Consider the following 57,671-nt stretch of genomic DNA (forward strand, 5'->3'; position numbering starts at 1 on the left):
GGCGGCGCCCAGGCCGGCGCCGACCGCGGCGCCGGTCTTGCCACCGACCGCCTGGCCGAGGACGTTGCCCAGGGCGCCGCCGAGGCCGCCGCCGACCGCGGCACGGGTGGTGCCATCGGCCATGGCGCCTTGGGCGCACAGCAGGCTCAGGGTCAGGACGGAAAGTGCTTTACGCATGGTGCGAACCTCATGGACGAAAACCGGGTGAATTGTCCCGCCCCCTCCGGCATTTGTCCAACGCCGGGCGGGCCGGATGGAAACGGGTTCACGGTGGGACAACTGCCAGGCGGAGAGGTTCGCTTTGAGGACAAACTTGTCCTGGTTGCCTGTCGGATGCCCGCCGCCGGCAGGTAAAGTGCAGGTAAAGAACCTTTGCGCTCCAACTGAGAAGCCTTATCGTTCAGGCTCCCAAGGAAAGTGACCTGCACCATGTCCGAACTCGACCTCCCGACCCGTTCTTCCCGTAACCGCTGGCTGGCCGGCGCAACCCTAGTGCTGCTGGCCGCCGCGCTGGCCGCCGCGCTGGCCTGGTGGCTGTGGCCAGTCGACGAGCAGGGCGCGCAACCGGGCGGTGCCCGCGGACCGGGCGGTGGCAGCCTGAGCGGGCCGCCGGCGGGACGGCCGCGTTTCCGCGACATGGCCGGAGGCACGGTGCCGGTGCGCCTGGCGGAGGCGAAACTCGGCGAGTTCCCGGTGGAGCTCAAGGCCCTCGGCACCGTCACCGCCTACAACACGGTCAACGTGCTGCCGCGCGTCGACGGCCAACTGGTCAGGGTGCTGTTCGAGGAAGGCCAGCAGGTCAAGGCCGGCCAGGTGCTGGTGCAGATCGACCCGCGGCCGTACCGCGCCGCCCTGGACAAGGCCGAGGGCGATCTCGCCGAGCGCCGCGCCGAGCTGAAGAACGCCGAGCTGGACCTCAAGCGCTACCAGGGCCTGTACGCCGAGGACTCCATCGCCAGGCAGACCCTGGACAGCCAGCAGGCCACGGTCGCGCAGCTGCGCGGCAGCCTGCAGAGCCTGCAGGCGGCGGTGGCCGAGGCGCGCCTGAACGTCGAGTTCACCGAGGTCAAGGCGCCGATCAGCGGCCGCCTCGGCCTGCGCCAGGTGGACGTCGGCAACCTGGTCACCTCCGGCAACGCCACGCCGCTGGTGACCATCACCCAGATCGCGCCGATCACCGTCAGCTTCACCCTGCCCGAGGCCGAGCTGCCGGCGCTGCTGGCCCGCCACCGCGCCGGCGAGCCGCTCAAGGTCGAGGCCTGGGACCGCGGCGAGCGCCAGCGACTGGCCGAGGGCGTGCTGGCCAGCCTGGACAACCAGATCGACACCGCCACCGGCACGGTCAGGCTCAAGGCGCGCTTCGAGAACGCCGACGAGCGCCTGTTCCCCAACCAGTTCGTCAACGTGCGCCTGCTGCTGGAGACCCGCCGCGACGCGCTGCTGCTGCCGGCGGCAGCGGTGCAGTTCGGTTCGGCGGGCACCTTCGTCTACGTGGTGGGCGAAGGCAACAAGGTGCAGATGCGCCCGGTCGAGGTGGCCGCCAGCAACGGCGAGCAGAGCCTGATCGGCGCGGGCCTGGCCGCCGGCGAGAAGGTGGTGCTGGAAGGCACCGACCGCCTGCGTGAGGGCAGCACCGTCGAGGTGGTGGAAGGCGCCTTCAAGGAGGCCACGCCGCCGGTGGCGCCGGGCAAAGCCGAGCCGGGCAGCAACCCGCGCGGCGAGCGGCCGCTGCCGGCTGACGGCGCCCCGGCACGGAAGCCCACCGCATGAGCCTGTCGCGCCCGTTCATCCTGCGCCCGGTGGCGACCACCCTGCTGATGGTGGCGATCTTCCTCGCCGGGCTGATCGCCTACCGCCAGCTGCCGGTGGCGGCGCTGCCGCAGGTCGACTATCCGACCATCCGCGTGCTGACCCTGTATCCCGGCGCCAGCCCCGAGGTGATGGGCAGCGCGGTCACCGCGCCGCTGGAGCGCCAGTTCGGCCAGATGCCGGGCCTTGCGCAGATGTCCTCGACCAGCTCGGGCGGCGCCTCGGTGATCACCCTGCGCTTCGGCCTCGACGTCGAGCTGGACGTCGCCGAGCAGGAAGTGCAGGCAGCGATCAACGCGGCCAACAACCTGCTGCCCAACGACCTGCCGGCGCCGCCGGTCTACAACAAGGTCAACCCGGCCGACACCCCGGTGCTGACCCTGGCGATCACATCAAAGACCCTGCCGCTGCCCGAGGTCAACGACCTGGTCGACACGCGCATGGCGCAGAAGCTGGCGCAGATCAGCGGCGTCGGCCTGGTCAGCCTGGCCGGTGGCCAGCGCCCGGCGGTACGCATCCGAGTCAACCCGCAGGCGCTGGCCGCCTACGGCCTCAACCTGAGTGACGTGCGCAGCCTGATCAACGCCGCCAACGTCAACCAGCCCAAGGGCAACTTCGACGGCCCGACCCGCGTCTCCCAGCTGGATGCCAACGACCAGCTGCGTTCGGCCGCCGAGTACCGCGACCTGGTGCTGAGCTACAGCGAAGGCGCCACCCTGCGCCTGGGCGACCTCGCTGAGGTAGTCGACGGCGCCGAGAACGAGCGTCTGGCCGCCTGGGCCGATCAAAGCGCCGCGGTACTGGTCAACGTGCAGCGCCAGCCGGGCGCCAACGTCATCGAGGTGGTCGACCGCATCCAGGCGCTGCTGCCGCAGATCACCGCCAGCCTGCCGGCCGGCGTCGAGGTCGCGGTGCTCAGCGACCGCACCCAGACCATCCGCGCCGCGGTGCGCGACGTGCAGTTCGAGCTGCTGCTCGCCGTCTGCCTGGTGGTGCTGGTGACCTTCCTGTTCCTGCGCCGCCTGGCCGCCACGGTGATTCCGTCGATCGCCGTGCCGCTGTCGCTGATCGGCACCTTCGCGGTGATGCACCTGGCCGGCTTCTCGGTCAACAACCTGACCCTGATGGCGCTGACCGTCGCCGCCGGCTTCGTGGTCGACGACGCCATCGTCATGCTGGAGAACATCGCCCGCCACCTGGAGGAGGGCGACACGCCGCTCAACGCCGCGCTCAAGGGGGCCAGGCAGATCGGCTTCACCCTGGTGTCGCTGACCTTCTCGCTGATCGCCGTGCTGATCCCGCTGCTGTTCATGGCCGACGTGGTCGGGCGGCTGTTCCGCGAGTTCGCCATCACCCTGGCGGTGGCCATCCTCATCTCCCTGGTGGTGTCGCTGACCCTGACGCCGATGATGTGCGCGCGCCTGCTCAGGCATCAGCCGGAGGGCGAGCAGGGCCGCTTCTACAAGGCCAGCGGCGCCTGGATCGACTGGCTGATCGCCCGCTACGACTCGGGTCTCACCTGGGTGCTGCGCCATCAGGGCGTGACCCTGCTGGTCGCGCTGGCCACCCTCGGTCTCACCGTGCTGCTGTATCTGGCCGTGCCCAAGGGCTTCTTCCCGGTGCAGGACGTCGGCGCCATCCAGGGCATCAGCCAGGCGCCGCAGAGCATTTCCTTCAAGGCCATGAGCGAGCGCCAGCAGCGCCTGGCCGAGGTGATCCTGCGCGATCCGGCGGTGGCCAGCCTGTCCTCCTACATCGGCGTCGACGGCGACAACGCCACCCTCAACAGCGGGCGCATGCAGATCAACCTGGTGCCGCACGGCGAGCGCGACCTCACCGCCGCCGAGGTGATCGAGCGCCTGCGCCCCGCGCTGGCGCAGGTGCCGGGCATCGAGCTGTTCCTGCAGCCGGTGCAGGAGCTGACCATCGAGGACCGCGTCAGCCGCACCCAGTACCAGTTCAGCCTGGAGTCGCCGGACGCCGCGCTGCTCGAGGAGTGGACGCCGCGTCTGGTCGAGGCGCTGGAGCCGCTGGCCGAGCTCAGCGATGTGACCAGCGACCTGCAGACCCGCGGCCTGCAGGCGTATCTGGCCATCGATCGCGACCTGGCCGGGCGCCTCGGCGTGACCATGAGCGCCATCGACAGCGCGTTGTACGACGCCTTCGGCCAGCGGCAGATCTCCACCATCTTCACCCAGACCAGCCAGTACCGCGTTGTGCTGGAGAGCCAGGGCGCCCGCGACCGCGGGCTGGATGCGCTGCGCGAGATCCACGTGGCCGGCACCGATGGCGTGCAGGTGCCGCTGGCCAGCCTGGTGCGCGTCGAGGAGCGCGCCACCGCGCTACAGGTCAACCGCATCGGCCAGTTCCCGGCGGTCACCGTGTCCTTCAACCTGGCGCCGGGGGTGGCGCTGGGCGAGGCGGTGGCGCGCATCGAGCAGGTCAAGGCCGAGATCGGCCTGCCGGAAGGCGTGCAGACCCGCTTCCAGGGCGCCGCCGAGGCGTTCCGCGCCTCGCTGTCCAGCACCCTGTGGCTGATCCTCGCCGCCATCGTCACCATGTACATCGTGCTCGGCGTGCTCTACGAGAGCTACATCCACCCGATCACCATCCTCTCGACCTTGCCCTCGGCAGGCGTCGGCGCGCTGCTGGCGCTGCTCATCTCCGGCAACGACCTGGGGCTGATCGCGGTGATCGGCATCATCCTGCTGATCGGCATCGTCAAGAAAAACGCGATCATGATGATCGACTTCGCCCTCGAGGCCGAGCGCCACCAGGGCATGGACCCGCAGGCGGCGATCCACCAGGCGGCGCTGCTGCGCTTCCGGCCGATCCTGATGACCACCCTGGCCGCGCTGTTCGGCGCCGTGCCGCTGATGCTGGCCTCGGGTTCCGGCGCCGAGCTGCGCCAGCCGCTGGGCCTGGTGATGGTCGGCGGCCTCTTGGTCAGCCAGGTGCTGACCCTGGTGACCACCCCGGTGATCTACCTGTGGTTCGACCGTCTGAGCCGGCGCTTCACCGGGCGCAGCGCGGCGGGGGTGGCGGCATGACGGCGGGAATGCTGGTGCGCATGGCGCACCCTACGCCATTGCACGCCCGTAGGGTGCGCCGTGCGCACCATGGCGGCGGCTGCGGCGATCACGGTGCGCACGGCGCACTCTGCGGGGGGCAGGCATGAATCTGTCCGCCCCCTTCATCGTCCGCCCGGTCGCCACCCTGCTGCTCAGCCTGGCGATCCTGCTGGCTGGCGCGCTGAGCTTCGGCCTGCTGCCGGTGTCGCCGCTGCCGCAGATGGACTTCCCGGTGATCACCGTGCAGGCCAGCCTGCCCGGCGCCAGCCCGCAGGTGATGGCCTCCAGCGTGGCCACGCCGCTGGAGCGCTCGCTCGGCACCATCGCCGGCATCAGCCAGATGACCAGCCGCAGCAGCCAGGGCTCGACGCGGATCATCCTGATGTTCGAGCTGGGCCGCGACATCAACGCCGCAGCCCGCGAGGTGCAGGCGGCGATCAACGCGGCGCGTAACCTGCTGCCCAGCGCCATGCGCAGCATGCCCACCTACCGCAAGGTCAACCCGTCGCAGGCACCGATCATGGTGCTGTCGCTGACCTCGCCAGTGCTGGAGAAGGGCCAGCTGTACGACTTCGCCTCGACCATAGTCGCGCAGAAGCTGTCCCAGGTGCCGGGCGTCGGCGAGGTGCAGATCGGCGGCAGCTCGCTGCCGGCGGTGCGCGTGGAACTGCAGCCGCGCCTGCTCGAACAGTACGGCCTGGCGCTCGACGACGTGCGCCAGGCGCTCAGCGACGCCAACGTGCGCGGCCCCAAGGGTGCGCTGGAGGCCGGCGAGCGCCACTGGCAGGTGGCCAGCAACGACCAGCTGGACAAGGCAGCCGACTACATCCCGCTGATCATCCGCCACCAGGACGGCGCGGCGATCCGCCTGGGCGACGTCGCCACGGTGCGCGACAGCGTGGAGAACCGTTACAACAGCGGCTTCTACAACGACGAGCAGGCGGTGCTGCTGGTGGTCAACCGCCAGGCCGACGCCAACATCATCGCGACCATCGAGGGCATCCGTGCCGAGCTGCCGGCGCTGCGCGCGGTGCTGCCGGCCAGCGCCGAGCTGGCGGTGGCGATGGACCGCTCGCCGACCATCCGCGCCACCCTGCACGAGGCCGAGCGCACCCTGCTGATCGCCGTCGGCCTGGTGATCCTGGTGGTGCTGGCCTTCCTCGGCCACTGGCGCGCGGCGCTGATCCCGGCGCTGGCGGTGCCGGTGTCGCTGGTCGGCAGCTTCGCCGCCATGCACCTCCTGGGCTTCTCGCTGAACAACCTCTCCTTGATGGCGCTGATCATCGCCACCGGCCTGGTGGTCGACGACGCCATCGTGGTGCTGGAGAACATCGCCCGGCACATCGAGGCCGGCGAGAAGCCGCTGGCCGCGGCGCTCAAGGGCTCGAAGGAGGTGGGCTTCACCCTGCTGTCGATGAACGTGTCGCTGGTGGCGGTGTTCCTCTCCATCCTGTTCATGGGCGGCATCGTCGAGCGGCTGTTCCGCGAGTTCTCCATCACCCTGACGGTGGCCATCGTCATTTCCCTGCTGGTGTCGCTGACCCTGACGCCGATGCTCTGCGCGCGCTGGCTGCGCGCCGAAGCGGGCGAACGCGAACCGAACCGCCTGCAGCGCCTGGGCAACCGGGTGCAGGAGCGGGTGCTGGCCTTCTACCGCGTGAGCCTGGAGTGGGCGCTGCGGCATTCGCTGCTGACCCTGCTCAGCCTGCTGGCGACCATCGCGCTGAACGTCTGGCTGTTCGTCAGCGTGCCGAAGACCTTCATGCCGCAGCAGGACACCGGCCAACTGGTCGGCTTCATCCGCGGCGACGACGGCCTGTCGTTCCAGGTGATGCAGCCGAAGATGGAGATATTCCGCCGTGCAGTGCTCAGGGATCCGGCGGTGGAAAGCGTGGCCGGCTTCATCGGCGGCGAGGGCGGGATCAACAACGCCTTCATGATCGTGCGCCTCAAGCCCGTGGCCGAGCGCGGCGTCAGCGCCCAGCAGGTGGCCGAGCGCCTGCGCAAGAGCCTGCCCAAGGTGCCCGGCGGCCAGCTGTTCCTGATGCCCGACCAGGACCTGCGCTTCGGTGGTCACCAGGGCGGCAGCTCGGAGAACGAGTACGTGCTGCTGGCCAGCGAGCTGGACGACCTGCGCACCTGGATGCCGAAGGTGCGCGACGCGCTGAAGACCCTGCCGGAGCTGACCGACATCGACGCCAACGAAGGCGAGGGCGCCGAGCAGATCACCCTGGTGGTCGACCGCGACGCCGCCAAGCGCCTGGGCGTGGACATGAGCACGGTCACCACGCTGCTCAACAACGCCTTCAGCCAGCGTCAGGTGTCGACCATCTACGAGAGCCTCAACCAGTACAGCGTGGTGATGGAGATCGACCCGCAGTACGCCCGGCACCCCGAGGTGCTCGACCAGGTGCGTCTGGTCGGCAGCGACGGTCAGCAGGTGCCGCTGTCGACCTTCGCCCGCTGGGAGCGCAGCCTGGAGGAGGACCGCGTGCAGCACGACGGCGCCTTCGCCGCCGAGAGCATCAGCTTCGCCCTCGCCGAGGGCGTGAGCCTCGAACAGGCGACCACCGCCATCGAGCGCGCCATGGCGCTGATCGACCTGCCCACCGAGGTGCAGGGCAAGATGGGTGGCACCGGTGGCGCCTTCCAGCAGGCCCAGAGCTCGCAGCCGCTGATGATCCTCGGCGCGCTGCTGTTGGTGTACATCGTCCTCGGCATCCTCTACGAGAGCTACATCCACCCGCTGACCATCCTCTCCACCCTGCCGTCGGCCGGGGTCGGCGCGCTGCTGGCCATCCAGCTCACCGGCGGGCAGTTCAGCCTGATCTCGCTGCTCGGCCTGTTCCTGCTGATCGGCGTGGTGAAGAAGAACGCCATCCTGATGATCGACCTGGCCCTGCAGCTGGAGCGCAGCGAGCGGCTGAGCCCGCAGGAGTCGATCCGCCGCGCCTGCCTGCTGCGCTTCCGGCCGATCGTGATGACCACCCTGGCGGCGATCCTCGGTGCCTTGCCGCTGCTGCTCGGCGCCGCCGAGGGCGCGGAGATGCGCCAGCCGCTGGGCCTGACCATCGTCGGCGGGCTGATCCTCAGCCAGCTGCTCACCCTCTACACCACCCCGGTGGTCTACCTGTACCTCGACCGCCTGCGCCACCGCGTCAACCGCTGGCGCGGGCGGCCCAGCGATGCCGCACTGGAAGCTCCGCTATGACCGTCTCCGTCCCAGAACTTGCCCGCCCTGTAGGGGCGAATTCATTCGCCCGCCGGATCAAGGCGAATAAATTCGCCCCTACGCTCGCCTTGAGCCTGGCCCTGGCCGGCTGCGCCATCGGCCCGGATTACCAGCGCCCCGAGCTGAACACCCCGGCGGCGTTCCGTCAGGCCGAAGGCTGGAAGGCCGCCGAACCGGCCGATGCCCTGGCCCGCGGCGCCTGGTGGGAGCTGTACGGCGACGCCACCCTCAACGAGCTGCAGCAGCGCCTGGAAAGGTCCAACCAGAGCCTCGCCCAGTCGCTGGCGCAGTACCGCGAGGCGCAGGCGCTGGTGCGCGGCACCCGCGCCTCGTTCTTCCCCTCGCTGGGTGCCGACGCCAGCAAGACCCGCTCGGGGCAGGGCGCAGGGCGCAGCACGGTGGTCGTCGGCGGCGCGCCGGTGTCCAGCGGCGTCAGCGGTGGCGGGATTTCCACCAGCTACGACCTGACCTTCGGCGTCAACTGGGAGCTGGACCTGTGGGGCAAGCTGCGCCGCCAGCTGGAAGCGGACAACGCCAGCCTGTCGGCCAGCGCCGCCGACCTGGCCGCGGTGCGCCTGAGCCTGCAGTCCGAGCTGGCGCAGAACTACCTGCAGCTGCGCGTGCTCGACGAGCAGCAGCGCCTGCTCGACGCCACGGTGGCGGCCTACGCCCGCTCGCTCAGGCTCACCGAGAACCAGTATCAGGCCGGCATAGTGCCCAAATCCGACGTCACCCAGGCGCGCACCCAGCTCAAAAGCACCGAGGCCCAGGCCATCGACCTCAGGTACCAGCGCGCCCAGCTGGAGCACGCCATCGCCGTGCTGATCGGCGTGCCGCCTTCCGAGTTCGAGCTGGCCGCGGTGGACGGCGTGCCGGCGCTGCCGCAGGTGCCGGTCAGCGTGCCCTCGCAGCTGCTCGAGCGCCGCCCGGACGTGGCCAGCGCCGAGCGCGCGGTGATGAGCGCCAACGCCGAGATCGGTGTGGCCAAAGCGGCCTGGTTCCCCAGCCTCAGTCTCAGCGCCGCCGGCGGCTATCGCGGCGATACCTTCGGCCAGTGGATCAACACGCCCAACCGCTTCTGGTCGATCGGCCCGCAGTTCGCCATGACCCTGTTCGACGCCGGGCTGATCCGCTCGCAGGTCGACCAGGCCGAGGCGCGCTACGACCAGACCGTGGCCGGCTACCGGCAGACCGTGCTGGACAGCTTCCGCGAGGTGGAGGACTACCTGGTGCAGCTGCGCGTGCTGGAGGAGGAGAGCGGCGTGCAGCAGGAGGCGCTGGACGCCGCGCGCGAGTCGCTGCGCCTAGTGGAGAACCAGTACAAGGCCGGCACCATCGACTACAACAGCGTGGTCAGCGTGCAGACCGCGGCCTTGTCCAACGAGCGCAGCAGCCTGACCCTGCTCGGCAGCCGGCTGACCGCCAGCGTGCAGCTGATCGCCGCCCTCGGCGGTGGTTGGGACGGGGTGGCGCAGGAGCAGCTCGCCGATCAGCAGTGAGGCGCGCGGCGGCGCCTGTTGTGGGCTAGCTTTGCTGGGACGGAAACGGCGCAGGGCGGCGCAACGGGCCGCCTGACGGCCCGGACGGCTATCGGCTCCAGGGCTGACCATGAAAGAGAAAGAGCTGCGCCTGGCCCTGGTGTTCTTCGGCGGGGTATCCCTCGCCGTCTACCAGCACGGCATCAACCGGGAAATCCTCAACCTGGTGCGCGCCTCGAAGATCTACCACGCCGGCCGCTCCGGCGAGGACCAGGCGCCGGGCGGCAGCTTCCACCAGCATTATCCCGACGAGCCGGAGCGTTCCACCGGCGACCTCTACCACGAGTTCCTCCAGGCGCTGGGCAAGGACATCGCCCTGCGGGTGATCGTCGACGTCGTCGCCGGCTCCTCGGCCGGCGGCATCAACGGCATCACCCTGTCCGCCGCCCTGGCCCACGACCGCTCGCTGATGCCGATCAGCCACCTGTGGCTGGAGCAGGCCGACATGCTCAACCTGCTGGCGCCGGAGGCCAAGGCGCGCATGTGGAGCAAGTGGTACTTCTGGCCGCTGCTGCGCCCGCTGCTCTCGCGCCTGGGGCGTGAGGGCCTGCTGCCGGGGCAGGCCGACGCCGAAATGGCCAAGCGCATTTCGGTGTTCCTGCGCTCGCGCTGGTTCAAGCCGCCCCTCGACGGCCGCCGGCTGAGCACCCTGATGCTCGACGGCCTGACCGCGATGCAGGGCGCCGCACCGGTCGCGGACTCGCTGCTGCCCAAGGGCGAGCGCCTCGACCTGGTGGTGACGGTCACCGACTTCCGCGGCCTGGAGCGGCCGATCTTCATCCACGACCCGCCGGTGGCCTACGAGCGCGAGCACCGCCACCTGCTGCGCTTCTCCCTCGAGCACCGCAAGACCGGCCACCTGCTCAGCGACTTCGACGCCGACAGCTTCCCCTCGCTGGCCTTCGCCGGGCGCGCCTCGGCGTCCTATCCCGGCGCCTTCCCGCCCGCCCAGCTGCGCGAACTCGACGACCTGCTCGCCGAGCGGCACATGCCCTGGCCGGCGCGCTCGCGCTTCGTCGAGGCCAACTTCCGCAACTACCGCGCACGCGGCGAGAGCCCCGAGGAGGCGGTGCTGGTCGACGGCAGCGTGCTCGACAACAAGCCGATCATGGCCTGCGTGGAAGCCATCCACACCCACGGCGCCCTGCGCGAGGTGGACCGCCGCCTGGTGTACATCGACCCGCACCCCAAGGGTACCCGGCGGCTGACGGGAACCGGGGTGCCCGGCTTCTTCGCCACCCTGCGCGGCGCCCTCAGCGACCTGCCGCGCCAGGATCCGGTGTACAACGAACTGGCGGTGATCAGCCGCTACAACGTGCAGGCGCGCCGGCTCAAGGCGGCCATCCTGCACGCCCGCCCGCAGATCGCCCGGCTGATCGAGGAGGAGACCGCCGGCAAGCTGAGGAGCGGCTTCGGCGTCGACGACCTGCGCCACTGGCGGCTGCTGTCGATCAGCCTGCTGTCCGGCACCGCCATCGTCTACGACGCCTGGATGCGCTCGCTGATCTTCGAGGCGCTGGACTTCGTGGTGCGCCTCATCGCCGCGGCCTGCCAGTACACCGCCGATTCGCCGCAGGCACGCCGGGTCGAGGAGGTGATCGAGGCCTGGGCCGGGCAGCAGGGCATCATCGCCGAGTCCTACAGGATGCCCGAGCAGCTCTACAGCAATGTCGACCTGCCGCTGTTCGCGCGGATGATCCTCGACTTCGGGCTGATCTACAAAAAGCGTCGGCTGAACTTCGTGCTGCACGAGATCAACGACCTGTATCCCGAGCATGACAGCGGCAGTGCCGCCGAATCCGAGGACCTCGACCTGCTGAAGCTCAAGCTGCACAAGTGCGTCGGCGAGCTGGCGGTCTACGACGACCTCGACTTCCTCAGCCGCCACGCGGTGAACCTGTGCCGCGAGCTGTTCATGGACGACGATGAGGGGCCGGGCCTCGGCACCGAGCGCCTGGCCAGCGAGCCCGAGGCGGGCGCGCAGATCTCCCGGCTGGTCGAGCGGCTGGCCCAGGAGTGCGACATGGCCCGCGTGGTGGATAACGTCGATGCCGTGCTGGCCTCGCCGCTGGTGCAGGGCCTGCCGGAGGCGAGCCGCCTGGCCATCCTCACCGGCTATCTGGGCTACTTCTTCTGGGACGTCATCCTGCGCCCGACCGCCAGCGCGCTGTCGCTGGAGGCCGGGCCCATCGAGGAGATCCTCGTCGACCGCATCAGCCCCGAGGACGCCGACAGCCTGGTCCTCGACGAGGGCAAGCCGGTGCTGCTCGGCAGCTCCTTCGCCGGCTTCGGCGGTTTCCTCGGCCGCGCGGTGCGCGAGAACGACTACCTGTGGGGCCGCCTGCACGCGGTGGACCGCCTGTTCGACATCCTGCTCAGCACGGTGCCGGCCAACCTGCGCGCCGGCCTGGCGGTGGAGGCGCTGAAGAAGCGCGCCTTCGAGCGGGTACTGGAGGAGGAGGGCCAGCGCCTGGCGCTGGTGCCCGAGCTGCTCGCCCGCCTGCGCGAGGCGGTCGAGCGGCTCTGAGCGTGCAGGCGTGTGGCCGTTCGGCTCCGGGCGGTTGGCGGCCCTTGGCGCCGATCTCTTCCGCTTGTCCGGTAATCCGCGAGGGCCGTGCTAGGATCGGCGGCATGAAAAGCATCTTCCCGTCATCCGTCGCGGCGCTGCTCGCCCCGTTGGCCGGCATTCGGTTGCGCGGCACCCCGCTGGGCGGCATGCCGTTGCGCGGCACCCCGCTGGGCGGCATGCCGTTGCGCGGCACCCCGTTGGGCGCCACCGCGCTGGGCGGCATACCGCTGGCCGGCATGCTGATGTTCGGCACTCCGCTGGCCGCGGCGGCCGAGCTGGAGGTCCTGATCTCGCCCCGCAGCAAGGCGCTGCGCGAAAACGTCGAGGCGCACATCGGCGATCTCGGCAAGCGCGACGCCGCCAGCCTGCAGCGCTTCTCCCGTCACGCCGAGCGCGAGGCGCTGCGGGCGCTGCAGGCCCTCGGTCGCTACCGGGCGAAGATCCGCAGCGAGGTGATCGAGGGTGGCGACGAGCCGGTGCTGCGCCTGCACATCGAGCAGGGCGAGCCGGTGCGCCTGCGCACGGTCGAGATCCGCGTGGAGGGCGAGGCGGCGCAGTTCCCGCGCTTTCGCCTGCCGCGCAGCGACCGGCTGGCGCCGGGGGCGGTGCTCGACCACGGCGCCTACGAGGACGCCAAGCGGCTGATCCGCAACCGCGCGCTGCGCTTCGGCTTCTTCGACGGTCGCTTCGTCGAACAGAGCCTGCTGGTCGACCCCGACGCCGGGGTGGCCGACATTCGCCTGGTCTACCAGAGCGGCCCGCGCTATCACCTCGGCAGCGTGCAGTTCGAGGGCGATACGCCATTCGACGACGATCTGCTGGCGCGCATGGTGCCGTTCCAGCCCGGCACGGCCTACGACTCCGACCTGATCGGCGAGCTGAATCGCGCGCTGGTGTCGAGCAACTACTTCGAGGACGTGCGGGTGGACGCCACGCCCGAGAGCGCCGCGGACCACACCATTCCGGTGCAGGTGCGCCTGCAGGCGCGCAAGCCGCGCACCCTGGCCGCCGGTGCCGGCTACTCCACCGACGTCGGACCGCGCCTGCGTGGCACCTGGACCCGTCACTGGCGCGGCGCGGCGGGCCACCGGCTGGGCAGCGACTTCGAGTTCTCCGCGCCGCGGCAGAGCCTCGGCACCTGGTACGAGATCCCTCTCGATCCGCCGCTGACCGAGAGCCTGCGCTTCACCGCCGGCTACCAGAAGGAGGATCTGGTGGACACCCGGAGCGAGCGTCTGACCCTGGGCGCCCAGTGGCAGCACCTGCCGGAGCGCGAGTGGCAGCGCATCGTCTCGCTGCGCTGGGAGCAGGAGCGCTACACCACCGGCGAGGATGAAGGACGCAGCTCCCTGCTGCTGCCGGGCATCGGCTTCAGCCGCACGGTCAGCGACCACAAGGTCGATCCCAGCCGCGGCTGGCGCCTGCAGGCCGACCTGACCGGAGCCAGCCGCAGCCTGCTGTCGGATACCGACCTGCTGCATCTGGTCATGCAGGCCAAGGGCCTGACCACCTTCGCCGGCGGCCATCGCCTGCTCGGCCGGATGCAGCTGGGCGGCATCGCCACCAACGACTTCGCGGCCATCCCGCCGTCGCTGCGCTTCTTCGCCGGCGGCGACCAGAGCGTGCGCGGCTACGACTACCAGACCCTGTCGCCGCGCGACAGCGAGGGCGAGCGCGTCGGCGGCCGCTACCTGGTGGTCGGCAGCCTGGAGTACCAGTACCCGCTGCGCGACCGCTGGCGCCTGGCCACCTTCGTCGACCACGGCAACGCCATCGACGGCTTCAGCGACCCGCTGAAGACCGGCGTCGGCATCGGCGTGCGCTGGGTGTCGCCGGTCGGCCCGATCCGCCTCGACCTGGCCCACGCCCTCGATCACGACGAGGGCTCGGGCTTTCGCATCCACTTCTCCATGGGGCCGGAACTGTGAGGAGATTGCTGCGCCGACTCGGCGCTGCCGGCTTGCTCCTGCTGGCGCTTCTGGCCGGCCTGCTCGCCCTGCCGGCCAGCGAGTCCGGCAGCCGCTGGCTGCTCGGCCGGGTGCCGGGGCTGGCGCTGGAGGACTTCCGGGGCCGGCTGCTCGGCGACTGGAGCGCGGGCGCACTGCGCTGGCAGTCGGGCGAAACGCGCGTGGCGGTCGAGCAGCTGCGGGTGGTCAACCGCCTGGCCTGCCTGCGCCAGCGCCTGCTGTGCCTCGACGAGCTGAGCGCCACGCGCCTGCAGCTGGAGCTGCCGCCGACCGAGGAGGCCAGCGCCGAGCCGCTCAGTCTGCCGGAGATCCGCCTGCCGCTGGGCGTGGCCATCCAGCGCCTGCAGCTGGGCAGCCTGGAGGTCAATGGCGTGCAGCAGCTGCACGACCTGGCGCTGGCCGCCCGCCTGGACGCCGGCGGCCTGCAGTTGTCCGCCGTCGACCTGCAGCGCCCCGCCCTGCGCCTGACCCTCAGCGAGCTGAGCCTGCAGCCGCAGGGCGACTGGCCGCTGCGCGCGCGCGCCAGCCTGCAGCTGCCGCCAGTGGACGAGCGGCCCTGGCAGCTCGACCTGCAGCTGGACGGCCGCCTGCTGCAGCGCCTCGAGCTGACGGCGCGCAGCCAGGGCTACCTGGACGGCGAGCTCACCGGCTGGCTGCAGCCGCTGGCGGAAGGATTGCCGCTGGAGCTGCGGCTGAGCGCGACGGACTTCCAGGCGCTGGCCAGCCTGCCGCCGAGCCTGCGCTTCACCACGCTCGGCCTGACCGGCAGTGGCACCCTCACCGAAGGCTATGGGGTGAGCGGCAGCGCCACCCTGGCCGGCGCCGAGCAGCCGCTGAGCGTGGTGCTGCGTGGCAGCGTGGATGGCGGCGGCGCGCAAGTGGAGCAACTGCAGCTGCAGGACAGTGCCGGGGAAACCCTGCAGCTCGCCGGCCGCCTCGACTGGCGCGAAGCCTTCGCCGCCGAGCTGACCCTCGCGGGTGGCGCCTTCGCCTGGCAGCAGCTGTATCCGCAGCCCGGCGTCGAGCTCGAGCTCCAGCAGCTGCAGGCGGCATTCAGCTACGCAGACAGCCGCTACCGGGGCGACTTCGACGTCCGCCTGCTCAGCCCGGCCGGGCCGCTGCGCCTGTCCAGCCCGCTGCAGGGCGACGGCGGCCAGCTGCAGCTCCCGCAGCTGCGCCTGGAGGCCGGCAAGGGCCGGGCGCAGGGCGAGCTGGCGCTGACCTTCGCTGAAGCCTTCGGCTGGCAGACGCGCCTGCAGCTGGCCGAGCTCGATCCGGCCTACTGGCTCAGGGAGCTGCCCGGGCGCATCGGCGGCCAGTTGGCCAGCCGCGGCGAGCTGCGCGACGGCCACCTGCAGCTCGAAGCCGACTGGGCGCTGGACGGCCAGCTGCGCCAGCAGCCACTGGCGCTCAAGGGCCAGCTGCAGGGCGAGGATAAGCGCTGGCAACTACCCGAGCTGGCCCTGCGCCTGGGCGACAACCGCATCGACGGCCGCGGCGTCTGGGGCGAGAAGCTGGAGGGCCAGTTCAAGCTGGCGCTGGCGCGCCTCGACCAGCTGTGGCCCGGGTTGCGCGGCCAGGCTGGCGGCGAACTCCGGCTCGCCGGTACCCCGGCCGCGCCGCAGGGCAGCCTGGCGCTGCAGGGCAGCGGCCTCGGTTATCAGGACCACCGTATGGCCGGCCTGACCCTCGACGCTCGCCTTGACGCCCGCCAGCACGCCACGGTGCAACTGGATGCCCGTGGCCTGCGCAGCGGCGACACGGATTTCGGCCAGCTAGCGCTCAAGGGCAGCGGCAGCCTGCAGCAGCACAGTGTCGAGCTGAACCTCGACGGCGAGCCGCTGCGCCTGGCGCTGGCGCTTAACGGCGGCCTCGACCGCAGACAGGACTGGCGCGGCAGCCTGAGCCGCGGCAGCCTCGCCGCCGCCGGTTTCGACTGGCAGCTGCAGCGTCCGGCCAGCCTGGAGCGCAGCGCCGCCGGGCGCATCACCCTGGGCGCCCATTGCTGGCAGTCGCAGGAGGCGAGCCTGTGCGCCGACAGCCAGCGTCTGCTGCCCGAGCCGCAGCTGCGCCTGCGCCTGCGCGACTTCGACCTGGCGCGCCTGCGTCGCAGCCTGCCACGCGGCACCGCGCTGGTCGGCCGGGTCAACGGCGATCTGCGCCTCGACCTGCCGGCCGGCGGCCCCGACGGCGAGCTGCGCCTGGATGCCGGCAGCGGCCAGCTGCGCATCCGCGAGCGCGGCCAGTGGCTGGAGATTCCCTACCGGCAGCTGCTGCTCACCAGCCGGCTGCGCCCGCAGCGGATCGACAGCCGGCTGCTCCTGTCCGGCCCGACCCTTGGTGCGCTGGAGCTGGAGGCGCGCATCGACCCGCGACCGCAGGACAAGCCGTTGTCCGGCAGCTTCCGCCTCGAAGGTCTCGACCTCGCCCTGGCGCGGCCCTTCGCCCGCCAGGTCGAGCGCATCGAGGGGCGCATCGACGGCGGCGGGCGGCTGTCCGGCAGCCTGCTGGCGCCGGTGGTCGACGGCCGCGTGCAGCTGCGCGACGGCCACCTCAGTGGCGGCGAGCTGCCGCTGACCTTCGAGCAGCTGCAGCTGGCCCTGCAGATCGACGGCCAGCAGGCCCGGCTCGACGGCAGCTGGCGCAGCGGCGAGCAGGGGCAGGGCAGCATCGCCGGCAACCTGGGCTGGGCCGGCGCGCCGCAGATGGACCTGCAGATCCGCGGCAGCCGCCTGCCGGCGGTGGTCGAGCCCTACGCCAGCCTCGAGGTCGAGCCCGACCTGCAGCTCGGCCTGCGCGACAACCGCCTCAGTCTCGGCGGTCGGGTGGCGGTGCCGCGCGGGCGGATCACCGTGCGCGAACTGCCGGCGCAGGCGGTCAAGGTGTCCGAGGATGCGCGGGTCGTCGGCGAGCAGCCGGCGCCGTCCAGCGCACCGGATCTGCAGATGGACCTGCGCCTGGCCATCGGCGAGGACCGCCTGCGCTTTTCCGGCTTCGGCCTGACCGCCGACCTCAGGGGCAACCTGCGCCTGCGCGACAACCTCGACAGCCGCGGCACCCTGCGCCTGGAGAACGGCCGCTATCGCGCCTACGGCCAGCGCCTGACCCTGCGCCGCGCGCGGCTGATCTTCGCCGGGCCCATCGACCAACCGCTGCTGGACATCGAGGCGATCCGCGAGGTGGGCGACGTCACCGCCGGTCTGCGCATCAGCGGTCGCGCCGACGAGCCGCTCAGCGAGGTGTTCTCCGAGCCGGCGATGAGCCAGGAGCAGGCGCTGTCCTACCTGGTGCTCGGTCGTGCACCGGGCAGCGGTGGCGACCAGAACATGGTCAACCAGGCCGCCCTGGCCCTCGGCCTGGCCGGCGGTGCCCCGGTGGCCGGGGCCATCGCCGAGCGCCTGGGCATCAGCGACTTCCTGCTGGAAAGCGAGGGTTCCGGTACCGACAGCAGCATGGTCGCTAGCGGCTACCTCTCCGAGAAGCTCAGTCTGCGCTATGGCGTCGGCGTGTTCGAACCGGTCAACGTCTTCGCCCTGCGCTACCAGCTGAGCAAGAAGCTCTACCTGGAGGCGGCCAGCGGTCTGGCCAGTTCGCTGGACCTGTTCTACAAGCGCGACTACTAGCGCCGGCCCGGCCGTCTCAGGCGCTCTTCAGGCCGCGCAGGTAGGCTTCCAGCTGGGAGTAGGGCATCGGCCGGGCGTACAGGTAGCCCTGGAAGGCGTCGCACAGGTTGCGGCGGAGGAAATCGGCCTGTTCGGTGGTTTCCACGCCCTCGGCCACCACCTTGAGGTCCAGGTGGTGGGCCATGGAGATGATGCCCTGGGTGATGGCGGCATCGCGCTGGTCGCTGATCAGCTCGTGGACGAAGGAGCGGTCGATCTTCACCTTGTCGATCGGCAGGTCCTTGAGGTAGCTCAGGCTGGAGTAGCCGGTACCGAAGTCGTCAAGGGCGATGCCGACGCCGAGGGCCTTGAGTTCGCGGAGCAGCTGGATGGCCCGCTCGGCGTCCTTGAGCAGCACGGTTTCGGTGATCTCCAGCTCCAGCAGGTGCGCCGGCAAGCCGCTGTACTCCAGCGAGCGCTGCACGGTGCCGACGAAGTCCTGGCGCAGGAAATGCACCGCCGAGATGTTCACCGACACCACGCCGGCGGCCAGGCCCTGGTCGAGCAGGCGGCGCTGGTGGCTGCAGGCGGTGACCAGCACCCACTGGCTGATCGGGACGATCTGCCCGGTATCCTCGGCCACCGGGATGAAGCGCAGCGGCGAGATCGACCCGCGCTCGGCGTGCGGCCAGCGCAGCAGGGCCTCGCAGCCGAGCAGCGCGCCCGTGCGCGCGTCGATCTGCGGCTGGTAGTGCAGCTCGAAGTTCAGCCCCTCGATGGCCTTCTGCAGCTCGTTGCGCAGGGTCATGCGCTCGCTGACTTCCTGGTTGAGGTGCTCGGTGTACCACTGGTAGTTGTTGCGGCCGTGCTGCTTGGCCTGGTACATGGCCAGGTCGGCTTCCTGGATCAGCTTCACCGGCTGCTCGATCTCGCCGTTGCTGACGGTGATGCCGATGCTGGCGGTGACGTGCAGCTCCAGTTCGTTGAACTGGTAGGGGCGGGCGATGCTGTGGATCAGCCGCTCGGCGACCAGCAGGGCATCCTCGCCGTGGGCCAGGTCGGGCAGCACCACCACGAACTCGTCGCCGCCGAGCCGGGCGAGGGTGTCGCCGGGGCGGATCTGCGCGGCCATGCGCTGGGCCACCTCGACCAGGATGCGGTCGCCGATGGCGTGGCCGAGGGTGTCGTTGATCGGCTTGAAGCCGTCGAGGTCGATCAGCATCACCGCCAGCTCGCGGGTGTAGCGCCGGGCGATCTGGCAACCCTGCAGCAGACGGTCCTCCAGCAGCGAGCGGTTGGGCAGGCCGGTGAGCACGTCGTGGCTGGCGTTGTAGGCCAGCTCCGACTCGAAGCGCTTGCGCTCGGAAATGTCGTTCTGCACGCCGATGAAGTGGGTCACCAGGCCGTGCTCGTCCGGCACCGGGGCGATGTACAGGTCGTTCCAGAAGGCGCTGCCGTCCTTGCGGAAATTGCGCAGCACCACGTGCACCTCGCGCTGCTCGGTCATGCAGCGGCGGATCTCGTTGACGCCCGGCTGGCGGGTTTCGCTGCCCTGCAGGAGCCGGCAGTTGCGCCCCAGCACCTCGTGGGCGCGGTAGCCGGTGATGCGCTCGAAGGCCGGGTTGACGTAGATGATCGGCTGGTCCGGGGCGAGGGCATCGACGATCACCACGCCGTTGTAGCTGGCTTCCAGGCAGCGCTGCAGCAGTGCCGCGCGGCTGTTGCTGCGGCCCAGGCGCTCGCTGGCGCTGGCGCGCTCCAGGGCGTAGCGGATGCTGCGTCCGAGCAGGCGGCCGTCGAACTGGCCCTTGACCAGGTAGTCCGCCGCACCCAGTTCCAGGGCGCGGGCATCCAGCTCGCTGTCGTCCTGGCCGGTGAGCAGGATCAGCGGCTGGTGCATGCCCCGGGCGCTGGCGTGGCGCACCAGTTCCAGCCCGGAGTCGGCGCCCAGCCGGTAGTCGATCAGGTAGAGATCGTATGCGCCCTCGTCGAGGGCGCTGAGGCCGCGCTCGAAGCTGTCCACCCAGTCGAGGACGTAGTTCAGCTTGCCGGCCTGGCGCAGCAGGTCGCGGATGATGAGGAAATCGTCCTCGTCGTCTTCGATCAGCAGCAGGTGCAGGGGGCGCTCGGTTGGGCTCATGAAGGTTGCGGCTCCGGGGGCAGTGCGTCGGTGGCCAGCCAATAGTCGCCGAGCCGGCGCACCACGTCGAGCAGACCGCTGTAGCTGCTGGGCTTGCCGATGACGGCGTCGGCGCCGGCCTCCAGGCAGCGCTGCGCCTCCTCCTCGGCGGCGGTGCTGAGGATCACCACCGGAATCCGGCACAGCCGGGCATCCCCCTTGAGGGCGAGCAGGGCCTCGTGGCCGTCGAGGCGTGGCATGTTCAGGTCGAGAAGAATCAGCGCGGGCAGCGGCTGCCTGGCATCGCTGGAGCGCTGCAGGCTGTCGAGCAACTGCTCGCCGTCCTCGGCGAAGTGCAGCGGGTTGGGCAGCAGGCTGTCGCGGAAGGCCTCGCGAAGCAGCAGGCGATCGTCGGCATCGTCGTCGGCGATCAGCACGGGCAGGGCATTCGACATGGTCGCTTCACTCCTTGTCGGACCGGTGGAAGGTGACGCAGAAACAGGCCCCCTGGCCCGGCTGGCTGCGGGCGGTGAGGCGGGCGCCGTGGCGCTCGGCGATCTTCCTGGCGATGGCCAGGCCGATCCCGGTGCCGGGGTAGGCCTGGCGGCCGTGCAGGCGCTGGAACGGCTGGAAGATGCGCTCCAGGTACTTTTCGTCGAAGCCGATGCCCCGGTCGCTGATACACAGGCTCCATTCTCCGCTGCCCTGTCGTTCAGCATAGATGCGGATAACTGGCGCTTCCCCGGGCTTGTGGAACTTGAGCGCGTTGCTCAGCAGGTTCTGCAACAGCTGGCGCAGCTGCGAGGGGTCGCCGTGCACCATGGGCAGCGGTTCGCGTTGCAGCTGCGCACCGCTGCACTCCAGCGTTCCCTCCAGGTCCTGCAGCACTTCGTCGAGCAGCGGGTCGAGCGCTACCGGTACGAAAGGCTGGCGCCGGGTGTTGAGCCGCGAGTAGGCCAGCAGGTCGCGGATCAGCGCCTGCATGCGGCCGGCGGCGGCGCCCATGCGCTGCAGGTAGTCGCGGCCCTGCTCGTCGAGGCCGCTGGCGTGGCTGGTCAGGCGGTCCGCGAAGGTCTGGATCTTGCGCAGCGGCTCCTGCAGGTCGTGGGAGGCGACGAAGGCGAATTCCTCCAGCTCGCGGTTGCTGCGCTCCAGCTCGGCCAGGGTGTTGCGGTGCTCGATGGCCACCGCGGCCAGTTGGCTGGCGGTCGCCACCAGTGCCTGCAGCTCGGCGTCCACATGCATCGGCTGGCGCCGGTAGATGGCGAAGGTGCCGAGCAGCTCGCCGTTGCCGGCCAGCAGCGGCGTCGACCAGCAACTGTACAGGCCCTCGGCCGCGGCCAACTGGTGGAAGCCTTTCCAGCGCCTGTCGTGGGGAATGTCCTCGACCAGCACGGGCTGGCGGCGGTAGGCAGCGGTGCCGCAGGCGCCGATGTCCTCGCCGATGGGCAGGCTGGCGATGGCCTGGCTGTAGCGTTCGCCGAGACTGGGGGCGGCGCCCAGGGTCAGGCGCTGGCCGCTGGGGTCGACCTGGTACACCGAGCTGAGCACTCCCGGCGCCTGCTGCTCGATCAGCAGGCAGATCTCGCGCAGGATCAGCTCCGCTGGCTGCAGGGTGGAGATCATGCCGAGGATGTGCCGCTGCCCCTCGGTGTAGCGCTGCTGCTCGGCGAGGCGTCCGGCCTGCCGCTGGGCCAGCCAGGCCAGGCGCAGGCTGAACATCAGCAGGCCGCTGAGCAGCAGGCCGCCGAGCAGCACCAGCAGCGCCAGGCGCTGGCTGTCGGCCGTATCGCGTGCGTCGTTCAGGTAGGTGGTCAGGGTCCAGCGCGGTGCCCGGGCGAGGTCGATTTCGCGGGTGCCGACCGGGGTGGCCCGCGGCGTGTCGCCTGCGGTGCCGCCGAGCAGCAGCTGTTCGCCCTCGCGGACCTCGACGACGAAGTCGCCGGTGCCGCCCGCGAGCAGCTCGGCCAGCGCGTGGTGCAGGTCGAGGCTGGCCACCACCAGCCGTACCGGCTCGCCGGGCAGGTGCAGCGGTACGGCCACCAGCGCCATCGGCGGCGTGCCGGGGCGCAGCAGGGCAGGGCTCAGTCGTGGCTCGCGGCCGCCGCGCACCTGTTCAAGCCAGGCCTGCCGGGCGGGGTCGGCGATGAAGCTGTCGAGCCAGGCGCCGGCCGAGGGCATGCGCGTCTGGCTGCGGCTGACCTGCAGGCGCTCGTCGAGGAGGGCGATCAGCGTGAAGCCGGGCAGGTCGCGCAGGTAGCTGTCGGTTTCCTGCAGCCAGAACGTCGGGGCCGGCAGCTGGCCCAGGGCTTCCCAGCGCTCGCCCATGCGCTGCAGCAGCGCCAGGCGGCTGGCGATGGCCTCGTGACTGGCGTTGTCCAGACGCGACAGCAGCAGGTCGCTCTGGTCGGTCAGGCTGCGGGCGTTCTGCAGGCCGAGCAGGTACCAGCTGCCGATCGACAGCAACACGGCGCCCAGCCCGGCCAGCAGGGTACGGCGATCCAGGCGGCCATCGCGCGATGCCGGCTGGCCGTGCCATAGCCACAGGCTGACCAGGCTGGCCAGGCTGGCGGCCAGCAGGCCCAGGCCGAGATGTGCCATGCTGCTACCCGGCAGCATCAGGGGGTGCAGTGCGGGGGCGGGGCGCAGCAGGGTGTCCAGCAGGCCGAGGCCGCCGCCGGCCAGCAGGGCGAAGGCGAGGGTATGCAGGCAGGCTTGTAACAGTATGTGGCGATTATCCATCGGCGGAAAAGGAGCCTTGCGTCGCTCTCGTGGCGCCGATCATGTCGGCTTCACCTCAGGCTGGCAACCCGGATGCTCCACAGGGCCGCGGTAGCCCCGGGCGACCCGGGCAGGAACGATTCTTCAGGGAGAACCACGACATGATCGATTTCCGTTGCAAGCATTGCCGCCATTCGACGCGACTGCTCGCGTCCATATGCCTCCACTGCGGCACCAGTCGCCCTGCCGCGCGGGGCTGGCATGTTCCCGCGCTGATCGTCCTGCTGGCCCCGCTCGTCTATGGCCTGCTGCTGAGCCTCTTGCGCTGAGGCGTGCTGCCTGCCGGGCTGCGTCAGCCGGCATCGCCCGCCGCGGCCGGCCGCAGCGGCGGGAAGTCCTCGGGGGTGATGGTCTCGCGTTCGAGCAGCAGGCGGGCGCCTGCGTCCAGTTCGCTGCGCCTTTGCTGGAGAATCTCGCCGGCGCGGCGGTAGGCCTTGTCGATCAGCTGGCGGACCGCGAGATCGACCTCCCGCGCGGTCTGCTCGGAGTAGTCCTTCTCGCGCATGGCGATCACGCTGTCGCCGAGGAAGCTGTTGCTCTGGCGCTCCAGCACGGCCTGGCCGAGGTCCGGGCTCATGCCGAAGCGGGTGACGATCTGCCGGGCGATATCGGTGACCTTGGCCAGGTCGTCGGCGGCGCCGGTGGAGATCTCGCCGAACAGCAACTGCTCGGCGGCGCGGCCGGCGAGCAGCACCACCATGCGGTCCTTCAGTTCGTTGCAGGTGATCAGGAAACGGTCGTCGGTGGGCCGCTGCAGGGTATAGCCGAGTGCGCCGATCGAGCGCGGGATGATCGACACCTTGTGTACCGGGTCCATGCCGGGGAGGGCGCTGGCGACCAGGGCGTGGCCCATCTCGTGGTAGGCCACCACCTCGCGCTCGTGGGGCTGCAGCAGGCGGCCGCGGCGCTCGGCGCCGGCGACGATGCGCTCGACCGCGCGGGTGAAGTCGTCCATGCCGACCTTCTCGGCATTGCGGCGGGTGGCGAGGATGGCCGCCTCGTTGATCAGGTTGGCCAGGTCAGCGCCGGTGAAGCCAGGGGTGATGCCGGCGACCTGGTCGAGGTCGACGTCGGCGGCGACCTGGATGCGCTTGACGTGCACCCTGAGGATGGCCATCCGTCCCTTGCGGTCCGGGCGGTCGACCACGATCTGGCGGTCGAAGCGGCCGGCGCGCAGCAGTGCCGGGTCGAGGATCTCCGGGCGGTTGGTGGCGGCCAGCAGCACCACGCCCTCGCGCGGGTCGAAGCCGTCCAGCTCGGCGAGCAGCTGGTTGAGGGTCTGTTCCTTCTCGTCGTTACCGCCGAAGGCGCCGACGCCGCGTGCCTTGCCGAGGGCGTCCAGTTCGTCGATGAAGATGATGCAGGGCGCCGCCTTGCGCGCCTGCTCGAACAGGTCACGCACCCGCGCGGCGCCGACGCCGACGAACATCTCGACGAACTCGGAGCCGGAGATGGAGAAGAAGGGCACGCCGGCCTCGCCGGCCACTGCCTTGGCCACCAGGGTCTTGCCGGTGCCGGGCGGGCCGACCAGCAGGATGCCCTTGGGAATACGTGCGCCGAGGCGGCTGTATCTGGGCTGGTCCTTGAGGAAGGAGACGATCTCCTCCAGCTCGGCCTTGGCCTCGTCGATGCCGGCGACGTCGTCGAAGGTCACCCCGGTGTCGCGTTCGACGTACACCTTGGCCTTGGACTTGCCGACGCTGACCAGCCCGCCGAGCCCCTGCTTGTCGGTCAGGCGACGGAACAGGAAGCTCCAGAAGGCGAAGATCAGCACCAGCGGCAGCAGCCAGGACAGCAGGTTGGAGAGGGCGGTGTTTTCCCGGACCGCGCTGAACTTGGCCCCGGCCGCCGCCAGCTCCTCGGCCAGCGCCGGATCGACGCGGTTGGTCACGAAGCTGCTGCGATTGTTGATCGGCTCCAGCAGTTTGCCGCTGATCTGCTGGTTGTTGATGCTGAGTTCGCTCAGCTTGCCTTCCTTGAGCAGCTTGAGGAACTCGCTGTAGGCGATCGGCTCCACCGCCTGCCGCTCGGCCCACCAGCCCTGGAACATCAGCAGCATGCTGAAGGCCAGCAGGAAGTACCAGGCGTTCCATTGAAACTTCTTGTCCATGCCGCACCCCGCTCGACGCATATCGCCTGTGCAGGATAGACCCTGTGCCGCGCCGAAGGCTTGCGCGGCAGCAAGCCAGGGCACGGCACAGGGTCTCGGGAGGGTGATTTCATATTCGATGTTTAACATAATGAAATGTGGAGGAGTAAATCTATCCATCACTACGTGCAAAAAACACAGTAATCAGCGGAGTAGGGGGTAGCGTGGCGGGCGCCGGACACAGAAGGGGTGTCCGGCGCCTGAGCTGCCGGTGAGTCAGGCTGATGCCCTGCGCATGCTCACGGCGACCAACCGAGGGCGAAGGCGCCATCCTCCTGGACGTGCACGTGGCAACCGAGCTGGGCGCACTCGCGTCCGAGGGTGTCGTACAGCCAGCGGCGGTCGACGCCCTCGGCGCGCTCGATGCGCAGATGCTGCAGGCGCGTCGGTACCATCTCCAGCGCCTGCAGGCGGCCGTCGTCGTGCAGGCGGGCGAAGTACAGCAGACCCAGCTCGCCGCGGAAGGTGGCATGCCCTTCGATGCCCTCGTAATCGTTGAGGCGGTCGCCGCAGCCGTAGAGGATCAGCCGGCCGCGGTGCACCTCGATGCCCTTGATGTGGTGCGAGGAATGGCCGTGGATCAGGTCCGCGCCGGCCTGCTCGATCAGACCGTGGGCGAAGGCACGCTGCTCGGTGGAGATGGCGAAGTTCCAGTTGTCGCCCCAGTGCAGGGAGACCAGCACGCGGTCGCCGTCCTGCCGGGCCGCGCGGATCAGACCGGCCACGCGGGCCAGGCTGCGCGGCGACAGGTCGTCCAGGCGCGCCACGCCGGACTGGTGCGGACCGGCCGCCCACCAGGGGGGGATGCCGCTGTCCGGCAGGCCGAAGGCGAACACCAGCAGCCGTCGTCCGCCGGGCAATGCCAGCACGGCCGGAGTCTCGGCCGAGTTGCGATCGAGGCCGGCACCGGTGTGCGGCATGTCGTGGGCGGTGAGGGTTTCGAGGGTGTCGCGCAGCCCGGTTTCGCCCCAGTCCAGCACGTGGTTGTTGGCCAGGATGCAGCAGTTGATCCCGGCGGCACGCAGGAAGGGGAAGTTCTCCGGGGTCATGCGGTAGTTGATGCCCTTGGGTTCGGGGCGGCCGTGGCGGGTGACCGCGGTTTCCAGGTTGACCAGGCGGACCTGGGGCTGGCGACGCTGCAGCTCGGCCAGTGCATCGCCCCACACGTAGGCGAAGTCCACCGGGCGTTCGATGGGGCCGCAGTGCCGTTCGGCCAGCGCCACGTAGTCGCGGGCGTCATGCACGTAGTCCTCGTAGAGGCGCGGGTCGCCGGGGTGGGGGAGAATCTGGTCGATGCCGCGAGCCGGCATGACGTCGCCGAGAAGGAACAGGCTGAGCGAGGTGTCCGCGCTGGCCATGGGAACCTACCTTGCGGCGGTGAGTCCGCCGCACTACCGGTGAATGCGCTCCTTTCCTTTCATTTTTCGGCCTGCCCATTGCCGGCAGGACCGTCCCGTTCGGGGTGGGCGAAACTCTGGCGCAGCTCGCTCAGCTCACGCAGGCTGGCCTGTACCGCGCCGTTGACCGTGCCGGGCGGATACTGCCCCGCGGCGTCGGCCACGCCGGCCGGCAGGCCGGTGAGCAGCGCCATGGCCTGCTCGGCATGCTCCACCGCATGCACGTGGAAGCGTCCGGCGGCCACCGCCTCGACCACCTCGCGGCGCAGCATCAGGTGTTTGATGTTGCCCCGGGGGATGATCACTCCCTGGCTGCCGGAGAGGCCGCGGGCGGCGCACAGGTCGAAGAAGCCCTCGATCTTCTCGTTGACCCCGCCGATCACCTGCATGCGCCCGTGCTGGTCCACCGAGCCGGTGATCGCCAGGTCCTGGCGCAGCGGCAGGCCGGCCAGCGCCGACTGCAGCACGCACAGCTCGGCGGCCGAGGCGCTGTCGCCGTCCACGCCGCCGTAGGACTGCTCGAACACCAGGCTGGCGGCGAACGACAGCGGCATGCGCCCGCCGAAGCGGCTGGCCAGGTAGGCACAGAGGATCAGCACGCCCTTGGAATGCAGGGCGCCGCCCAGCTCCACCTCGCGCTCGATGTCGATCAGCTTGCCGTCGCCCAGGCGCGCCGTGGCACTGATCCGCGCCGGATGGCCGAAGGCATGGGCGCCGAGCTGCAACACCGCGAGGCCGTTGATCTGCGCCACGCAGCTGCCGTCGGTGTCGATGTGGCGCAGGTCGCGCAGCGCCGCCTCGAGCATGCGCTCGCGGATCTGGTCGGCGCGGTGCAGGCGCTCGCGCACCGCGCGCTCGACGTCCTCGTGGCGCACCTGCGGGCGCTGCTGCTCGCCGGCCCAGTAGTCGGCCTCGCGCATCAGGTCGAGCAGGTCCTGCAGGTGCAGCGACAGCTTCTCGCCGTCGGCGGCGTCGCGCGCCGCCTGCTCGATCAACCGCGCCAGCGCGGCGCGGTCGAACGGGCGCAGCTGCTCGCGACGCTGCAGGGTGGCGATCAGCTGGGCGTAAAGGCGGGTGTTCTCCGTGCTGCGCGGCAGATCCTCGGCGAAGTCGGCCTCGACCTTGAACAGCAGGGGAAACTCCGGATCGTACTGGGTCAGGAGGTAGTAGAGCAGGCGGTCGCCGATCAGCACCACCTTGACGTCCAGCGGGATCGGGTCGGGCTCCAGCGAGATGGTGCTGGCCAGGCTGAGGATCTGCTCCAGCGACTGGATGCGCAGCTCGCGGGCCTGCAGGGCGCGCTTGAGCGCCTCCCAGGCGAACGGCTGGGTCAGCAGCTTGCGCGCGTCGAGCAGCAGGTAGCCGCCGTTGGCGCGGTGCAGGGCGCCACCCTTGATCAGGGTGAAGTCGGTGTGCAGGGTGCCCATCTGCGCCTGGTGCTCGATGCGGCCGATCAGGTTCTGGTAGCTGGGGTAGTCCTCGTAGACCAGCGGCGCGCCCTGGCTGCCGCCGTTGTCCACCAGCACGTTGACGAAGTAGCGGTTGAACGGGGTCAGGCGCTGGCGGTCGAGCAGCTTCTCCGCCGGCGCCGAGCCGAAGATCTCCAGGCCCTTCTCGATGATGTCGCGCTTGACCTCGTCGAGGAACGCAGGCACCCCGGCCAGTTGGGCGTGGCGCGCCTCCAGGTCGATGAACTGGCGCTCCACCGTGGCGCGGGTGACCGCTTCGTTGAGCTGGTCGACCTCCTGCTCGTGCGTGCGGCTGGCGGCGGCGGCCTGCTGCAGGGCCTGGCGCAGCACGTGGCGGATGCGCTCGGTACGCTCCTCGATCTGCTGCTTCTCCTCGTCCGGCAGCTTGTCGAAGGCCTCGGCATCGAGTACCTCGCCCTCCTTGAGCGGCGCCAGGGTGAAACCGGCGGGCGTGCGCAGCAGGATGATGCCGGCGGCGCGCGCCTGGCTGTCGACGCTGCCGAACAGCTCTTCCTCGCGGGCCTTGAAGCGGTCCTTGAGGCCCTGCATGGCGTTGCGGTATTCGTCGCTGTCGAAGGCCGCCGGCAGGGCGGCCAGCAGGCTGCGCACCAGCGCCCGCATGTCCGCCTGCAGGCCGCAGCCGGCGCCGGCCGGCAGGCGCAGCACGCGCGGCTTGTGCGGGGTGCGGAAGTTGTTGATGTAGCACCAGTCGCTGGGCGGCTCGATCTGCGCCGCCTGCTGGCCGAGCAACTGACGGACGATGGCGTGCTTGCCCAGCCCGGGCGAGCCCATCACGTACAGGTTGTAGCCCTCGTGGTGGATGCCGACGCCGAAGTGCAGGGCACCCATCGCCCGCTCCTGGCCGAGGCTGGCCTGCAGGTCGGGCAGCTCGGCGCTGCTGTCGCACTCCAGGGCGTCAGGGTCGCAGGCGTGGTAGAGCTGCTGGGCAGTCAGTTCATGCAGATTCGGCAAGATACGCCTCCTTTGCCGCGCGTGTTCCGGTGAGCATCCCCACTCCATTAAAGATCACCCGTGGCAATTCGACGGGCGGCCTGACCTGTGGGCGCCTGTGCGGTCGCAGCATCAGGGGGAAGCCGTCGGCGGCTGCCCGCGCTGGCGATGGGCGCGGCCGGTCGGATGCCGGTGCCAGCGGTAGAAGTAGCGCTTGAACAGCTCGGAAGCGCCGGCATACAGCAGGGAGATGCCGAGCAGCGCCAGCAGCACGCCTGGCGGCAGCGGCACCAGCCCGAACCAGGGCGCCAGCGGGCTGTAGGGCAGGGCGAGGGTGACGGCGATCACTGCCAGCGAGCTGCCCAGCAACAGCCGGCCGAGGCGGCTGCTCCAGCAGGGCTTCCAGGTGCGTACCACGAAGATGATGAGGATTTCGGTAAGCAGCGATTCGACGAACCAGCCGGTGCGGAACAGCTCGGCTACCTCGCCGGCGAACCACAGCAGCACGGCGAAGGTGAGCAGGTCGAACAGGCTGCTGACCAGGCCGAAGCCGACCATGAAGTTGCGCACCATGCGCAGGTCCCAGCGGTGCGGCGTACGCTCCCATTCGCGGTCGACCCGGTCGCTGGCGATGCCCAGTGCGGGTATGTCGGAGAGGAAGTTGTTGAGCAGGATCTGCTTGGCCAGCAGCGGCAGGAAGGGCAGGAGCAGCGAGGCCGCGGCCATGCTGATCATGTTGCCGAAATTGGCGCTGGTGGTGATGAAGATGTACTTGAGGGTATTGGCGAAGGTGCGCCGGCCCTCGTCGATGCCCTGGCGCAGCAGATCGAGGTCGTGCCTGAGCAGGACGAAGTCGGCGGCCTCCTTGGCCACGTCCACGGCGTTGTCGACCGAGATGCCGACATCGGCGCTGTGCAGGGCCGGTGCGTCGTTGATGCCGTCGCCGAGAAAGCCGACCACGTGGCCGGTCTTCTGCAGGGCGAGGATGATGCGCTCCTTCTGGTTGGGGTCGACCTCGGCGAACAGCGCCACCCGCGGCGCGAGGTTGAGCAACGCCTCGTCCTTCATCTGCGCCAGCTCGCTGCCGGTGACCACGCGCTCGACGCTCAGGCCCACGGCCTCGGCGACGTGCCGCGCCACCAACTGGTTGTCGCCGGTGATGACCTTCACCTGCACGCCGAGGCGATGCAGGGCAGCGAGGGTCTGCTGCACGCCGGGCTCGGGCGGGTCGAAGAACAGCAGGAAGCCGACGAAGGTCAGGTTTCGCTCCTCGGCCTTGCGGGCATCGGCCGCCATCGTCCGGCAGGCCAGGCCGAGCACCCGGTAGCCCCTGGCGCTCCAGTCGGCGTAGCGGCCGCGGATGGCGGCCAGCGCGGTGTCGTCGAGCGGCGTCTCCCGCGCGCCGTTGCGCACCCAGGCGCAGACCTCGAGCACGCTGTCCAGCGCACCCTTGGTGATGGTCCGCAACGGCCCGGTCGCGCCGTCGCGCGCCAGCACGCTGAGGCGCTTGCGGGTGAAGTCGTAGGGTATCTCGTCGATCTTCCGATAGTCGCCGGCCTGCTCGGGAGCGGCACCCGCCGCCGCGACTATCGCCTCGTCCAGCGGGTTGTGCAGGCCGCTCTGCAGGCTGGCATTCAGCCAGGCCAGGTGCAGCGCGTCGGCGTCGGGCTGGCCGGTGGTATCCAGGGCGCCGTCCAGCTGCACCACGCCACGGGTCAGGGTGCCGGTCTTGTCGGTGCACAGCACGTCCATCGAGCCGAGGTTCTCGATGGCGTTGAGGTGGCGCACGATCACCCCGGCCTGGGCCATGCGCTGGGCGCCCTTGGCCAGGGTGATGCTGAGGATCGCCGGCAGCAGCTCCGGCGACAGGCCCACCGCCAGGGCGATGGCGAACAGCAGGGTGTCGATGGTCGGCCGTTGCAGCAGGATGTTGGCCCCCAGCACCAGCACGGTGATCACCAGCATCACCCGCAGCAACAGATTGCCGAAGTGGCGCAGGCCGCGCTCGAACTCGGTTTCCGGCGGGCGCAGGGTCAGGCTGCGCGAAATCCGCCCGAACTCGCTGTCGGCGCTGCTGCGCACCACCAGCATGCGCGCGCTGCCGCTGCGCAGCGAGGTGCCCATGAACAGGCAGTTGCTGCGCTCGGCCAGGCTCGCGGAGGCGGCGACCGTGCCGGGCTGCTTTTCCACCGGGAAGGTTTCCCCGGTCAGCAGGCCCTGGCTGGCGAAGCAGTTGCGCGCATCCAGCAGCACGCCATCGGCGGGGATCAGGCTGCCGGCGGACAGCTCGACCACGTCGCCCGGCACCACCTCGGTGACCGGGAGATCCTGCAAGCGCCCATCGCGACATACCCGTGCCTGCACCGCGATGCGCCGGCGCAGTTGCTCGACGGCATGGGAGGCGCGGTGCTCGTGCCAGGCGCCGAGCAGGGCGCTGCACTGCACGATGGCGAGGATGATCACGGCCTCCAGCCAGTCCTGCACCAGCAGGGCGATGAGGGCCGCGAAGATCAGGATCAGCACCAGCGGGCTGCGCAGCTGCTCCAGCAGCTCGCGGAGAAAGCCCGGCGGCCGGCCCGGCAGGCCGGTGTGCGCCCGGGCCAGCCGTTCGGCGGCCAGCGCGGCGCTCAGGCCCTGGTCGGAGCTGCCCAGCGCGAGCAGCAGCTCGCCGGCCGGTCGGCTCCAGTACTCGGGAGGTTCTGCGGCGGCGGGCGGGGCGGAAGCCTTCATGACGGCGGCGGGCCGGAGCGGCGCAAGGGGCCCTGTCCGAGCGGACAGGGCCGGGGGCGTTGGTCAGCTGGTCTTGATGTTGATGGTCTTCTCGGCCTGCCTGGACTCGGGCTTCTTCGGCAGTTTCAGGGTCAGCACGCCCTTGGCGAATTGTGCCTCGATCTTGTCGGCATCGACGCCCTCGGGCAGGCCGAAGGTGCGCTGGAAGGAGCCGTAGTGGCGTTCGGAGAGGTAGTAGTCCTTCTTCTTCTCCTCGCGCTCGTCCTTCTTCTCGCCGGTGATGGTCAGGTTGCCGTTGCTCAGCTTGACCTGCACGTTCTTCTCGTCCATGCCCGGCAGCTCGGCGGTGATCTCGAAGGCGTCGTCCTTCTCGATGATGTCCACCGCCGGCATGCCGGCGAAGCTCAGCTCACGGCGCCAGAACGGCTCGATCTCGAAGCCGCTGCGGGAGAACGGCAGGTGCCAGCCGCGATCGAAGTCCTCGAACAGCCGATCGACCTGACGGCGCAGGTTTTCCAGCGGCCGCATCGCCGTGGACAGCGGGCTCTGCCTGGCGGATTTCTCCTCGGTTTCCACCGCAACCTTCTTCTCGTTCTCAGCCATCGTGGAGTGCTCCTCTGTGGGGGGCGATCGGGACTGGATCTGGATTCGCTCAGCGCCAGCAGGCGCGCCTCGCACAGGTTCGAGGCGCTGGCCGGGGGGCGCCCGCGCAGGAGGGCCACCCCGGCTGGCGGCAGTGATACCAGTCTAGGTCATCCGGGAAATTTGCAAGTTTCCGACCGGGGTCAGGTGCGCCGGTCGGCGGGCGGTCTAGCCTTCAGGGAGACGGGGACGGGGGAGCCGCCGATGCAGGTAATTCCAAGCATATGCACCTTCTGCGGGGTCGGCTGCGGCATCGGCCTGCGCGTCGAGCAGGGCCGGGTGGTCGGCGTCGAGCCGCAGCCCGGCCATCCGGTGAGCCAGGGCCAGCTGTGCAGCAAGGGCTGGTCGACCAGCTTCGCCATCGACGCGGCCGGGCGCCTGACCCAGCCGCTGATCCGCGAGGCCGATGGTTTCCGCCCGGCCAGCTGGGACGAGGCGCTGGGGCGGGTCGCCGGTGCCTTTCGCGACGCGCTGGCCGAAGGCGGCCCGCAGGCGGTCGGGGTGATCAGCTGTGCGCGGGCGACCAACGAGGATAACTACGCCGCGCAGAAATTCGCCCGCGCGGTGCTCGGCACCCACAACGTCGACCACTGTGCGCGCATCTGCCACAGCCCCTCGGTGGCCGGGCTGTCGCTGACTCTGGGCTCCGGGGCGATGACCGGCTGCATGACTGACGTCGACGCGGCCGACCTGATCCTGCTGATCGGCACTGACACCACGGAAAACCACGCCATGCTCGGCGCGCGCATCCTGCGCGCCCAGGCCCGCGGCGCGCGGCTGGTGGTGGTCGACCCGCGCAAGACGCGCCTGGCACGGCTGGCCGACCAGCACGTGCAGCTGCGTCTGGGCAGCAACATCGCCCTGCTCAACGGCCTGCTGCACATCATCTTCGCCAACGGCTGGGAGAACCGCGCCTTCCTTGACGAGCGCTGCGAGAACGTCGAGGTCCTGCGCCAGCATGTGGCCGCCCTGAGCCCGGCAGTGACCAGCGCGCAGACCGGCGTGCCGGTGGCCGAGCTGGAGCCGCTCGCCCACGCGGTGAGCCATGCCGGGGCCGCCTTCATCGCCTACGGCATGGGCATCACCCAGTTCCAGAGCGGCACGAACAATGTGGTGGCGGTTTCCAACCTGGCCCTGGTGTGCGGCCAGGTCGGCCGCCCCGGCGCCGGCATCTATCCGCTGCGCGGGCAGAATAACGTGCAGGGCGCCTGCGACATGGGCTGCCTGCCCAACGTCTACCCCGGTTACCAGAGCGCGGCCAGCGAGGACGTGCAGGCCAAGTTCGCCCGTGCCTGGGGCGTGCCGATGCCGGCGGCGCCGGGGCTGACCTCGCTGGGCATGACCCAGGCGGCGCTGGCCGGCGACTTCAAGGCGCTGATGATCATGGGCGAGGAGCCGGTGCTCACCGACCCGGACCAGCACCACGTCGAGCGCGCGCTGCGCGCGCTGGACTTCCTGGTGGTGGTCGAGCTGACCCTGACCGAGACGGCGAAACTGGCCGACGTGGTGCTGCCGGCGGCGTCCTTCGCCGAGAAGGACGGCACCTTCACCAACTGCGAGCGCCGCGTGCAGCGCATCCGCCGCGCCGTCGCGCCGCCCGGCGAGGCCTGGACCGACTGGCAGATCCTCGCCGCGCTGGCCGCGCGCATGGGCTACCTGGGCATGCTCTGGCCGGATGCCGAGGCGGTGTTCGCCGAGATGGCCGACCTGACGCCGAGCTTTGCCGCCATGAGCTACTCGGCGCTGGACGCCCACCACGGCCTGCACTGGCCGTGCGACTACGTGCATCCCCGGGGCTCGCCACGCCTGCATGCCGAGAGCTTCCCGCGCGGGCGCGGGCGGCTGTTGCCGGTGTCGCAGGTCGATCCGGACGAGACGCCGGATGCCGACTACCCGTTCTTCTTCACCACCCAGCGCCTGCACTTCCACTACGGCGGCGGTTCGATGACCCGCAAGTCGCCGCTGCTCGAGCGCGAGACCCCGGCCGGCCTGCTGTTCATCCACCCGCAGGACGCCGCCAACCTGCGCCTGCAGGATGGCCAGGGCGTGCGCCTGCGTTCGCGCCGCGGCAGCCTGGAAACGCGCGCCAGCCTCACCGACGACGTGCCACCGGGGACCCTGTCGATGCCGTACCACTTCCGCGAAGCGCCGTGCAACCTCCTTACCAACAGCGCCCAGGACCCGCAGAGCAAGATGCCCGAGCTGAAGGCCTGCGCCGTGGCCCTCGAGCCGCTGCCGCCGGGCGTGGCGCCACGCCTGGCGGCAGCGCTGGAGCAGGAGATCAGTGATGGCAGCATTTGAGCCCAGCTGTTACGAACTGGACAGCGTCGAACGCCTGCGCGCGCAGCTGGCCGGCGGCCGGGTGCTCTACGAGGTCCGCGAGGACGGCCAGGGCGGTCGCCACTGGCAGGCGGTGACGGCCGACGACCCCAGTCCCTTCGTGGCCGACCCCGAGCCGCCGCCGTTCTCGGCCAAGGCGTTCTTCTTCGCCGAGCGCGAGGCGGTGTTCCGCGTCGAGGGTGACCGCTTCGTCGCCTGCCTGCCCGAGGTGGCGGACCAGGTACTGTTCGGCCTGCACGCCTGCGACCTGGCGGCGGTGAGCTACCAGGACCAGTTCTTCGCCGCCGATCCCCACTACCGGCGGCGCCGCGCGGCGACCCTGCTGGTCGGCATCGACTGCCGGCACAGCTGCAGCCAGGGTTTCTGCACCCAGGTCGACAGCGGCCCGACCGTGCGCGCGGGCACCGCCGACCTGGTGCTGCTGCCGCAGGACGACGGCGGCTGGCGGCTGCTTAGCCTCTCGCCGGCCGGCGCGGCGGCGGTGGCCGGCCTCGGCCTGCCGCTCGCCAGCCTCGACTGGCAGGCCGAGCGCGCCGCCATCCACAGCCAGGTCGCCAGCGAGCAGGGTGACGCCCGCTGGCTGGAGGACGGCGTGGCGGCCATCAATGCCGGGCGGGTCAGCCAGGCGAGCTGGGACAGCCTGGGCCTGCGCTGCCTGGTCTGCTCCGGCTGCACCACGGTGTGCCCGACCTGCTCCTGCTTCGCCCCGCTGGAGCGCCCACTGCCGGGCGGCGCGCTGGTGCACGAGCGGGTGTGGGACTCCTGCCTGTACGAGGGCTTCCAGAAGGAGGCCAGCGGCCACAATCCCAGCGCCGCGCCGGGGCAGCGGGTGCAGCGCTTCTGGCAGCACAAGTTCGGCGAGGGCTTCCGCCAGCAGTTCGGCCGCTACGGCTGCGTCGGCTGCGGGCGCTGCGACCGGGTCTGCCCCGGCGGCATCGGCGTGCATGCGGTGATGGCGAAGGTGGGCAAGCCATGCTCGAACTGACCCCCAGACCGCTGCGCCTGCTCGGCAGCTACGCCGACGGCCGCGACGCCCGGCACTTCCGCCTGCGTCTGGAGCAGCCGCTGGAGAGCGACCGGGCGACGCTGCCCGGGCAGTTCTTCATGCTCGGCGTACCGGGGCAGGGCGAGGCGCCCTTCACCTACGTCAGCGCGCCGGATGCAGCCGGTGAGTTCAGCGCGCTGATCCGCCGCAGCGGGCGGCTGACGGCGCGGCTGTTCGAGCTGGAGACGGGCGCGCTGCTCGGCTGTCGCGGCCCGTTCGGCCGCGGCTGGCCGGAACCGGACGGCTCCAAGTCGGTGCTGGTGGTGGCCGGCGGCTGCGGCCTGGCACCGTTGGCTGGCTGGATCGCCGCGGCCAGCGAGCGCCCGGAGCTGGCCCTGCGCGTTCTCTATGGCGCGCGCAGCGCCGAGCATCAGGTGCTCGGCCGCGAGCGGGCGCGCTGGCGGAGCATCCTGCCGCTGATCGAGACCCTCGACGAGGGCGGGCCGGAGGAACTGCGCGGCTCGCCGCTGGGGCAGCTGGATCGCCTGTGCGCCGAGACGCTGCCGCACAGCGTGCTGTGCTGCGGCCCGGAAGCCTTCATGCTGGCCATAGCCAAGGCCTGCGTGCGCCGCGGCGTGGCGGCGGAGCGCATCTGGCTGTCGGTGGAGCGGCGTATGCATTGCGCGGTGGGGCTGTGCGGCCACTGCTACATCGCCGACAGCTATGCCTGCGTCGACGGGCCGACCTACCGCTACGACCAGTATCGGGCGCTGCTGGCCCGGGGCAACCTGCGTGGCGTGCTCGGCGCGGCGGACGTCGGGCCCTGCTGAGGGGCCTGCCGCTGGGGGCAGCGGCAGGCGGTCGAGGTCACATCCCCAGGTCGTCCATCACCGCCGGCAGGCTCGGCGAGGTGATGTCGTTGAAGGCCTCCAGCGCCTCGCGCCAGTCTTCCGGGGCATCGCGCACGCTGCCGCCGTGCAGGGTCAGGCGATGGAGGATGTCGGACATGGCGACCATGCCATGCAGTTCGCCATCGGCGCCCACCACCGGCAGGCGGCGCACCTTCTTCGCCGCCATCATGTGCAGGGCCTCGTGCACATCGGTGTCGTCGTGGCAGGTGTACAGGTCGTGGCGGCCGGCCAGCTCGCCGGCCTTGAGTTCCCACAGGGGCTTGTGCCGCTCGGCGGCCAGCAGGGCGATGTCGCGGTCGGTGACTATGCCGATCGCATGGTTGCTCTGGTCGACCACGGCGATCGCCCCGCAGTCGCACCTGGCCATCATTTCTGCCGCCTGCTCCAGGCTGTCGCCGGGGTGACAGCACTGCACCGGCTTATGCATCACGTCGCTGACGTTCATGATCCCGCTCCACAGAGACGGCCGCGCTCCGCTTCCCGTGCCGCACCGACCGCATGGACCGACGGCTCATCCTCCGGATGAGCATGGATACAGCAAGACATTAGACGCCCGCCTGCCGGGCCGGGCAACGACCGTCAGGCAGCTCGCCGGCCGGATGCCTGCGCAGGACTAGACTGGAGGGACAGATCCTGGGAGGTGCACCATGAGCGACATACGCAAGGTTCCGCAGCGCAGCCTGCGGCTCGACCTGAAGGATGGGGTGCTGCATGGCGAGCTGGCCGTTCCGGAGGACGCCGAGGGGCTGGTGGTGTTCGCCCACGGCAGCGGCAGCAGCCGTTTCAGTCCGCGCAACCAGCAGGTGGCGCGCTTCTTCAACGACCTCGGCCTCGGCACCCTGCTGCTCGACCTGCTCACCGAGGACGAGCAGGACATCGACGAGGCGACCCGCGAGTTCCGCTTCGACATCCCGCTGCTGGCCCGCCGGCTGGTCACCGTGGTCGACTGGCTGCACGGGGACGAGCGCCTGCAGGAGCTGGTGGTCGGCCTGTTCGGCGCCAGCACCGGCGCCGCCGCGGCGCTGATCTGCGCCGCGCAGCGTCACGAGCTGGTGGCGGCGGTGGTCTCCCGCGGCGGGCGTACCGACCTGGCTGGGGATGCGCTGGAGCATGTGCGCGCCCCCAGCCTGCTGATCGTGGGCGGTGAGGACGACGTGGTGCTCGCCCTCAACCGCGAGAGCCTGATGCGCCTGGCCGGGATCAAGCGGCTGGAGGTGGTGCCCGGGGCGACCCATCTGTTCGATGAGCCGGGCAAGCTGCTCAAGGTGGCGGAACTGGCCGGCGAGTGGTTCCTGCGCTATCTGCGGCGGATCTGACGACTGCGGTGCTGCCGCTGGTCCGGGGCCAGGCCGCTCGGGGTCGGCACGGCACCGGCCCGCACGTGGCGTGCCGGGCGGCGGGACTCAGTCGCGCGCCAGCACGTAGCTGCCGGGCGCCGCTTCCAGCGGCGGGTAGTCGGCCGAGCCGAGGCTGGCCGCCGGCTTGCCGCGCTTGCCGGCGTGCTGGCCTAGCCAGCTGGTCCAGTCGATCCACCAGCTGCCGGGCTGCTCGGTGGCACTTGCCAGCCACTGCTCGGGATCGGTCGCCGGCACCTCGCTAGTCCAGTAGCTGCGCTTGTTCTTCGAAGCCGGGTTGATGATGCCGGCGATGTGTCCGGAGGCACCGAGCACGAAGCGGCTCGGCCCCTTGAGCAGGCGGCCGCTGGTGAAGGCGCTGCGCCACGGCACGATGTGGTCCTCGCGGGCGCCGACCAGGTAGGTCGGCATGTCCAGCTGGCCGAGGTCGAGGGTTTCGCCGCAGACCTTTAGCGTGCCGCTCTTCAGCTCGTTCTGCAGGTAGGTGTGGCGCAGGTACCAGCAGTACATGGCGCCGGGCAGGTGGGTGTGGTCGTTGTTCCAGAACAGCAGGTCCATGGAGCGCGGCTTCTGGCCCTTGAGGTACTTCTCGACCCCGTAGTTCCACCACAGCTCGTTGGGGCGCAGCAGGGAGAAGGTGTTGCCCATCTCCTCGCCGCGGAACAGGCCGAACTTGCCGCCCGCGCCGCCGATGGTGCGCTCGCGGTAGCGGACGATCTCCTCGTCGATGAACACGTTGAGCAGGCCGGTGTCCTCGAAGTCGAGCAGGGTGACCAGCAGGGTCAGGCTGGCGGCGGGCTTGATGCCGCGGGCGGCGAGCACGCCGAGGCCGCAGGCCAGCAGGGTGCCGCCGACGCAGTAGCCTAGCAGGTTGAGCTGCTGCTCGCCGCTGATCGCCTGGGTGACCCTGATCGCCTCGATGATGCCCTGCTCGACGTAGTCGTCCCAGGTGGTGGCGGCCAGGCTCTGGTCGACGTTGCGCCAGGACATCAGGTACACCGGATGGCCCTGCTCCAGCGCATAGCGCACCAGCGAACTCTCCGGCTGCATGTCGAGGATGTAGAACTTGTTGATCGCCGGCGGCACCAGCAGCAGCGGGCGCCGGTACTGGGTGTCGCTCTGCGGCCTGTACTGGATCAGCTGGAACAGCGGGTTCTGGTAGACCACCTGGCCGGGGGTGTTGGCCAGGTTGACGCCGACCTCGAAGGCCGCGCTGTCGCACTGGCGCAGCTTGCCTTCCTTGAGGTCGCTGGCCAGGTGCAGCATGCCGCTGAACAGGCTGGCCCCGCCGGTCTGCACGGCGCGTTCGAGCGCTTCGGGGTTGCTGCCCAGGCAGTTGCTCGGCGCGCCGGCGGCGACCAGTTGCTCGACCAGGAACACCAGGCGCTTGCGCAGCTTGGCCGAGTCGATCGGCAGCAGGTCGATCAGGCGCATCAGAAACCGCGAGTTGAGCAGGTAGAGCGCGGCCAGCGAACCGAACAGCGGCTGGCTCCAGGCGTTGCCGGTGAAACGCGGATCGCTGAATACGAACGGCTGATAGGTCAGCATCTGCATGCCGAGCCTGGCCCATTCGCCGTTGTATTCGCTCTGCAGGGCGTTGAGCGCCGCGGCGTCGACCTCGAACCAGGCGTCGGTGTCCTGGTTCTGGAACCAGGGGCTCTGGCGTACCCAGAAGCGCAACGGCTCCAGGGCGGCACGGGCGACGAAAGGCAGGTTGGCCGAGAAGAAGGCCGAGAAGGGCGGTACGTTGTTGTTCATTGTTTACCCGGTGTTCTGCAAGAAGGCCGCCCTGCAGCAGTAAGGGGACTGCGTGCTGGGCGTGGCTGGGCAGCGAGGTCATTCAGCTTCGCTTGTCGGGCAGGCAATCTACGGAGCTGTGCGCGCGCCTGCTTCGCATCCGGCGACAGGCGTTTCTCAATGCATGACAGTCATCCCGGCGGTAGCGGATGGAGAGCGTTGCCACACACGCAGGGAGAAGTGCCCGGACCGGTGCGAGCGGCAGGCGAGGGCAGACAGGCGAAGGGCGGGATCTGTGGGGTGCTACCCGGCCCGCGCAGGGCGGGCCGGGCAACGGGCGGGTCAGTCGCGTTGCAGGACGTACTGGCCGGGCGCCGCTTCCAGCGGCGGGTAGTCGGACGAGCCGAGGCTGGCTACGGCCGGACCGCTTTCGCCGGCGTACTGGCTCAGCCAGCTGTTCCAGTCGCCCCACCAGCTGCCGGGATGCTCCTCGGCGCTGCTCAGCCAGGCGTCCGGATCGATCGGCAGCGTATCGCTGGTCCAGTAGCTGCGCTTCTTCTTCGCCGGCGGGTTGATGATGCCGGCGATGTGCCCGGAGGCGCCGAGCACGAAGCGGGTCGGACCCTTGAGCAGGCGGGTGCTGGCGAAGGCGCCGCGCCACGGCACGATGTGGTCCTCGCGGGTGCCGACCAGGTAGGTGGGCATGTCCAGGCTGGACAGGTCGAGGGTCTCGCCGCAGACCTGCAGCCGGCCGCTCCTGATGTCGTTCTGCAGGTAAGCGTGGCGCAGGTACCAGCAGTACATCGGACCGGGCAGGTGGGTGTGGTCGTTGTTCCAGTACAGGAGGTCCAGCGAGCGCGGCTTCTGGCCCTTGAGGTACTTCTCGACCCCGTAGTTCCACCACAGCTCGTTGGGACGCAGCAGGGAGAAGGTGTTGCCCATGTCCTCGCCGCGGAACAGGCCGAAGCTGCCGCCCTCGCCGCCGATGGTGCGCTCGCGGTAGCGGACGATTTCCTCGTCGACGAACACGTCGAGCACCCCGGCGTCCTCGAAGTCGAGGAGGGTGACCAGCAGGGTCAGGCTGGCGGCGGGCTTGATGCCGCGCGCGGCGAGCACACCCAGGCCGCAGGCCAGCAGGGTACCGCCGACGCAGTAGCCGAGCAGGTTCAGCTGCTGCTGGCCGCTGATCGCCTGGGTGACGCGGATCGCCTCGATGATGCCCTGCTCGACGTAGTCGTCCCAGGTGGCGGTGGCGATGCTCTCGTCGGCGTTGCGCCAGGACACCAGGAACACCGGGTGGCCCTGCTCGAGGGCGTGACGGACGAACGAGCTTTCCGCCTGCAGGTCGAGGATGTAGTACTTGTTGATCGCCGGCGGCACGACCAGCAGCGGGCGCTGGTACTGGCTCTCGCTCTGCGGCGCGTACTGGATCAGCTGGAAGAACGGATTCTGGTAGACCACCTGGCCGGGGGTGGTGGCCAGGTTGCCGCCGACCGTGAAGGCGCCGCTGTCGCACTGGCGCAGCTTGCCTTCCTTCATGTCGCTGGCCAGGTGCAGCATGCCGCTGAACAGGCTCGCGCCCTGGGTCTGCACCATGCGCTCCAGCGCTTCGGGGTTGCTGTTGAGGTAGTTGCTCGGTGCCCCGGCGGCGATCAGCTGCTCGACCAGGAAGGTCAGGCGTTGGCGCATCTTGCCGGACTCGATGGGCAGCTCGTCGAGCAGGCGCATCAGGAAACGCGAGTTGAGCAGGTAGAGCGCGGCCAGCGAGCCGAACAGCGGCTGGCTCCAGGCGCTGCCGGCGAAGCGCGGGTCGGTGAAGGCGAACGGCTGGTGGGTCAGCATCTGCATGCCGAGCTGCGCCCACTCGCCGCCGTACTCCGCCTGCAGGCGGTCAAGGATGGCACTGTCGACCTGGAACCAGGTGTCGGTGTTCTTGCCCTGGAACCACGGGTTGTGGCGCACCCAGATGCGCAGCTGCTCAAGGGCTGCACGGGCGACGAAGGGCATGTTGGCCGAGAAGAAGGCCGTGAAGGGCGGGGAGTTATCCATCTCTTGTATCCGCTGATCTGGTGGCTGCTGTATCCGACAGGCGACGCGGCCACCCCTCATGGGTGGCCGCGTTCAGACCATATCAGCGTTCGACTGCCAGGGCCACGCCCTGACCACCGCCGATGCACAGGGTCGCCAGGCCCTTGCTCAGGTTGCTGCGCTGCAGCTCGTGCAGCAGGGTGACCAGGATGCGGCAGCCGGAGGCGCCGATGGGGTGGCCGAGGGCGATGGCGCCGCCGTTGACGTTGACCTTGCCGGTGTCCCAGCCCAGTTCCTTGTTGACGCTCAGCGCCTGCACGGCGAAGGCCTCGTTGGCCTCGACGCGGTCCAGGTCGTCCAGGCTCCAGCCGGCCTTCTCCAGGCACAGGCGGGTTGCCGACACCGGGCCGATGCCCATGATCGCCGGGTCGACGCCGGAGCTGGCATAGGCCTTGACCCTGGCCAGCACCGGCAGGCCCAGTTCGGCGGCCTTCTTCGCGCTGGCCAGCAGCACCACGGCGGCGCCGTCGTTGATGCTGGAGGCGTTGCCGGCGGTGACGCTGCCGTCCTTGCTGAACGCCGGCTTGAGCTTGGCCAGGCTGTCGTAGGTGGTCTCGCCGCGCGGCTGCTCGTCGGTGGCGAACACCAGCGGGTCGCCCTTGCGCTGCGGGATCAGGATCGGGGTGATCTCGTCCTTGAAGGTGCCGGCCTCGATGGCTGCGGCGGCCTTCTGCTGGGAGGCGGCGGCGAAGGCGTCCTGCTCCTCGCGGCTGATCTCGAAGCGCTTGGCCAGGTTCTCGGCGGTGATGCCCATGTGGTAGTCGTTGAAGGCATCCCACAGGCCGTCCTGGATCATGCTGTCCTGCAGCTGGGCGTGGCCCATGCGCAGGCCGGTGCGCGCCTTGGGCAGCACGTAGGGCGACAGGCTCATGTTCTCCTGGCCGCCGGCGATGACCAGCTCGGCGTCGCCGCAGCGGATGGCCTGCACGGCCAGCTGCACGGCCTTGAGGCCCGAGCCGCACACCTTGTTGAGGGTGAGTGCCGGAACCTCGTGGGGCAGGCCGGCCTTGATCGCGGCCTGGCGGGCAGGGTTCTGGCCGGAGCCGGCGGTGAGCACCTGGCCGAGGATGACCTCGTCGATGTCCTGCGGCTGGACGCCGCTCAGTTCGAGCACCTGACGGATGACCGCGGCACCCAGCTCCGGGGCGGGAATGCTGCTCAGGGCGCCCTGGAAGGAGCCGATGGCGGTACGGGTGGCGGCGACAATGACAACATCGTTCATGGGTGAACCTCTGCTGCAGAAAACGGGGAGGAGGGCGCCTGCCCGCGGCGAGCTGCGGGCAGGCGCAAAGGGTCGGCCGGGCCGACTCAGGCCATGTTCAGGCCGCCGTTGACCGAGAAGTCGGCGCCGGTGGCATAGGCGCCTTCCTCGGAGGCCAGCCAGGACACCATGGAGGCGATTTCCTCCGGCTGGCCCATGCGGCCGACCGGAATGCCGGAAATGATCTTCTCCAGGACGTCCTCGCGGATCGCCGCGGTCATCTCGGTGCGGATGTAGCCGGGGGAGATGGTGTTGACGGTGATGCCCTTGCTGGCCACTTCGCGGGCCAGCGCCATGCTGAAGCCGTGGATGCCGGCCTTGGCGGCCGAGTAGTTGGTCTGGCCGAACTGGCCGCGCTGGCCGTTGACCGAGGAGATGTTGATGATGCGGCCCCAGCCACGCTCTAGCATCGGGTCGATGACCTGCTTGGTGGTGTTGAACAGGCCGTTGAGGTTGGTGGAGATCACCGCGCTCCAGTCCTGCGGGGTCATCTTCCTGAAGGTGGTGTCGCGGGTGATGCCGGCGTTGTTCACCAGCACGTCGATCTGGCCGATTTCCGCGCGGACTTCGGCGAAGGCCCGGGCGACGTCGTCCCAGTCGGTGATGTCGCAGGCCATGCTGTGGAACTCGAAGCCTTCCTGGCGCTGCTGCTCCAGCCAGGCGTCCTTGCGAGTGGACTGGGCGCTGCAGCCGACCACGACGATGAAGCCGTCGCGGTGCAGGCGCCGGCTGATCGCCGTGCCGATGCCACCCATGCCGCCAGTTACCAGTGCAATGCGCTTGTTGTTGTTGGTCATGTTGCAGTCACTCCATTCGATAAATGATGGTGAAGCGGAACAACACATGCCGGAGGTCGGGCCCCGCGGGCCCCGGTCGACTGTCCGGCAGACGGGCCTGTTCTGTGCCTGCCCGATGTACCTACCTTGCTAGCGAAAGATTGCGTTTTCTTGACGAGAATTTCCGTGGCTCTCGCGGGCGTCTGGCTGGGCCTCCTGCTGCTTTGCACAATGATTGCTGTGGCTTTTCGTCCAATCGACACGGATGTGACATGTGGACGTCATTGATCTGTGTCATGTGTAGCTGCCTGTGCTTGATTTTTCGGGCGGTACGCTCCTTCGGCTGGAGGTGTGACAGTTCGAAAATTTTTTGTGCAGCGCACAAAAAGTGCTTGCGCAATGCATGCCGATCGCCAAGAATGAAATTGCAGGTCGCGTGCAGCAGTGGCACTCGCCGGCACAGGTTTTCAGCCATTCTCATCCTCGGGAGACTTCATCCATGTCCTTCTTCGATTCTGAAAAACTGCAGGCTGCCCAGAAATCCAACCTCGAGCTGCTGCAGCAAATGAACACCAAGTTCCTCAAGGGCCTCGAACAGCTCGGCCACCTGCAGATCGCCACCCTGCGTTCGGTCAGCGAGGAAACCTTCGAGAACGCAAGCAAACTGCTTGCCGTTCGTGATCCGCAGAGCTTCACTGCGGTCATCGGTTCCCTGGCCCATCCGGCCAACCAGGCCGAGCGCATGATGGAGTTCAACCGCCAGGTGTACGACCTGATCTCCAGCACCCAGGCCGACATCGCCAAGCTCGGCGAACGTCAGGCTGCCCGCAACGCGCAGCAGGTGCAGGAACTGGTAGACGAAATTGCAAAGAACGCGCCAGCCGGCTCCGAGTCTGCCGTGGCCGTGCTCAAGTCCGCCGTCGAGACTGCCGGCAACGTGATCGAAAGCGCGCAGAAGACTGCCAAGCAGGCCGCCGAAATCGCCGAGAACGGCATCGCCGCCGCCACTTCGGCTGCTGGCCAGGCTGCTCGCGAAGCCACCAAGGCTGCCGGCGGCGCTCGCAAGTAAGGCTGTCCGGGGAGAGAGGGCTCGCCGAGCCGGAGGCGGAGCAGGGCGGCCATGGATCGTCTTGCTCCGCCTTTCCTGTCATGCCGATGACCGAGGTCGTGGCTCAGGCGGCACTCTGTAACTCCCAACGATCAGATGTGCAAAGGCCCGCAGATAGCGGGCCTTTGCACAATGGTGGTGCGGGATGCCTCACGGCGGCTCAGCACGGCGGCTCAGCTGGCGTCGCCATCCTTGTCCTTCTTGCCATCCTTGTCGCTGCGGCTGGCGGTACCCGGGAAACCCGGGAACATGCCGAACAGGTTCTGCGTGCTCAGGTACAGCTGCTTGGATTGCTCGACGTACTGGCCCATCAGATCCTGCATGACCGGCAGCTGGCTGCGCATGAAGTCGCTCCAGGCCTGGGAGGACTGCTGGCCGGTCTTGGCCTGCACGTCGATCACCGCCTGGATGCTTTTCTCCAGATAGTTGCCGAGCATGCCCTGGAACGGGCCGTAGAAGCGGATGATCCCCTTGAGCATCTCGCTGGAGAAGATCGGCTCGCCGCCGCTTTCCGCTTCCTGGATGATCTGCAGCAGGATGCTGCGGGTCAGGTCTTCGCCGGTCTTGGCGTCGACCACCTGGAAAGGTTCCTCCTGGATGACCAGCTGACGTATATCCTGCAGCGTTATGTGCGTGCTGGTCTGCGTATCGTAAAGACGACGGTTGGCGTATTTCTTGATCAGGCGGACATGCTTCCGATCAGTCATGCTGCGGACTCTCGCGGACGATATTGTGCCGACCATGTTAACTCAAAGCGCGGCGGGCTGGCCGTTCAATGCTGTGCCACCGAGAGTGCCGCGAACGCGCAGCAGACGTGTTCCGTCTGGTCGGCGGCATCGACGGCGGACTGGAATCGTCAGCGACTGACCCAGCACGGCAGGTGGCGGGTCGCCGGGTCGGGCGGAAGGGTGCGTTTCAAGGATATACAATATCCGATAACGACCAGACCCGGAAATTGCATATAATGCGTTTCAGCGCCCGGCAAGGTCACTTCGCGCGCCCTTGCCGATTCAACCAGATCCTTCAGACACCGGAAAGCTCGCCATGCCTACGACGCCGTTGCCCCTGTTCGAAACCTACAGCCGTTTCCTTGAGCTGAACTTCCTGCAGATCAGCGAGGAACTCCCGGTCGTCCGCGAATACCTCGCCAGCTTTCCTGCCGAGCTGCAGGCCATCGACGGCTATCTCGCGGTCCGCGGCTTTCTCAAGTCCTACGCCGGCAACGAGCCCACTTTCAATTCCTACCGCACCCATGTCGAGCGGCTCTTGCTCTGGGCGCTGCTGGTCGCCCGCAAGCCGCTGCTCGAGTTGCGTCGCCGGGATGCCGAGGCCTTCATGGAGTTCTGCCTGCGGCCGCCCAGGGACTGGATCGGGCCGATGGTCCGCTCCCGCTTCGTGCGCATCGGCGGCCGCAAGAAGCTCGAGTCCGACAGCTATGTGGTCAACGAGGACTGGCGCCCGTTCAGCATCACCGTGCCCAAGCGCAACCGCTCGCTGGACGGATCCGCCGCGCCGGGCAGCGACAGCCGACCCTACCGGATGTCCCAGGGCTCGGTGGCCCAGGTCTTCGCCGTGTGCGGCAGCTTCTTCCAGCACGCCACCGACGAGGGACTGACCGAGGTCAACCCGTTCCGGGCTGTCAAGCAGAAATCGGTCTACAAGCAGCGCAACACCCTGGATGTCTCGGGACGCTCGCTCACCCAGTTGCAATGGAGCTACGTCATCGAGACCGCCGAGAAAATGGCCGACGAGGACGAGGTCCACGAACGCACGCTGTTCATCCTGGCCACGCTGTTCGCCATGTACCTGCGGGTATCCGACCTGGTCGGGCGCGACAACTGGGAGCCGACCATGGGCGATTTCCGCCGCGATACCACCGGCAACTGGTGGTTCCACGTGGTCGGCAAAGGCAACAAGGCGGCGAAGATCAGCGTGCGCGACGACTATATCCAGACCTACCTGACCCGCTACCGCCGGCACCTGGGCCTGCCTGCCCTGCCCTCGCCCCACGAGACGCATCCCCTGCTCGCCACGCTCAAGGGGCGCGCTGGCCTTTCCGACCGTCACCTGCGCCTGCTGCTGCAGCAGGTCTTCGACCACGCGCTGGAGCGGATGGTCGAGGAAGGCTGGAGCAACGACGAGGTCGACCACCTGCGCTCGGCCTCGCTGCACTGGCTGCGGCATACCTCTGCCACCTTCGACGCCCCCCACCGGGACATGAAGGACCTGCAGGCCGACCTGCGTCACAACAGCCTGAGCACCACGCAGAACACCTACTACAACTCGCTGGATGAACAGCGGGCACATTCGGTGAAGCATCTGCGGATCAAGGAGTAGCGACCAGGTTCGGCGCCTGAACCCGCGGAGGCGCCCTTCCCTGCTCAGGGCGTGACCTGGTAGCCGCGCTGCTGCATGCAGCTGGTGTAGGCCGACGAGGCGTTCTGCCCGGCATTGCGGCGATCCTGGCGCCGGTCCTGGCGCTGGCGCGAGCCGCCCACCACCACGCCGGCCGCCGCGGCTTCCCTGGCCTGGTTCTGCCGGTATTCCTGCTGGACGTCCTCGTCGAGGCGGTCATACACCTCCTCGTGCTGGCGGCCGCGTACTCCCGCCGCGGCGGCACCGGCCGCGGCTCCGGCGACGGCGCCCCGTGCCCGGCCGCCGGTCTGCGGGCTGCTGGTGCTGGCGCTGCCGGCCTGGGCCTGGCAGGCGCTGATGTCCTGCTGCATGGTTTCCGGCGACTGGCCCTGCAGCGGGGTGACCGTCTCGGCGAATGCACAGGCACTGGCGATGGCCAGCCCGCTGGCAAGGCAGAAAGAAAGGCATCTTGGCATGGTGGCGAGCGCTCCCGTGGGTGGCTGGGCGGCCAGTTGCTGACCCGAGAAGCATAGTCCGGCCCCGGACCTGCCCCGCTGCCTGTGGTCGGCTGGCCAGGCGGCCTGTGGTTCCGTAACATCCCCGCCCCTTTTTCGCCAATCCCTGCAGCCGGCTGCGCCGGCCTCCACCTCAGGATCGCCATGAAACCCACACGTCTGCGCGCCGATGTCCTGGCCGGACTCACCACCTCCTTCGCGCTGGTGCCCGAGTGCATCGCCTTCGCCCTGGTCGCCCAGCTCAATCCGCTGATGGGCCTGTACGGCGCCTTCATCATCTGCACCCTCACCGCGCTGTTCGGCGGCCGGCCGGGCATGGTCTCCGGCGCCGCCGGCTCGATGGCCGTGGTCATCGTCGCGCTGGTGGTACAGCACGGGGCCCAGTACCTGCTGGCCACCGTGCTGCTCGGCGGCTTGATCATGGTCGCCTTCGGCCTGCTGCGCCTCGGCAAGCTGATCCGCATGGTGCCGCACCCGGTGATGCTCGGCTTCGTCAACGGCCTGGCCATCGTCATCGCCCTGTCCCAGCAGGAGCACTTCAGGGACGGCGAGGCCTGGCTGAGCGGCACGGCGCTGTACCTGATGCTGGGACTGGTGGCGCTGACCATGGCCATCGTCTACCTGCTGCCGCGCCTGACCCGCGCGGTGCCGCCGGCGCTGGTGGCGATCCTCGGCGTCGGTGCGGCGGTCTACCTGCTCGACCTGCCGACCCACACCCTCGGCGACATGGCCAACATCGCCGGCGGCCTGCCCGCCTTCGCCCTGCCGGACATCCCCTGGAACCTGGAAACCCTGGCCATCATCGCCCCCTACGCGGTGCTGATGGCGCTGGTCGGCCTGCTGGAAACCCTGCTGACCCTCAACCTCACCGACGAGATCACCGAGAGCCGCGGCTATCCGGACCGCGAGTGCACGGCCCTCGGCGCAGCCAACATCGCCTCCGGCCTGTTCGGCGGCATGGGCGGCTGCGCGATGATCGGCCAGACCATGATCAACCTCAGCTCCGGCGGTCGCGGCCGGCTGTCCGGGGTGGTCGCCGGGGTGATGATCCTGCTGTTCGTGCTGTTCCTCTCACCGCTGATCGAGCGCATCCCGCTGGCCGCGCTGGTCGGGGTGATGTTCGTGGTGGCCCAGCAGACCTTCGCCTGGGCCTCGCTGCGGGTGTTCGGCAAGGTGCCGCTCAACGATGCGCTGGTGATAGTCGCGGTGACCATCATCACTGTGTTCACCGACCTGGCCACCGCCGTGCTCTGCGGCATCGTCATCGCCGCGCTCAACTTCGCCTGGCAGCAGGCCCGCGAGCTGTACGCCGACAGCGATGTGCAGGCCGACGGCAGCAAGCTGTATCGGGTGCACGGCACGCTGTTCTTCGCCTCGACCACGCCGTTCCTCAACCAGTTCGACGTGGCCGGCGACCCGGCCCAGGTGACCCTCGACTGCCGCCACCTGAGCTTCGTCGACTACTCGGCCATCGCCGCGCTGAAGACCCTGCGCGAGCGCTACGCCAAGGCCGGCAAGCACCTGCGCGTGCTGCACCTCTCCGAGCGCTGCAAGCAGCTGCTCAAGCGCGCCGGGGTGCACCACGACTGAGGCGCGGCTGCTGAAGGCCAGCCCACCCCGGGGTCGGCCTTCGATACGATCAGCCCACTCCTTGCTCCCCTGCGGCGTCTTCAGACATGGCTCGCCAGGAAGGCCGCCAGTACCCGGCGCGCATGCCGCGTGCACTGCTCCTCGCTGCCCCGCTCGAGCGGCACCCGGTACTGGCCACGCAGCAGGTCAAGACCCATCACCATGCCCAGCAGCATTTCGGCACTCGCCAGCGGCTCGGGACATTCGATCAGCCCGCTGTGCGCCGCTGCCTCCAGATACTCGGCAAGCAGGCGCTGGGTGTTGGCTGGACCATTGCGGTACACCTCGCCCAGATCCTGCGCATCCTGTGGGATCGTGCCCAGAGCCTGGATCAGGCGCTGGTGCCGCTCGCTGGCGATGAAGGCGGACAGCGCCTCGATCAAGCCCGCCAGATCCCTGCACAGCTCCTCGCGACTCGCGGGAGTACGGTCGAGGGTCTGATTGATGGCGAACGCCTCGCTGCTCACCACCGCCCGCAGCAAGTCGTAGCGATTGGCATAGCGGGCATACAGCGTCGCCTTGGAGACGCCGGCGAGGCTGGCCACCCGGTCCATGGTGAGGGCCTTCGGTCCTCCCTCGAATGCCAGTTCCCGCGCGGCTTCGAGAATGTCGCGATCCTTCTGCTGATCGACGGGACGTCCGGCTTTTGCTGACATGGCTGGGAACGCGCTCCGGCTGTTGGCTGTATCAAAAACATTACTGTACATTACCGTACAGTAAGTCAGGGAAGCCACCGGTCATGCGTGTTTCGTCGCTGTTGTTCGCTCTATGCCTGCCATTTCTCGCCGCCTGCAAGGAGGTACCGGAGTCGCCAGCGACGACCGCCCCGCCGCCGGTCAGGACCGTAGCGGTAAGCGACGACACCGCGACCACGCTCGGCTTGTCCGGCACGGTGCGTGCGCGAGTCGAGTCGCCGCTGGCGTTCCAGGTCAGCGGGCGCATCGCCCGGCGCCTGAGCGACGCCGGCCAGGCGGTGCGCGCCGGACAGACGCTGTTCGAGCTGGACTCGCGCGACCTCGAGCAACAGGTCCGCGCCGCGGCGGCCGACCAGGCGGCGGCCAACGCGGCGCTCGCCACCGCCGAGGCCGACCTCGCCCGCCATCGCCAACTGCAGGCACGCAACTTTGTCAGTGCGCAGGCCTTCGAGCGCGCCGAACTCGCCCGCCACGAAGCCAGCACCCGCCGCGATGCGGCCGCGGCGCGGCTGGCCCAGGCCCGCAACGCCCTCGACTACGGCCGCCTGCAGGCGCCGGCGGCTGGGGTGCTGATCGACGTGACCGGCGAGGCCGGCCAGGTGATCGCCGCCGGGGAGCCGGTCGCCCTGCTCGCCCAGGCTGGCGAGCGCGAGATCGAGGTGTTCTTTCCCGAAGGCGTGACCCCGCTGCCAAGCGGCGAACTGGTCGCCGCGGACGGCACGCTCCTGCCGCTGCACCTGCGCGAAACCGCCGGCGCCGTCGATGCCCAGGGACGTACCCTGCGCGCCCGCTACACGGTGCTGGAAGGTGCGCAGGGCCTGCAGCTCGGCGCGGTGCTGCGTACCCGCTTCGCCGCGGATGCCGCCGGTGGCGCCTTCTCGGTGCCCATCGGCGCCATCGATGAGCGCGGCCAGGGCGCCCAGGTCTGGCGTCTGCACGACGGCCACGTGAAGGCGGTCGCCGTCAGCGTGCTGGAAATGAGTGGCGAAACCGCGCGCATCCGCGGCCCGCTGGCGGTCGGCGAACGTCTGGTCGCCCTCGGTACCCACCTGCTCAGCGAGGACATGGCGGTGCGGGAGCTGGCCCGATGAGCTTCCCTAACCTGTCCGCGCTCGCCGTGCGCGAGCGCGCGCTGACCCTGTTCCTGCTGGTCCTGGCAGCCCTGGCCGGCGTCCAGGCCTTCCTCAGTCTCGGCCGCGCCGAGGATCCTGCCTTCACCGTGCGGGCCATGCTGGTCACTGCCATGTGGCCGGGCGCCACACCCGAGGACATGCAGGCCCAGGTGGTCGACCGCCTGGAGAAGCGCATCCAGGAAGTGGAAAACCTCTATCGGATCGAGACCACCATCCGTCCCGGCCAGGCCACCCTGCAGGTCGAGTTCCAGGATTACATCCCGCAGGACCAGGTCCCCAAGCTGATCTACGAAGTGCGCAAACGCATGCAGGACGAGGCGGCCAGCCTGCCGCGCGGGGTGATCGGCCCCATCGTCCAGGACGACTTCGGCGACGTCTATTTCACCCTGATCGCCCTGACTGCCCCCGGCCTGCCGATGCACGAACTGACCCGCGATGCCGAGGCGATCCGCGACCGACTGCAACGCGTTCCCGGTGTGCACAAGGCCTTGCTGCTGGGCGAGCGCACCGAGCGTCTCTACGTCGAATTCGACAATGCCCGGCTGAGCAACCTCGGCGTCGATCCGCAGGCGATCTTCGCCGCCATCGACGCCAGCAACCGCCTGCTGCCGGCCGGGCGCATGGAGACCGACGGGCCGCGCCTGCACCTGCGCCTGGATGCAGACCTCTCCGACCCCGAACAACTGGCCGGCGTGCCGGTAAGGGTCGGCGACCGCGTGATCAGACTCGCCGACATCGCCGACATCCGCCGCGGCTATGAGGACCCGCCCAGCTACCTGGTGCGCTCGCGCGGGCAGGACGCGCTGCTGCTCGGCGTAATCATGAACAAGGGCGAAAACGGCCTCGACCTGGGCGAGCGGCTGGCCGCCTTCCTCGACGGCGAACGCCAGCGACTGCCGCTGGGCATGGCGCTCGAGGTGCTGACCAACCAGGCGGAGGCCATCGACCAGGCGGTCAGCCTGTTCCAGATCAAGTTCCTGGTGGCGGTGGCCGTGGTGGTCGCGGTCAGCGTGCTGGCCATCGGCCTGCGCGCCGGCCTGATCGTCGGCATCGCCGTGCCACTGACCCTGGGCCTGACCTTCCTGGTGATGATGCTCATGGACATCAACCTCGACCGCGTGACCCTGGGGGCCCTGATCATCGCCCTGGGCTTGCTGGTCGACGACGCCATCATCGCCGTGGAAATGATGCTGGTGAAGATGGAACAGGGCTGGGACCGCGTCCGTGCCGCGGCACATGCCTGGACGGTCACCGCAGCGCCAATGCTGTACGGCACCCTGGTGACGGTGGCCGGCTTCTTCCCCATCGGTTTTGCCCGTTCGGGCGTCGGCGAGTACGCCGGAAACATCTTCTGGGTGCTGGCCATCGCGCTGCTGGTGTCCTGGCTGGTCGCTGTGGTGTTCGCCCCCTACCTGGGCGTGAAGCTGCTGCCGGCCCGCGCCAGCGGGACCGAGCACGGCCACGGCGGCCTCTACGACACCCCGCTGTACCGGCGCCTGCGCGTTCTGATCAGCTGGTGCGTGACCTGGCGCAAGAGCGTGGTTGCCGCGACCGTGGCACTGCTGGTGCTGTCGGTGGCCGGCATGGCCCTGCTGGTGGAGAAGCAGTTCTTCCCCGGCTCGGACCGCCCGGAGGTGCTGGTCGCCGTGTACCTGCCGCAGGGCAGCAGCATCGGCGCCACCGATGCCACGACCAGAAAGCTCGAGGCGATCCTCTCCCCGCTGCCGGAGGTGCGCAGCCTGTCCGCCTACGTCGGTGCCGGCGCGCCGCGCTTCTTCCTCGGCGCCAACCCGGAACCGCCCTCGCCTGCCTTCGCCAAGCTCATCGCCGTGGCGCAGGATCCCGCGGCGCGCGACAAGGTCATGGCCACCCTGCAACGGCACATCGCGCAGGGTGAGTTCCCCGAGGCGCGGGTGCGGGTCTACAAGCTGCTCTACGGCCCGCCGGTGATCTGGCCGGTCGCCTTCCGGGTGTTCGGCCCCGATCCGCTGGTCCTGCGCGACATCGCCCACCGGGTACGCACGGTGATGGCGGCCGATCCGCACGTGGTCGAGCCGCACCTGGAATGGGACGAGCGCGCCCCGGTACTGCACCTGGTCATGGACGTGGAGCGCCTGCGCCTGCTCGGCCTCACGCAGCAGGAGGTGGCCCGTCAGCTGCAATTCCAGCTCGACGGCGTGGCGGTCACCCAGCTGCGCCAGGATGTCCGCAGCGTCGAGGTGATCGCCCGCGGCAGCAGCGACGGCCGGAGGCTCGACGCCGACAGCCTCTCCAGCCTGGAAGTGCTGGGCGGTGACGGCCGCAAGCTGCCGTTCAACCAGCTCGGCCGGGTCGAGGTGCGCTTCGAGGATCCGGTGATCAAGCGCTACAACCGCGAAGCCGTGCTGACCGTGCAGGGCGACGTGCAGGGTGCCCAGCCCAACGACGTCACCGCCACCCTGTGGCGGGCGCTGGCCGAGGTCCGCAGTGAACTGCCGGAGGGCTACCGCATTGGCGTCGCCGGCGCGGTGGAGGAATCGGGCAAGGCGGACGCCTCGATCCAGAAGCTGCAGCCGGCGATGGTGGCCTTCATGCTGATCCTGATCATGCTGCAGATGCGTTCCTTCTCCGGCACCTTCATCGTGTTGGCCACCGCCCCGCTGGGGCTGATCGGTGCGGTGCTCGCCCTGCTGCTGTTCGACCAGCCGTTCGGCTTCGTCGCCCTGCTCGGCCTGACCGGCCTGGCCGGCATCCTGATGCGCAACACGCTGATCCTCACCCAGCAGGTGGCCGACAACTTCGCTGCCGGCATGCCGGCGTTCGAGGGCGTGGTGGAAGCGGCGGTGCAGCGTGCCCGCCCGGTGCTGCTCACCGCCCTGGCCGCCGCCCTGGCCTTCATCCCTCTCACCCAGGACAGCTTCTGGGGGCCACTGGCCTACGTGCTGATCGGTGGCGTGGCGGTCGGCACGGCGATCACCCTGCTGTTCGTGCCGGCGCTGTATGCGCTGTGGTTCCGCCTGGAGCCGGCTCGGCACAGCGCCACCAGCGGCCTCAGCCTGTCGACCTAATGACAGGCTGAGGCCCGGCGCTTTCGCCGGTCAAGCCGGCCGGACAGCCCCGCCTGCGGCCACTCGGTCTTCGTAAGCACCCCTGATCAGGCGATGCTCTCGACTATCCCGCCATCGACCCGCAGCGCGGCGCCGGTGGTGGCGCTGGCCTGCGGCGAGGCGGCATAGACGCACAGGCTGGCCACCTCCTCGGGGCTGGCGAAGCGGCGGATCAGCGTCGAGGGGCGGTTCTCCTTGAGGAACAGCGCCTCCATCTCCCTCAGGGACACGCCGCGCTCCCTGGCCATCTGCGTGAAGAAGGTGGTCACCCCCTCGGTGCGGGTCGGCCCGGGCAGGATGGTGTTGACGGTCACCCCGCTGCCGGCCAGCACCTTGGCCAGGCCGCGCGACACGCCCTGCAGCGCCGCCTTGCTGACCCCGTAGTGGACCATCTCGGCGGGGATGTTCAGCGCCGACTCGCTGGAGATGAACTGGATCCGCCCCCAGCCGCGCTCCTGCATGCCGCGGGCGTAATGCCGTGACAGGCGCACGCCGCTCATCACGTTGATCTGGAAGATCTCCTCCCAGTCGGCATCCTCGATGGCGAAGAAGTCCTTGACCCCGTAGACGCCGAGGTTGTTGACCAGGATATCGGCCTGCGGCTCGGCGGCGATCAGCGCCCGGCAGCCTTCGGCTGTGCCGGCATCGGCCACCACGCCACGGGCCTGCGTGCCGGCGCGGGTGTCGCGCAGGCTGGCCAGGGCGGCGTCAACCCGGCCCGCTTCGCGGCCACAGACGACAACGGTCGCCCCGGCGTCGGCCAGCCCCCTGGCGATGGCCAGGCCGATGCCGCCGGTGGAGCCGGTGACGATGGCGGTCTTGCCGGAAAGGTCGATGATCATGAATGAACTCCTCTAATTGCGGATGAGTGAACAGCTTCAGCGCGCCAGCGGCATCAGCCGCTCGTCATAGTCGGCGAGACTCGGAAAGCGCAGCGGCTCCTGGCTGTCCAGCGCACCCAGGTGCTGCCGGTAGTCGGCGAGGATCTGCCCCCGCACCTCGGCGCTGACGTAGGGCACGTGGTAGCCGATGAAGGGCGGCAGCACTTCGAAGCCGCAGTAGGCCAGGCTGCCCTGCAGCAGCGGGCGCAGCAAAGTCTCGATCTCGCCGTGGATCGCCTCCGAGCCGAACATGTGCTCACGGCCGCCGAGGGTCAGGGTCACCAGCGCGCGCTTGCCGCACATGCCGCCACGGTCGTAGATGCGCCGGCCGCCGTAGAACACCCCGGAAATCATCACCCGGTCGATCCAGCCCTTGAGGATCGCCGGCATGGAGAACCAGTACAGCGGGAAGTTGAGGATCAGCAGATTGCACCACTGCACCTTGGCAATCTCGGCGGCGATGTCCGGCGCCAGGGTGCCGGCCTCGTAGTTGTGGCGCTGCTCGAGGGCGTAGACCAGGTAGTCCGGGTTGGCCCGCGAGCCGAAGTCAGCGGCGCTGGCCACCGGGTTCCAGTCCATCGCATGCAGGTCGGAGACCTGCACCTCGTGGCCGGCGGCGCTCAACTGCTCGACGGCGCAGTCCTTCAGCGCGCTATTGAACGAGCGCGGCTCGTTGTGGGCGTGGACGATCAGTACGTTCATGAGGGCGTTGTCCAATCCTGTAGGGGCGAATTCATTCGCCGATGCTGCCATGTCAGGCGAATGAATTCGCCCCTACTGATTGGTCTGCCAGCGGCGCTGGCGGAGTTACCCCCTTGCACACCGCCTTGTGCAGCTTGCCGACCACCTTGAGGCTCAGGTCGCTCTGCGCCTGGATGCAGCAGGCCAGCACGGTGCCGTGTTCCTGCTCGTCGAGCGTGACGTGCTGGCGGCTCATGGTGCGGGTGGTGCGGTAGTCGCCGCTGGTGACCTGCACCTTGCACACGCCGCAGCCGCCGCCGCGGCAGCCGACCGGGATGCCCTTGCGGCCGAGTCTGGCCATGCCGTTGAGCACGGTTTCCTGCTCGTCGCAGGCGTAGCGCTCGCCGGTATCCTCGATATGGATCTCATGCTTCATGACCAGCGCCCTCCTCTGCCACCTTGCGGGCCTGCACTTCGTCCGCGCGAAGCACACTGGCCGGCGCGCCACCGATGGACCAGTCCTCCGGCGCCACCCGCTGGCAGCGGCCGCGCACCAGCTCGCGGCGCACGCCGAGCACCCCCACCAGCAGCTCGGTGAAACCCCGGTGCAGGCGCTGGCGATCCTCCAGCGCACGGCCGTCGAGGACGATGAATTCGAAGAACGGTGCGTGCAGGCCGTTGGCGCTGCACGGCGCACCAGCGACAGCGAACTGGCTGGCGGGATAGGTAGTGATGAACGCCCGCACCCGCTCCATGGGCGCCTTGAGCACTTCGCTGTAGAGGCGCGAAGCCTCCACAAGCAGACGTTCGTCCTGCTCCGGGGTGCTATGCCCCGCCAGCAGATGGAAGTTCACGACAGGCATGGCGCATCTCCAATTATTGTTATTTGCGCAGCTCTTTCTTATTGGCTGACGATCAAGGTAAACCGCGGCGGCGCCCGGAATCTAGCATCAGGGTCGAGCCGGTCATTGCATCGGCTTCCGGCGCCAGCAGCAGTGACACCGCCCAAGCCACCTGCTCCGGAGTGGTCAGCGCGCCGAGCGACGACTCGGCGCACATCTCCGCCAGCACCGCCTGCGGGTCGATGCCGCGCAGCGCGGCGCGGTCGGCGGCGACGCGGTGCAGGCGCTCGGTGTCGGCCGGGCCGGGGGCGATCAGGTGCGCGGTGATGCCGCGCGGCCCGTAGGCCAGGCTGAGCTGGCGGCTGGCGTTGGCCAGCGCGGCGTTGGCCACCCCGGCCGCCGCGGCGTAGGCGGTGGGCTCGAAGCCGTAGTGGCCGCCGATGGCGACCAGCCGCGAGCCCTTGACCAGCCGGGAATCCACCGCGCGCACCAGGCGCAGCAGGCCGCCGACCTTGATGTTCACCGCATCGACCAGCGCGCTGGTCGGTGCGTCGAGCACGCCCCCGGCCACCGCCACGCCCGGCCCATGCACCACCATGCGCACCGGGCGGTCGACGGCGGCGGCGATCTGGGCGATAGACGCGTCGCTGGCGATATCGGCCACGCAGCCGGTAACGCCGGGATGGCGGCTGGCCAGCGCATCGAGGCTCGCCGCGCTGCGCGCCACCGCCAGCACGTCCAGGCCTGCGGCGCACAGCCGCTCGACTATCGCCTGGCCGAAGGCGCCGGTGGCGCCGACCACCACGGCCAGTTCGTTGCTCGCACTCATGGTCACCTCCATAAACAGCAACGCCGGGCGGGTTGCCCCGTCCGGCGTCATTTTCAGGCGCTCTTCAGCAGCCCGCGCTCCTTGGCCATGGTCATCGCGGTGTCGAGGATCATGTCCTCCTGGCCGCCGATCATCTTCTTGCGGCCCAGCTCGACCAGGATGTCGCGCGCCGGCACGCCGAAGCGCTCGGAAGCGCGCTTGGAGTGCAGCAGGAAGGTCGAGTAGACGCCGGCGTAGCCGAGGGTCAGCGACTCGCGGTCGACGCGCACCACGTGCTCCATCATCGGCACGATGATGTCCTCGGCCACGTCCATCAGCTTGAACAGGTCGACGCCGGTCTCGATGCCCATGCGCTCGCACACCGCGGCGAACACTTCCAGCGGGGTGTTGCCGGCACCGGCGCCGAGGCCCGCTGCCGAGCCGTCGATGCGGCTGGCG

General features: G+C 69.6%; 38 protein-coding genes and 2 pseudogenes (1 of these 40 running past the window's edge). 17 read left to right on the forward strand and 23 right to left on the reverse strand.

Annotated features, from left to right (window positions below; translation table 11 throughout):
- Positions 1 to 177, reverse strand: a pseudogene (locus E5198_RS21895) (bacteriocin); the annotation flags it as partial.
- A 252-nt stretch (positions 178 to 429) separates the two neighbouring features.
- Here E5198_RS21895 and E5198_RS02115 point away from each other — a divergent pair.
- The 7 genes from E5198_RS02115 to E5198_RS02145 all read left to right on the forward strand — a co-directional run bounded on the left by E5198_RS02115 (position 430) and on the right by E5198_RS02145 (position 17,809).
- On the forward strand, positions 430 to 1,770 hold the full coding sequence (locus tag E5198_RS02115; RefSeq protein ID WP_136488363.1) for an MdtA/MuxA family multidrug efflux RND transporter periplasmic adaptor subunit: 1,341 nt from the start codon (positions 430 to 432) through the stop codon (positions 1,768 to 1,770).
- Positions 1,767 to 4,859 (forward strand): MdtB/MuxB family multidrug efflux RND transporter permease subunit, encoded by a 3,093-nt coding sequence (locus E5198_RS02120; protein WP_136488364.1) that lies wholly within the window; start codon positions 1,767 to 1,769, stop codon positions 4,857 to 4,859. Before E5198_RS02115 ends, E5198_RS02120 begins: the two co-directional genes overlap by 4 nt.
- Positions 4,860 to 4,983: 124 nt before the next feature.
- A complete protein-coding gene (locus tag E5198_RS02125) occupies positions 4,984 to 8,091 on the forward strand; it encodes an efflux RND transporter permease subunit (RefSeq protein ID WP_136488365.1) in 3,108 nt (1,035 codons plus the stop codon).
- Positions 8,088 to 9,611, forward strand: coding sequence for an efflux transporter outer membrane subunit (locus E5198_RS02130; RefSeq protein ID WP_136488366.1), 1,524 nt, complete (start codon positions 8,088 to 8,090; stop codon positions 9,609 to 9,611). Before E5198_RS02125 ends, E5198_RS02130 begins: the two co-directional genes overlap by 4 nt.
- 109 nt (positions 9,612 to 9,720) lie before the next feature.
- A complete protein-coding gene (locus tag E5198_RS02135; protein ID WP_136488367.1) occupies positions 9,721 to 12,177 on the forward strand; it encodes a patatin-like protein in 2,457 nt (818 codons plus the stop codon).
- Between the two features lie 218 nt (positions 12,178 to 12,395).
- A complete protein-coding gene (locus tag E5198_RS02140; RefSeq protein ID WP_136488430.1) occupies positions 12,396 to 14,147 on the forward strand; it encodes an autotransporter assembly complex family protein in 1,752 nt (583 codons plus the stop codon).
- Positions 14,144 to 17,809, forward strand: a complete 3,666-nt coding sequence (locus E5198_RS02145; protein WP_136488368.1) for a translocation/assembly module TamB domain-containing protein — start codon at positions 14,144 to 14,146, stop codon at positions 17,807 to 17,809. The genes E5198_RS02140 and E5198_RS02145 overlap by 4 nt, the downstream gene beginning before the upstream one ends.
- Positions 17,810 to 17,825: 16 nt before the next feature.
- Here E5198_RS02145 and E5198_RS02150 read toward each other — a convergent pair whose 3' ends face one another.
- The 3 genes from E5198_RS02150 to E5198_RS21810 are packed head-to-tail and all read right to left on the reverse strand — an operon-like array spanning position 17,826 to position 22,649.
- Positions 17,826 to 19,928: a bifunctional diguanylate cyclase/phosphodiesterase gene (locus E5198_RS02150; RefSeq protein ID WP_136488369.1), complete on the reverse strand. Its 2,103-nt coding sequence runs from the start codon at positions 19,926 to 19,928 to the stop codon at positions 17,826 to 17,828.
- On the reverse strand, positions 19,925 to 20,362 hold the full coding sequence (locus tag E5198_RS02155; protein ID WP_136488370.1) for a response regulator: 438 nt from the start codon (positions 20,360 to 20,362) through the stop codon (positions 19,925 to 19,927). The genes E5198_RS02150 and E5198_RS02155 overlap by 4 nt, the downstream gene beginning before the upstream one ends.
- 7 nt (positions 20,363 to 20,369) lie before the next feature.
- Entirely contained in the window at positions 20,370 to 22,649 is a 2,280-nt protein-coding gene (locus E5198_RS21810; RefSeq protein WP_218569031.1) for an ATP-binding protein, read from the reverse strand.
- A 140-nt stretch (positions 22,650 to 22,789) separates the two neighbouring features.
- On the opposite strand from E5198_RS21810, the gene E5198_RS21430 reads away from it, so the two are divergent.
- Positions 22,790 to 22,957 (forward strand): hypothetical protein, encoded by a 168-nt coding sequence (locus tag E5198_RS21430; protein ID WP_168772458.1) that lies wholly within the window; start codon positions 22,790 to 22,792, stop codon positions 22,955 to 22,957.
- A gap of 23 nt (positions 22,958 to 22,980) precedes the next feature.
- Here the strand turns inward: E5198_RS21430 and ftsH are convergent, their stop codons facing one another.
- The 5 genes and pseudogenes from ftsH to E5198_RS02185 all read right to left on the reverse strand — a co-directional run bounded on the left by ftsH (position 22,981) and on the right by E5198_RS02185 (position 31,987).
- Positions 22,981 to 24,798, reverse strand: a complete 1,818-nt coding sequence (gene ftsH, locus E5198_RS02165) for an ATP-dependent zinc metalloprotease FtsH (RefSeq protein ID WP_136488371.1) — start codon at positions 24,796 to 24,798, stop codon at positions 22,981 to 22,983.
- A gap of 278 nt (positions 24,799 to 25,076) precedes the next feature.
- Positions 25,077 to 26,195: a CapA family protein gene (locus tag E5198_RS02170; protein ID WP_136488372.1), complete on the reverse strand. Its 1,119-nt coding sequence runs from the start codon at positions 26,193 to 26,195 to the stop codon at positions 25,077 to 25,079.
- A 59-nt stretch (positions 26,196 to 26,254) separates the two neighbouring features.
- Entirely contained in the window at positions 26,255 to 28,675 is a 2,421-nt protein-coding gene (locus tag E5198_RS02175) for a Lon protease family protein (RefSeq protein ID WP_218569032.1), read from the reverse strand.
- A 111-nt stretch (positions 28,676 to 28,786) separates the two neighbouring features.
- Positions 28,787 to 31,348 (reverse strand): annotated as a pseudogene (gene mgtA / locus E5198_RS02180) (magnesium-translocating P-type ATPase); the annotation flags it as partial.
- A 99-nt stretch (positions 31,349 to 31,447) separates the two neighbouring features.
- Positions 31,448 to 31,987, reverse strand: coding sequence for an Hsp20/alpha crystallin family protein (locus E5198_RS02185; RefSeq protein WP_136488375.1), 540 nt, complete (start codon positions 31,985 to 31,987; stop codon positions 31,448 to 31,450).
- Positions 31,988 to 32,230: 243 nt separating this feature from the next.
- Between E5198_RS02185 and fdhF the strand changes: the two genes are divergently transcribed.
- Genes fdhF through E5198_RS02200 form a run of 3 tightly spaced genes read left to right on the forward strand, consistent with a single transcriptional unit; the run spans position 32,231 to position 36,181 of the window.
- Positions 32,231 to 34,327 (forward strand): formate dehydrogenase subunit alpha, encoded by a 2,097-nt coding sequence (gene fdhF / locus E5198_RS02190; protein WP_136488376.1) that lies wholly within the window; start codon positions 32,231 to 32,233, stop codon positions 34,325 to 34,327.
- The gene (locus E5198_RS02195) at positions 34,314 to 35,351 is read left to right on the forward strand and encodes a 4Fe-4S dicluster domain-containing protein (protein ID WP_136488377.1); all 1,038 of its coding nucleotides are present in this window, start codon (positions 34,314 to 34,316) and stop codon (positions 35,349 to 35,351) included. Before fdhF ends, E5198_RS02195 begins: the two co-directional genes overlap by 14 nt.
- Positions 35,339 to 36,181 carry an FAD/NAD(P)-binding protein gene (locus E5198_RS02200; RefSeq protein WP_136488378.1) on the forward strand — a complete coding sequence of 281 codons (843 nt, stop codon included), beginning with the start codon at positions 35,339 to 35,341 and terminating at the stop codon, positions 36,179 to 36,181. The genes E5198_RS02195 and E5198_RS02200 overlap by 13 nt, the downstream gene beginning before the upstream one ends.
- 37 nt (positions 36,182 to 36,218) lie before the next feature.
- Here the strand turns inward: E5198_RS02200 and E5198_RS02205 are convergent, their stop codons facing one another.
- A complete protein-coding gene (locus E5198_RS02205) occupies positions 36,219 to 36,707 on the reverse strand; it encodes a CBS domain-containing protein (protein ID WP_136488379.1) in 489 nt (162 codons plus the stop codon).
- Positions 36,708 to 36,909: 202 nt separating this feature from the next.
- On the opposite strand from E5198_RS02205, the gene E5198_RS02210 reads away from it, so the two are divergent.
- On the forward strand, positions 36,910 to 37,578 hold the full coding sequence (locus E5198_RS02210; protein WP_136488380.1) for a dienelactone hydrolase family protein: 669 nt from the start codon (positions 36,910 to 36,912) through the stop codon (positions 37,576 to 37,578).
- Between the two features lie 87 nt (positions 37,579 to 37,665).
- Here E5198_RS02210 and phaC (E5198_RS02215) read toward each other — a convergent pair whose 3' ends face one another.
- From phaC (E5198_RS02215) to E5198_RS02230, 4 genes are all read right to left on the reverse strand, one after another.
- The gene (gene phaC / locus E5198_RS02215; protein WP_136488381.1) at positions 37,666 to 39,375 is read right to left on the reverse strand and encodes a class I poly(R)-hydroxyalkanoic acid synthase; all 1,710 of its coding nucleotides are present in this window, start codon (positions 39,373 to 39,375) and stop codon (positions 37,666 to 37,668) included.
- Between the two features lie 321 nt (positions 39,376 to 39,696).
- Complete coding sequence (phaC, locus tag E5198_RS02220; protein ID WP_136488382.1) at positions 39,697 to 41,403, reverse strand: class I poly(R)-hydroxyalkanoic acid synthase; 1,707 nt, start codon at positions 41,401 to 41,403, stop codon at positions 39,697 to 39,699.
- 82 nt (positions 41,404 to 41,485) lie between these two features.
- Positions 41,486 to 42,664, reverse strand: a complete 1,179-nt coding sequence (locus tag E5198_RS02225; protein ID WP_136488383.1) for an acetyl-CoA C-acetyltransferase — start codon at positions 42,662 to 42,664, stop codon at positions 41,486 to 41,488.
- An 86-nt stretch (positions 42,665 to 42,750) separates the two neighbouring features.
- The gene (locus E5198_RS02230) at positions 42,751 to 43,500 is read right to left on the reverse strand and encodes a beta-ketoacyl-ACP reductase (protein WP_136488384.1); all 750 of its coding nucleotides are present in this window, start codon (positions 43,498 to 43,500) and stop codon (positions 42,751 to 42,753) included.
- Between the two features lie 382 nt (positions 43,501 to 43,882).
- Between E5198_RS02230 and phaP the strand changes: the two genes are divergently transcribed.
- Positions 43,883 to 44,548, forward strand: coding sequence for a TIGR01841 family phasin (gene phaP / locus E5198_RS02235; protein WP_305956027.1), 666 nt, complete (start codon positions 43,883 to 43,885; stop codon positions 44,546 to 44,548).
- Between the two features lie 212 nt (positions 44,549 to 44,760).
- Here the strand turns inward: phaP and phaR are convergent, their stop codons facing one another.
- A complete protein-coding gene (phaR, locus tag E5198_RS02240; RefSeq protein ID WP_136488385.1) occupies positions 44,761 to 45,294 on the reverse strand; it encodes a polyhydroxyalkanoate synthesis repressor PhaR in 534 nt (177 codons plus the stop codon).
- Positions 45,295 to 45,631: 337 nt separating this feature from the next.
- Between phaR and E5198_RS02245 the strand changes: the two genes are divergently transcribed.
- The gene (locus E5198_RS02245; RefSeq protein ID WP_178084035.1) at positions 45,632 to 46,924 is read left to right on the forward strand and encodes a site-specific integrase; all 1,293 of its coding nucleotides are present in this window, start codon (positions 45,632 to 45,634) and stop codon (positions 46,922 to 46,924) included.
- Between the two features lie 44 nt (positions 46,925 to 46,968).
- Here the strand turns inward: E5198_RS02245 and E5198_RS02250 are convergent, their stop codons facing one another.
- Positions 46,969 to 47,418 carry a YMGG-like glycine zipper-containing protein gene (locus E5198_RS02250; RefSeq protein WP_136488386.1) on the reverse strand — a complete coding sequence of 150 codons (450 nt, stop codon included), beginning with the start codon at positions 47,416 to 47,418 and terminating at the stop codon, positions 46,969 to 46,971.
- A gap of 183 nt (positions 47,419 to 47,601) precedes the next feature.
- Here E5198_RS02250 and E5198_RS02255 point away from each other — a divergent pair, with 183 nt between their 5' ends.
- Positions 47,602 to 49,047 (forward strand): SulP family inorganic anion transporter, encoded by a 1,446-nt coding sequence (locus tag E5198_RS02255; protein WP_136488387.1) that lies wholly within the window; start codon positions 47,602 to 47,604, stop codon positions 49,045 to 49,047.
- A gap of 80 nt (positions 49,048 to 49,127) precedes the next feature.
- Here the strand turns inward: E5198_RS02255 and E5198_RS02260 are convergent, their stop codons facing one another.
- A complete protein-coding gene (locus E5198_RS02260) occupies positions 49,128 to 49,742 on the reverse strand; it encodes a TetR/AcrR family transcriptional regulator (RefSeq protein WP_168772459.1) in 615 nt (204 codons plus the stop codon).
- Positions 49,743 to 49,825: 83 nt separating this feature from the next.
- Here E5198_RS02260 and E5198_RS02265 point away from each other — a divergent pair, with 83 nt between their 5' ends.
- Positions 49,826 to 50,872, forward strand: a complete 1,047-nt coding sequence (locus tag E5198_RS02265) for an efflux RND transporter periplasmic adaptor subunit (protein WP_136488389.1) — start codon at positions 49,826 to 49,828, stop codon at positions 50,870 to 50,872.
- Positions 50,869 to 53,961 carry an efflux RND transporter permease subunit gene (locus tag E5198_RS02270; RefSeq protein ID WP_136488390.1) on the forward strand — a complete coding sequence of 1,031 codons (3,093 nt, stop codon included), beginning with the start codon at positions 50,869 to 50,871 and terminating at the stop codon, positions 53,959 to 53,961. Before E5198_RS02265 ends, E5198_RS02270 begins: the two co-directional genes overlap by 4 nt.
- A gap of 86 nt (positions 53,962 to 54,047) precedes the next feature.
- On the opposite strand, the gene E5198_RS02275 is transcribed toward E5198_RS02270, so the two are convergent.
- The 6 genes in view from E5198_RS02275 to dmpG are tightly spaced (at most 53 nt apart) and all read right to left on the reverse strand, a layout consistent with a single transcriptional unit that may run on beyond the window.
- Complete coding sequence (locus E5198_RS02275; protein ID WP_136488391.1) at positions 54,048 to 54,842, reverse strand: SDR family NAD(P)-dependent oxidoreductase; 795 nt, start codon at positions 54,840 to 54,842, stop codon at positions 54,048 to 54,050.
- Positions 54,843 to 54,878: 36 nt separating this feature from the next.
- The gene (locus E5198_RS02280; protein ID WP_136488392.1) at positions 54,879 to 55,583 is read right to left on the reverse strand and encodes an NAD(P)H-dependent oxidoreductase; all 705 of its coding nucleotides are present in this window, start codon (positions 55,581 to 55,583) and stop codon (positions 54,879 to 54,881) included.
- Between the two features lie 52 nt (positions 55,584 to 55,635).
- On the reverse strand, positions 55,636 to 55,998 hold the full coding sequence (locus E5198_RS02285) for a 2Fe-2S iron-sulfur cluster binding domain-containing protein (RefSeq protein WP_136488393.1): 363 nt from the start codon (positions 55,996 to 55,998) through the stop codon (positions 55,636 to 55,638).
- Complete coding sequence (locus tag E5198_RS02290) at positions 55,988 to 56,425, reverse strand: tautomerase family protein (RefSeq protein WP_136488394.1); 438 nt, start codon at positions 56,423 to 56,425, stop codon at positions 55,988 to 55,990. Before E5198_RS02290 ends, E5198_RS02285 begins: the two co-directional genes overlap by 11 nt.
- A gap of 52 nt (positions 56,426 to 56,477) precedes the next feature.
- Positions 56,478 to 57,233, reverse strand: coding sequence for an SDR family NAD(P)-dependent oxidoreductase (locus E5198_RS02295; RefSeq protein WP_136488395.1), 756 nt, complete (start codon positions 57,231 to 57,233; stop codon positions 56,478 to 56,480).
- 53 nt (positions 57,234 to 57,286) lie between these two features.
- Positions 57,287 to 57,671, reverse strand: partial view of a 4-hydroxy-2-oxovalerate aldolase gene (gene dmpG / locus E5198_RS02300; protein ID WP_178084036.1) — the final stretch only. The gene runs 668 nt beyond the window's last position; the window shows 385 of its 1,053 coding nt (coding positions 669-1,053); the start codon falls outside the window, past its right edge; it ends in the stop codon at positions 57,287 to 57,289.

Origin of the sequence: Pseudomonas sp. A-1 (assembly GCF_004801855.1) — a bacterium.
Lineage (GTDB): Bacteria > Pseudomonadota > Gammaproteobacteria > Pseudomonadales > Pseudomonadaceae > Geopseudomonas.

What these genes read in the sequence shown, in the direction of transcription:
- E5198_RS02125 (WP_136488365.1), top strand. Translation starts at nt 4,984, where the DNA reads ATGAATCTGTCCGCCCCCTTCATCGTCCGCCCGGTCGCCACCCTGCTG.
- E5198_RS02195 (WP_136488377.1), top strand. Translation starts at nt 34,314, where the DNA reads ATGGCAGCATTTGAGCCCAGCTGTTACGAACTGGACAGCGTCGAACGC.
- E5198_RS02140 (WP_136488430.1), top strand. Translation starts at nt 12,396, where the DNA reads ATGCCGTTGCGCGGCACCCCGTTGGGCGCCACCGCGCTGGGCGGCATA.
- E5198_RS02150 (WP_136488369.1), bottom strand. Translation starts at nt 19,928, where the DNA reads ATGAGCCCAACCGAGCGCCCCCTGCACCTGCTGCTGATCGAAGACGAC.
- E5198_RS02170 (WP_136488372.1), bottom strand. Translation starts at nt 26,195, where the DNA reads ATGGCCAGCGCGGACACCTCGCTCAGCCTGTTCCTTCTCGGCGACGTC.
- phaC (WP_136488381.1), bottom strand. Translation starts at nt 39,375, where the DNA reads ATGAACAACAACGTACCGCCCTTCTCGGCCTTCTTCTCGGCCAACCTG.
- fdhF (WP_136488376.1), top strand. Translation starts at nt 32,231, where the DNA reads ATGCAGGTAATTCCAAGCATATGCACCTTCTGCGGGGTCGGCTGCGGC.
- E5198_RS21430 (WP_168772458.1), top strand. Translation starts at nt 22,790, where the DNA reads ATGATCGATTTCCGTTGCAAGCATTGCCGCCATTCGACGCGACTGCTC.
- E5198_RS02275 (WP_136488391.1), bottom strand. Translation starts at nt 54,842, where the DNA reads ATGATCATCGACCTTTCCGGCAAGACCGCCATCGTCACCGGCTCCACC.
- E5198_RS02230 (WP_136488384.1), bottom strand. Translation starts at nt 43,500, where the DNA reads ATGACCAACAACAACAAGCGCATTGCACTGGTAACTGGCGGCATGGGT.
- E5198_RS02135 (WP_136488367.1), top strand. Translation starts at nt 9,721, where the DNA reads ATGAAAGAGAAAGAGCTGCGCCTGGCCCTGGTGTTCTTCGGCGGGGTA.
- E5198_RS02225 (WP_136488383.1), bottom strand. Translation starts at nt 42,664, where the DNA reads ATGAACGATGTTGTCATTGTCGCCGCCACCCGTACCGCCATCGGCTCC.
- E5198_RS02255 (WP_136488387.1), top strand. Translation starts at nt 47,602, where the DNA reads ATGAAACCCACACGTCTGCGCGCCGATGTCCTGGCCGGACTCACCACC.
- E5198_RS02290 (WP_136488394.1), bottom strand. Translation starts at nt 56,425, where the DNA reads ATGCCTGTCGTGAACTTCCATCTGCTGGCGGGGCATAGCACCCCGGAG.
- E5198_RS02260 (WP_168772459.1), bottom strand. Translation starts at nt 49,742, where the DNA reads ATGTCAGCAAAAGCCGGACGTCCCGTCGATCAGCAGAAGGATCGCGAC.
- phaC (WP_136488382.1), bottom strand. Translation starts at nt 41,403, where the DNA reads ATGGATAACTCCCCGCCCTTCACGGCCTTCTTCTCGGCCAACATGCCC.
- phaP (WP_305956027.1), top strand. Translation starts at nt 43,883, where the DNA reads ATGCCGATCGCCAAGAATGAAATTGCAGGTCGCGTGCAGCAGTGGCAC.
- E5198_RS02245 (WP_178084035.1), top strand. Translation starts at nt 45,632, where the DNA reads ATGCCTACGACGCCGTTGCCCCTGTTCGAAACCTACAGCCGTTTCCTT.
- E5198_RS21810 (WP_218569031.1), bottom strand. Translation starts at nt 22,649, where the DNA reads ATGGATAATCGCCACATACTGTTACAAGCCTGCCTGCATACCCTCGCC.
- E5198_RS02295 (WP_136488395.1), bottom strand. Translation starts at nt 57,233, where the DNA reads ATGAGTGCGAGCAACGAACTGGCCGTGGTGGTCGGCGCCACCGGCGCC.
- E5198_RS02200 (WP_136488378.1), top strand. Translation starts at nt 35,339, where the DNA reads ATGCTCGAACTGACCCCCAGACCGCTGCGCCTGCTCGGCAGCTACGCC.
- E5198_RS02265 (WP_136488389.1), top strand. Translation starts at nt 49,826, where the DNA reads ATGCGTGTTTCGTCGCTGTTGTTCGCTCTATGCCTGCCATTTCTCGCC.
- E5198_RS02130 (WP_136488366.1), top strand. Translation starts at nt 8,088, where the DNA reads ATGACCGTCTCCGTCCCAGAACTTGCCCGCCCTGTAGGGGCGAATTCA.
- E5198_RS02280 (WP_136488392.1), bottom strand. Translation starts at nt 55,583, where the DNA reads ATGAACGTACTGATCGTCCACGCCCACAACGAGCCGCGCTCGTTCAAT.
- E5198_RS02205 (WP_136488379.1), bottom strand. Translation starts at nt 36,707, where the DNA reads ATGAACGTCAGCGACGTGATGCATAAGCCGGTGCAGTGCTGTCACCCC.
- E5198_RS02270 (WP_136488390.1), top strand. Translation starts at nt 50,869, where the DNA reads ATGAGCTTCCCTAACCTGTCCGCGCTCGCCGTGCGCGAGCGCGCGCTG.
- phaR (WP_136488385.1), bottom strand. Translation starts at nt 45,294, where the DNA reads ATGACTGATCGGAAGCATGTCCGCCTGATCAAGAAATACGCCAACCGT.
- ftsH (WP_136488371.1), bottom strand. Translation starts at nt 24,798, where the DNA reads ATGGACAAGAAGTTTCAATGGAACGCCTGGTACTTCCTGCTGGCCTTC.
- E5198_RS02285 (WP_136488393.1), bottom strand. Translation starts at nt 55,998, where the DNA reads ATGAAGCATGAGATCCATATCGAGGATACCGGCGAGCGCTACGCCTGC.
- E5198_RS02120 (WP_136488364.1), top strand. Translation starts at nt 1,767, where the DNA reads ATGAGCCTGTCGCGCCCGTTCATCCTGCGCCCGGTGGCGACCACCCTG.
- E5198_RS02155 (WP_136488370.1), bottom strand. Translation starts at nt 20,362, where the DNA reads ATGTCGAATGCCCTGCCCGTGCTGATCGCCGACGACGATGCCGACGAT.
- E5198_RS02185 (WP_136488375.1), bottom strand. Translation starts at nt 31,987, where the DNA reads ATGGCTGAGAACGAGAAGAAGGTTGCGGTGGAAACCGAGGAGAAATCC.
- E5198_RS02250 (WP_136488386.1), bottom strand. Translation starts at nt 47,418, where the DNA reads ATGCCAAGATGCCTTTCTTTCTGCCTTGCCAGCGGGCTGGCCATCGCC.
- E5198_RS02115 (WP_136488363.1), top strand. Translation starts at nt 430, where the DNA reads ATGTCCGAACTCGACCTCCCGACCCGTTCTTCCCGTAACCGCTGGCTG.
- E5198_RS02210 (WP_136488380.1), top strand. Translation starts at nt 36,910, where the DNA reads ATGAGCGACATACGCAAGGTTCCGCAGCGCAGCCTGCGGCTCGACCTG.